72 protein-coding genes and 1 pseudogene (1 of these 73 running past the window's edge) are annotated in these 51,239 nt (G+C 56.7%); 18 read left to right on the top strand and 55 right to left on the bottom strand.

The window, feature by feature from the left end:
* Both CRO75_RS22920 and CRO75_RS33050 read left to right on the top strand, forming a co-directional pair.
* Positions 1 to 21, top strand: the 3' end of a protein-coding gene (locus tag CRO75_RS22920; protein WP_097138423.1) for a hypothetical protein. It extends 417 nt beyond the left edge of the window; only the last 21 of its 438 coding nucleotides appear in the window; the start codon falls outside the window, past its left edge; it ends in the stop codon at positions 19 to 21.
* A 242-nt stretch (positions 22 to 263) separates the two neighbouring features.
* Positions 264 to 434, top strand: a complete 171-nt coding sequence (locus tag CRO75_RS33050) for a hypothetical protein (RefSeq protein WP_177409780.1) — start codon at positions 264 to 266, stop codon at positions 432 to 434.
* Positions 435 to 517: 83 nt separating this feature from the next.
* Here the strand turns inward: CRO75_RS33050 and CRO75_RS22915 are convergent, their stop codons facing one another.
* Positions 518 to 892 (bottom strand): hypothetical protein, encoded by a 375-nt coding sequence (locus CRO75_RS22915; protein ID WP_097138421.1) that lies wholly within the window; start codon positions 890 to 892, stop codon positions 518 to 520.
* 338 nt (positions 893 to 1,230) lie between these two features.
* Here CRO75_RS22915 and CRO75_RS22910 point away from each other — a divergent pair, with 338 nt between their 5' ends.
* Both CRO75_RS22910 and CRO75_RS22905 read left to right on the top strand, forming a co-directional pair.
* Positions 1,231 to 1,560, top strand: a complete 330-nt coding sequence (locus tag CRO75_RS22910) for a hypothetical protein (RefSeq protein WP_097138419.1) — start codon at positions 1,231 to 1,233, stop codon at positions 1,558 to 1,560.
* A 170-nt stretch (positions 1,561 to 1,730) separates the two neighbouring features.
* Complete coding sequence (locus tag CRO75_RS22905) at positions 1,731 to 2,159, top strand: N-acetyltransferase (protein ID WP_097138417.1); 429 nt, start codon at positions 1,731 to 1,733, stop codon at positions 2,157 to 2,159.
* 146 nt (positions 2,160 to 2,305) lie between these two features.
* Here the strand turns inward: CRO75_RS22905 and CRO75_RS22900 are convergent, their stop codons facing one another.
* Complete coding sequence (locus tag CRO75_RS22900; protein WP_097138415.1) at positions 2,306 to 2,692, bottom strand: DUF5329 domain-containing protein; 387 nt, start codon at positions 2,690 to 2,692, stop codon at positions 2,306 to 2,308.
* Positions 2,693 to 2,761: 69 nt separating this feature from the next.
* Positions 2,762 to 2,956 (bottom strand): hypothetical protein, encoded by a 195-nt coding sequence (locus CRO75_RS33320; RefSeq protein ID WP_239990630.1) that lies wholly within the window; start codon positions 2,954 to 2,956, stop codon positions 2,762 to 2,764.
* Positions 2,957 to 3,300: 344 nt separating this feature from the next.
* Here CRO75_RS33320 and CRO75_RS22890 point away from each other — a divergent pair, with 344 nt between their 5' ends.
* Positions 3,301 to 3,693, top strand: a complete 393-nt coding sequence (locus CRO75_RS22890; protein ID WP_177409779.1) for a hypothetical protein — start codon at positions 3,301 to 3,303, stop codon at positions 3,691 to 3,693.
* A gap of 51 nt (positions 3,694 to 3,744) precedes the next feature.
* On the opposite strand, the gene CRO75_RS22885 is transcribed toward CRO75_RS22890, so the two are convergent.
* The 15 genes from CRO75_RS22885 to CRO75_RS22815 all read right to left on the bottom strand — a co-directional run bounded on the left by CRO75_RS22885 (position 3,745) and on the right by CRO75_RS22815 (position 16,113).
* A complete protein-coding gene (locus tag CRO75_RS22885) occupies positions 3,745 to 4,026 on the bottom strand; it encodes a DUF1993 family protein (RefSeq protein WP_097138413.1) in 282 nt (93 codons plus the stop codon).
* 98 nt (positions 4,027 to 4,124) lie between these two features.
* Entirely contained in the window at positions 4,125 to 4,274 is a 150-nt protein-coding gene (locus CRO75_RS33045) for a hypothetical protein (protein WP_007921689.1), read from the bottom strand.
* A 189-nt stretch (positions 4,275 to 4,463) separates the two neighbouring features.
* A complete protein-coding gene (locus CRO75_RS22880) occupies positions 4,464 to 4,700 on the bottom strand; it encodes a YceK/YidQ family lipoprotein (protein ID WP_007921679.1) in 237 nt (78 codons plus the stop codon).
* Between the two features lie 1,219 nt (positions 4,701 to 5,919).
* A complete protein-coding gene (locus CRO75_RS22870; protein ID WP_097138411.1) occupies positions 5,920 to 6,441 on the bottom strand; it encodes a DUF2514 family protein in 522 nt (173 codons plus the stop codon).
* Complete coding sequence (locus CRO75_RS22865; RefSeq protein WP_097138408.1) at positions 6,441 to 6,866, bottom strand: cell wall hydrolase; 426 nt, start codon at positions 6,864 to 6,866, stop codon at positions 6,441 to 6,443. Before CRO75_RS22865 ends, CRO75_RS22870 begins: the two co-directional genes overlap by 1 nt.
* A 42-nt stretch (positions 6,867 to 6,908) precedes the next feature.
* Positions 6,909 to 7,916 (bottom strand): hypothetical protein, encoded by a 1,008-nt coding sequence (locus CRO75_RS22860; protein ID WP_239990629.1) that lies wholly within the window; start codon positions 7,914 to 7,916, stop codon positions 6,909 to 6,911.
* 53 nt (positions 7,917 to 7,969) lie between these two features.
* Positions 7,970 to 8,845: a hypothetical protein gene (locus tag CRO75_RS22855; protein WP_097138406.1), complete on the bottom strand. Its 876-nt coding sequence runs from the start codon at positions 8,843 to 8,845 to the stop codon at positions 7,970 to 7,972.
* Positions 8,845 to 9,147: a hypothetical protein gene (locus tag CRO75_RS22850; RefSeq protein WP_097138404.1), complete on the bottom strand. Its 303-nt coding sequence runs from the start codon at positions 9,145 to 9,147 to the stop codon at positions 8,845 to 8,847. The genes CRO75_RS22855 and CRO75_RS22850 overlap by 1 nt, the downstream gene beginning before the upstream one ends.
* A gap of 1 nt (position 9,148) precedes the next feature.
* Complete coding sequence (locus CRO75_RS22845) at positions 9,149 to 12,421, bottom strand: host specificity protein J (protein ID WP_097138402.1); 3,273 nt, start codon at positions 12,419 to 12,421, stop codon at positions 9,149 to 9,151.
* A gap of 78 nt (positions 12,422 to 12,499) precedes the next feature.
* Positions 12,500 to 13,141, bottom strand: coding sequence for a tail assembly protein (locus CRO75_RS22840; RefSeq protein ID WP_097138400.1), 642 nt, complete (start codon positions 13,139 to 13,141; stop codon positions 12,500 to 12,502).
* 43 nt (positions 13,142 to 13,184) lie between these two features.
* On the bottom strand, positions 13,185 to 13,583 hold the full coding sequence (locus CRO75_RS22835; RefSeq protein ID WP_097138398.1) for a hypothetical protein: 399 nt from the start codon (positions 13,581 to 13,583) through the stop codon (positions 13,185 to 13,187).
* A gap of 378 nt (positions 13,584 to 13,961) precedes the next feature.
* A complete protein-coding gene (locus CRO75_RS22830) occupies positions 13,962 to 14,420 on the bottom strand; it encodes a hypothetical protein (RefSeq protein WP_097138396.1) in 459 nt (152 codons plus the stop codon).
* Positions 14,413 to 14,988, bottom strand: coding sequence for a hypothetical protein (locus tag CRO75_RS22825; protein WP_097138394.1), 576 nt, complete (start codon positions 14,986 to 14,988; stop codon positions 14,413 to 14,415). The genes CRO75_RS22830 and CRO75_RS22825 overlap by 8 nt, the downstream gene beginning before the upstream one ends.
* The gene (locus tag CRO75_RS22820; RefSeq protein WP_097138392.1) at positions 14,985 to 15,890 is read right to left on the bottom strand and encodes a BRO family protein; all 906 of its coding nucleotides are present in this window, start codon (positions 15,888 to 15,890) and stop codon (positions 14,985 to 14,987) included. Before CRO75_RS22820 ends, CRO75_RS22825 begins: the two co-directional genes overlap by 4 nt.
* A 70-nt stretch (positions 15,891 to 15,960) precedes the next feature.
* Entirely contained in the window at positions 15,961 to 16,113 is a 153-nt protein-coding gene (locus tag CRO75_RS22815; RefSeq protein ID WP_097138390.1) for an Arc family DNA-binding protein, read from the bottom strand.
* Positions 16,114 to 16,206: 93 nt separating this feature from the next.
* Here CRO75_RS22815 and CRO75_RS22810 point away from each other — a divergent pair, with 93 nt between their 5' ends.
* Positions 16,207 to 16,635: an Arc family DNA-binding protein gene (locus CRO75_RS22810; RefSeq protein WP_177409781.1), complete on the top strand. Its 429-nt coding sequence runs from the start codon at positions 16,207 to 16,209 to the stop codon at positions 16,633 to 16,635.
* 622 nt (positions 16,636 to 17,257) lie between these two features.
* The gene (locus CRO75_RS22805; protein ID WP_097138386.1) at positions 17,258 to 17,515 is read left to right on the top strand and encodes a hypothetical protein; all 258 of its coding nucleotides are present in this window, start codon (positions 17,258 to 17,260) and stop codon (positions 17,513 to 17,515) included.
* Positions 17,516 to 17,536: 21 nt separating this feature from the next.
* Here CRO75_RS22805 and CRO75_RS22800 read toward each other — a convergent pair whose 3' ends face one another.
* Positions 17,537 to 18,142, bottom strand: coding sequence for a hypothetical protein (locus CRO75_RS22800; RefSeq protein ID WP_097138384.1), 606 nt, complete (start codon positions 18,140 to 18,142; stop codon positions 17,537 to 17,539).
* 314 nt (positions 18,143 to 18,456) lie between these two features.
* Here CRO75_RS22800 and CRO75_RS22795 point away from each other — a divergent pair, with 314 nt between their 5' ends.
* Positions 18,457 to 18,708 (top strand): protein L, encoded by a 252-nt coding sequence (locus CRO75_RS22795; RefSeq protein WP_097138382.1) that lies wholly within the window; start codon positions 18,457 to 18,459, stop codon positions 18,706 to 18,708.
* Between the two features lie 83 nt (positions 18,709 to 18,791).
* On the top strand, positions 18,792 to 19,022 hold the full coding sequence (locus tag CRO75_RS22790) for a hypothetical protein (RefSeq protein WP_097138381.1): 231 nt from the start codon (positions 18,792 to 18,794) through the stop codon (positions 19,020 to 19,022).
* 3 nt (positions 19,023 to 19,025) lie between these two features.
* Here CRO75_RS22790 and CRO75_RS22785 read toward each other — a convergent pair whose 3' ends face one another.
* The 18 genes and pseudogenes from CRO75_RS22785 to CRO75_RS22700 form a co-directional block, all read right to left on the bottom strand.
* Positions 19,026 to 19,211 (bottom strand): hypothetical protein, encoded by a 186-nt coding sequence (locus CRO75_RS22785; RefSeq protein ID WP_062822988.1) that lies wholly within the window; start codon positions 19,209 to 19,211, stop codon positions 19,026 to 19,028.
* A gap of 25 nt (positions 19,212 to 19,236) precedes the next feature.
* Positions 19,237 to 19,362, bottom strand: a pseudogene (locus CRO75_RS22780) (phage tail protein); the annotation flags it as partial.
* Positions 19,363 to 19,413: 51 nt separating this feature from the next.
* Positions 19,414 to 20,010 carry a hypothetical protein gene (locus CRO75_RS22775; RefSeq protein WP_143504012.1) on the bottom strand — a complete coding sequence of 199 codons (597 nt, stop codon included), beginning with the start codon at positions 20,008 to 20,010 and terminating at the stop codon, positions 19,414 to 19,416.
* Positions 20,011 to 20,235: 225 nt separating this feature from the next.
* A complete protein-coding gene (locus CRO75_RS22770; RefSeq protein ID WP_097138377.1) occupies positions 20,236 to 21,786 on the bottom strand; it encodes a hypothetical protein in 1,551 nt (516 codons plus the stop codon).
* 295 nt (positions 21,787 to 22,081) lie between these two features.
* A complete protein-coding gene (locus CRO75_RS22765) occupies positions 22,082 to 22,864 on the bottom strand; it encodes a Mov34/MPN/PAD-1 family protein (RefSeq protein ID WP_097138375.1) in 783 nt (260 codons plus the stop codon).
* A gap of 10 nt (positions 22,865 to 22,874) precedes the next feature.
* Complete coding sequence (locus CRO75_RS22760; RefSeq protein ID WP_097138373.1) at positions 22,875 to 23,573, bottom strand: phage minor tail protein L; 699 nt, start codon at positions 23,571 to 23,573, stop codon at positions 22,875 to 22,877.
* A complete protein-coding gene (locus CRO75_RS22755) occupies positions 23,573 to 23,908 on the bottom strand; it encodes a phage tail protein (RefSeq protein WP_097138371.1) in 336 nt (111 codons plus the stop codon). Before CRO75_RS22755 ends, CRO75_RS22760 begins: the two co-directional genes overlap by 1 nt.
* Positions 23,908 to 27,144: a phage tail tape measure protein gene (locus CRO75_RS22750; protein ID WP_097138369.1), complete on the bottom strand. Its 3,237-nt coding sequence runs from the start codon at positions 27,142 to 27,144 to the stop codon at positions 23,908 to 23,910. Before CRO75_RS22750 ends, CRO75_RS22755 begins: the two co-directional genes overlap by 1 nt.
* The gene (locus CRO75_RS22745) at positions 27,141 to 27,392 is read right to left on the bottom strand and encodes a DUF1799 domain-containing protein (protein ID WP_097138367.1); all 252 of its coding nucleotides are present in this window, start codon (positions 27,390 to 27,392) and stop codon (positions 27,141 to 27,143) included. Before CRO75_RS22745 ends, CRO75_RS22750 begins: the two co-directional genes overlap by 4 nt.
* Positions 27,393 to 27,457: 65 nt before the next feature.
* Positions 27,458 to 27,838, bottom strand: a complete 381-nt coding sequence (locus CRO75_RS22740) for a phage tail assembly chaperone (RefSeq protein WP_097138365.1) — start codon at positions 27,836 to 27,838, stop codon at positions 27,458 to 27,460.
* A 3-nt stretch (positions 27,839 to 27,841) separates the two neighbouring features.
* Positions 27,842 to 28,498, bottom strand: a complete 657-nt coding sequence (locus CRO75_RS22735; RefSeq protein ID WP_097138363.1) for a phage tail protein — start codon at positions 28,496 to 28,498, stop codon at positions 27,842 to 27,844.
* 70 nt (positions 28,499 to 28,568) lie between these two features.
* Positions 28,569 to 28,988, bottom strand: a complete 420-nt coding sequence (locus CRO75_RS22730) for a phage tail terminator-like protein (RefSeq protein ID WP_097138361.1) — start codon at positions 28,986 to 28,988, stop codon at positions 28,569 to 28,571.
* A complete protein-coding gene (locus tag CRO75_RS22725; RefSeq protein WP_239990628.1) occupies positions 28,988 to 29,620 on the bottom strand; it encodes a hypothetical protein in 633 nt (210 codons plus the stop codon). The genes CRO75_RS22730 and CRO75_RS22725 overlap by 1 nt, the downstream gene beginning before the upstream one ends.
* The gene (locus CRO75_RS22720; RefSeq protein WP_097138510.1) at positions 29,617 to 30,006 is read right to left on the bottom strand and encodes a hypothetical protein; all 390 of its coding nucleotides are present in this window, start codon (positions 30,004 to 30,006) and stop codon (positions 29,617 to 29,619) included. The genes CRO75_RS22725 and CRO75_RS22720 overlap by 4 nt, the downstream gene beginning before the upstream one ends.
* A complete protein-coding gene (locus CRO75_RS22715) occupies positions 30,006 to 30,500 on the bottom strand; it encodes a DnaT-like ssDNA-binding protein (RefSeq protein WP_097138357.1) in 495 nt (164 codons plus the stop codon). The genes CRO75_RS22720 and CRO75_RS22715 overlap by 1 nt, the downstream gene beginning before the upstream one ends.
* A gap of 1 nt (position 30,501) precedes the next feature.
* Entirely contained in the window at positions 30,502 to 30,837 is a 336-nt protein-coding gene (locus tag CRO75_RS22710) for a hypothetical protein (RefSeq protein WP_097138355.1), read from the bottom strand.
* Positions 30,838 to 30,894: 57 nt separating this feature from the next.
* On the bottom strand, positions 30,895 to 32,043 hold the full coding sequence (locus tag CRO75_RS22705; protein WP_097138353.1) for a P22 phage major capsid protein family protein: 1,149 nt from the start codon (positions 32,041 to 32,043) through the stop codon (positions 30,895 to 30,897).
* Between the two features lie 75 nt (positions 32,044 to 32,118).
* Positions 32,119 to 32,907, bottom strand: coding sequence for a DUF6651 domain-containing protein (locus CRO75_RS22700; RefSeq protein ID WP_041983334.1), 789 nt, complete (start codon positions 32,905 to 32,907; stop codon positions 32,119 to 32,121).
* Between the two features lie 108 nt (positions 32,908 to 33,015).
* Between CRO75_RS22700 and CRO75_RS22695 the strand changes: the two genes are divergently transcribed.
* Entirely contained in the window at positions 33,016 to 33,645 is a 630-nt protein-coding gene (locus tag CRO75_RS22695; protein ID WP_143504009.1) for a hypothetical protein, read from the top strand.
* 241 nt (positions 33,646 to 33,886) lie between these two features.
* On the opposite strand, the gene CRO75_RS22685 is transcribed toward CRO75_RS22695, so the two are convergent.
* Genes CRO75_RS22685 through CRO75_RS22665 form a run of 5 tightly spaced genes read right to left on the bottom strand, consistent with a single transcriptional unit; the run spans position 33,887 to position 38,792 of the window.
* The gene (locus CRO75_RS22685; protein WP_097138347.1) at positions 33,887 to 34,999 is read right to left on the bottom strand and encodes a hypothetical protein; all 1,113 of its coding nucleotides are present in this window, start codon (positions 34,997 to 34,999) and stop codon (positions 33,887 to 33,889) included.
* Positions 35,000 to 36,376, bottom strand: coding sequence for a DUF4055 domain-containing protein (locus CRO75_RS22680; RefSeq protein ID WP_097138346.1), 1,377 nt, complete (start codon positions 36,374 to 36,376; stop codon positions 35,000 to 35,002).
* Positions 36,377 to 36,378: 2 nt separating this feature from the next.
* A complete protein-coding gene (locus CRO75_RS22675) occupies positions 36,379 to 37,704 on the bottom strand; it encodes a terminase large subunit (RefSeq protein ID WP_239990627.1) in 1,326 nt (441 codons plus the stop codon).
* Positions 37,673 to 38,149, bottom strand: coding sequence for a DUF2280 domain-containing protein (locus CRO75_RS22670; protein ID WP_097138342.1), 477 nt, complete (start codon positions 38,147 to 38,149; stop codon positions 37,673 to 37,675). The genes CRO75_RS22675 and CRO75_RS22670 overlap by 32 nt, the downstream gene beginning before the upstream one ends.
* Before the next feature lie 31 nt (positions 38,150 to 38,180).
* Positions 38,181 to 38,792, bottom strand: coding sequence for a putative metallopeptidase (locus CRO75_RS22665; RefSeq protein WP_097138340.1), 612 nt, complete (start codon positions 38,790 to 38,792; stop codon positions 38,181 to 38,183).
* A gap of 350 nt (positions 38,793 to 39,142) precedes the next feature.
* Here CRO75_RS22665 and CRO75_RS22660 point away from each other — a divergent pair, with 350 nt between their 5' ends.
* The gene (locus CRO75_RS22660; RefSeq protein WP_097138338.1) at positions 39,143 to 39,577 is read left to right on the top strand and encodes a hypothetical protein; all 435 of its coding nucleotides are present in this window, start codon (positions 39,143 to 39,145) and stop codon (positions 39,575 to 39,577) included.
* A 47-nt stretch (positions 39,578 to 39,624) separates the two neighbouring features.
* On the opposite strand, the gene CRO75_RS22655 is transcribed toward CRO75_RS22660, so the two are convergent.
* The 12 genes from CRO75_RS22655 to CRO75_RS22595 all read right to left on the bottom strand — a co-directional run bounded on the left by CRO75_RS22655 (position 39,625) and on the right by CRO75_RS22595 (position 46,520).
* Positions 39,625 to 39,921 (bottom strand): hypothetical protein, encoded by a 297-nt coding sequence (locus CRO75_RS22655; RefSeq protein ID WP_097138336.1) that lies wholly within the window; start codon positions 39,919 to 39,921, stop codon positions 39,625 to 39,627.
* Positions 39,921 to 40,247: a phage holin family protein gene (locus tag CRO75_RS22650; protein WP_062823011.1), complete on the bottom strand. Its 327-nt coding sequence runs from the start codon at positions 40,245 to 40,247 to the stop codon at positions 39,921 to 39,923. Before CRO75_RS22650 ends, CRO75_RS22655 begins: the two co-directional genes overlap by 1 nt.
* A gap of 417 nt (positions 40,248 to 40,664) precedes the next feature.
* Entirely contained in the window at positions 40,665 to 41,351 is a 687-nt protein-coding gene (locus tag CRO75_RS22645) for a hypothetical protein (RefSeq protein ID WP_097138334.1), read from the bottom strand.
* A gap of 621 nt (positions 41,352 to 41,972) precedes the next feature.
* Positions 41,973 to 42,602, bottom strand: coding sequence for a recombination protein NinG (locus CRO75_RS22635; RefSeq protein ID WP_097138329.1), 630 nt, complete (start codon positions 42,600 to 42,602; stop codon positions 41,973 to 41,975).
* Entirely contained in the window at positions 42,599 to 43,069 is a 471-nt protein-coding gene (locus tag CRO75_RS22630; protein ID WP_097138327.1) for a hypothetical protein, read from the bottom strand. Before CRO75_RS22630 ends, CRO75_RS22635 begins: the two co-directional genes overlap by 4 nt.
* Positions 43,066 to 43,407 (bottom strand): hypothetical protein, encoded by a 342-nt coding sequence (locus CRO75_RS22625; protein ID WP_097138325.1) that lies wholly within the window; start codon positions 43,405 to 43,407, stop codon positions 43,066 to 43,068. Before CRO75_RS22625 ends, CRO75_RS22630 begins: the two co-directional genes overlap by 4 nt.
* Positions 43,407 to 44,213 (bottom strand): ATP-binding protein, encoded by an 807-nt coding sequence (locus CRO75_RS22620; RefSeq protein ID WP_097138323.1) that lies wholly within the window; start codon positions 44,211 to 44,213, stop codon positions 43,407 to 43,409. Before CRO75_RS22620 ends, CRO75_RS22625 begins: the two co-directional genes overlap by 1 nt.
* Entirely contained in the window at positions 44,203 to 45,009 is an 807-nt protein-coding gene (locus CRO75_RS22615; RefSeq protein ID WP_097138321.1) for a phage replication protein, read from the bottom strand. Before CRO75_RS22615 ends, CRO75_RS22620 begins: the two co-directional genes overlap by 11 nt.
* Positions 45,009 to 45,767 carry a hypothetical protein gene (locus tag CRO75_RS22610; RefSeq protein ID WP_143504005.1) on the bottom strand — a complete coding sequence of 253 codons (759 nt, stop codon included), beginning with the start codon at positions 45,765 to 45,767 and terminating at the stop codon, positions 45,009 to 45,011. Before CRO75_RS22610 ends, CRO75_RS22615 begins: the two co-directional genes overlap by 1 nt.
* 93 nt (positions 45,768 to 45,860) lie before the next feature.
* Complete coding sequence (locus CRO75_RS22605; RefSeq protein WP_097138317.1) at positions 45,861 to 46,067, bottom strand: hypothetical protein; 207 nt, start codon at positions 46,065 to 46,067, stop codon at positions 45,861 to 45,863.
* A 19-nt stretch (positions 46,068 to 46,086) separates the two neighbouring features.
* Positions 46,087 to 46,287 (bottom strand): hypothetical protein, encoded by a 201-nt coding sequence (locus CRO75_RS22600; protein ID WP_039012569.1) that lies wholly within the window; start codon positions 46,285 to 46,287, stop codon positions 46,087 to 46,089.
* A gap of 56 nt (positions 46,288 to 46,343) precedes the next feature.
* A complete protein-coding gene (locus CRO75_RS22595; protein WP_097138315.1) occupies positions 46,344 to 46,520 on the bottom strand; it encodes a Cro/CI family transcriptional regulator in 177 nt (58 codons plus the stop codon).
* Positions 46,521 to 46,608: 88 nt separating this feature from the next.
* Here CRO75_RS22595 and CRO75_RS22590 point away from each other — a divergent pair, with 88 nt between their 5' ends.
* From CRO75_RS22590 to CRO75_RS22570, 5 genes are all read left to right on the top strand, one after another.
* Positions 46,609 to 47,466: a S24 family peptidase gene (locus CRO75_RS22590; RefSeq protein WP_097138312.1), complete on the top strand. Its 858-nt coding sequence runs from the start codon at positions 46,609 to 46,611 to the stop codon at positions 47,464 to 47,466.
* Between the two features lie 6 nt (positions 47,467 to 47,472).
* A complete protein-coding gene (locus CRO75_RS22585) occupies positions 47,473 to 47,682 on the top strand; it encodes a hypothetical protein (RefSeq protein ID WP_097138310.1) in 210 nt (69 codons plus the stop codon).
* A gap of 36 nt (positions 47,683 to 47,718) precedes the next feature.
* Entirely contained in the window at positions 47,719 to 47,946 is a 228-nt protein-coding gene (locus tag CRO75_RS22580; protein WP_097138308.1) for a hypothetical protein, read from the top strand.
* A 65-nt stretch (positions 47,947 to 48,011) separates the two neighbouring features.
* On the top strand, positions 48,012 to 48,584 hold the full coding sequence (locus CRO75_RS22575; RefSeq protein WP_097138306.1) for a hypothetical protein: 573 nt from the start codon (positions 48,012 to 48,014) through the stop codon (positions 48,582 to 48,584).
* Positions 48,571 to 49,482, top strand: a complete 912-nt coding sequence (locus CRO75_RS22570) for a hypothetical protein (RefSeq protein ID WP_097138305.1) — start codon at positions 48,571 to 48,573, stop codon at positions 49,480 to 49,482. Before CRO75_RS22575 ends, CRO75_RS22570 begins: the two co-directional genes overlap by 14 nt.
* A 30-nt stretch (positions 49,483 to 49,512) precedes the next feature.
* Here CRO75_RS22570 and CRO75_RS32420 read toward each other — a convergent pair whose 3' ends face one another.
* Positions 49,513 to 49,857: a nucleotidyltransferase domain-containing protein gene (locus CRO75_RS32420; protein ID WP_102063198.1), complete on the bottom strand. Its 345-nt coding sequence runs from the start codon at positions 49,855 to 49,857 to the stop codon at positions 49,513 to 49,515.
* A 139-nt stretch (positions 49,858 to 49,996) separates the two neighbouring features.
* On the opposite strand from CRO75_RS32420, the gene CRO75_RS32415 reads away from it, so the two are divergent.
* Together CRO75_RS32415 and CRO75_RS22560 are read left to right on the top strand one after the other, a co-directional pair.
* Positions 49,997 to 50,443 carry a hypothetical protein gene (locus tag CRO75_RS32415; RefSeq protein ID WP_102063197.1) on the top strand — a complete coding sequence of 149 codons (447 nt, stop codon included), beginning with the start codon at positions 49,997 to 49,999 and terminating at the stop codon, positions 50,441 to 50,443.
* A 69-nt stretch (positions 50,444 to 50,512) separates the two neighbouring features.
* A complete protein-coding gene (locus CRO75_RS22560) occupies positions 50,513 to 50,806 on the top strand; it encodes a hypothetical protein (RefSeq protein ID WP_204856411.1) in 294 nt (97 codons plus the stop codon).
* Positions 50,807 to 51,239: the final 433 nt, after the last annotated feature.

The following is a 51,239-nucleotide window of genomic DNA, read 5'->3' as shown; positions in this document are numbered from 1 at the left end:
TCGAGCAAGAATGATCGATAGACCCTGCCTCATGCTCTCCAGCTGAATCGGTTTCAACACCCTCGGTTGGTCAGCATCGCCCCCGCATCAAAAGCCCGGCCCAGCGCCGGGCTTTTTAGTACCGGCCTCCGCCCGGCGGCGCCCTCTTCTGCCCTCATGGTTCGGGCAAAGATGAAACTATCTTTAAGTAACCTTCATGAAGCGAAGCGTCTGAGTGCCTACCCTTCTGGGACCGACAAAGTGAACTACAGGAGTAACTCACGATGTTTTCCCATGAAGGTCTCGGTCTGATGTCCATCTTCATTGTCCTGCTGCTGTGCGTGCTGGCGATGTTCATTCATCCTGTGCACGCACTCTGGAGCTGGGTTCAAAGGCGTAGACGCAGGTTGTCGGTAGAAAACGCGGAGCGTGAAGGCACGCCCTACTCACGCTGAACAGCCCCCCATCCAACGAAGCCCGGCCATGTCCGGGCTTCTGCTTTCTTGCTTCTACGCAACCGATCACCCTCAGCTCAGGCTCAGAGCCGCGCGGGCCGTTTGCGCCGGTCAATCACAACCGCGATAGCCGCCAGCAAAATTGCCAGGGTGTAGGCAAACAGCCCGAGGTTGATGCCCAGGATCAACTTCTCAGAGCCATCGGTGAGCACCATCGACCCACCGTAAGACTGCTGAAGCCCGTAAGCCGCCAAGAAGCCGCCCGTGACGAATACCGTCAGCAGGCTGGACAGGCGAAGGTTGCTCTTCAACCACACCAGCCACAGCTGCCAGACCTCATGCAACCGTGCATGCGGCTCCCAGGCCGGGTTGAAAACATGGGTCTGATTGATCTCCAGCACCGGCACCACAACGGCGTAGAAGATAATCCCGATCGTCACAAACAGCTTTGCTATCACTTGGAACCTCCTTGTGAGCGCGGCAAAACGCCAGTGCTTCAGCGGCCTATAAAGACACGCAAACGAATAAAGATCACGTTCGATATGCGCCAAAAGTCGGGGGAAAATGACGGCCTGGGCACAGCCAATGGGTACCGCTCGTCCAGACCGTGGTGCCCTGTCCCGTTCCTCATCTACACCTTTAACCATGGACTTCCGGTCGTATTCATCCGACCTCTTCAGCGCCGCTCTTGGATATGGAGGATTGGGCAGCCGACATTCGATTCGATGGCACACGAAGCGCCATGCGAAACCGCAGTACCTCAAGCTTCGAGTTTCATTTCTCAAGGAACGGAAAAATGATCACGAACTGCACGAACTGGCATGCCTGGCTGGACACCATGCCACCCAAACCGGACGAACTTTATGTAGTCGGAGACGTTGAAGTCGCCAACCCAGGGGTCAAGGCCTATCTGACGGTACGAGTCCCGCAGGGTATCAACCCGGCAATACTCCTGCTGGATCTGCACCTGTACCAAAGGCCAGGGGATTGGATTCAGACAATCACCTGCACGCAAGTCAGGTTCACCCGGGTGCTGCCGCCCAACGCCACGCTCTACAGCGCGATTGAAATCTTCCACAACGGCGAGCGAATCGCGTACATCGACAAAATCCCACACATCTCCTGACTGATCCGTACTGCATCAGTGGAGCCTTGATATCCGACTGCGACCGCCTGATCCTCGATCAGTCGGTCGCCTCCCTCGCCGCACTCCTGCATCTTTTAATATGTTGGCTATTGAACTGGCCAGCGCCTACTTCTAGCCTGCAACCCGTTATCAGGAAAAGCGCAAGAGAAATGATCAGAAGATTTGAACAGCAAGATATGGATGCCGTGCTGGACATCTGGCTGCAGGCCTCGCTGAAAGCCCACAATTTTATCGACGCCTCATTCTGGCAGTCGCAAGTCGACAACATGCGCAACCTGTACCTCCCGGCGTCAGAGACCTATGTCATCGAGCGACAATCCAAAGTGCAGGGCTTCTATTCACTGCACGACAACCAACTTGCCGCCCTCTTTGTTGCACCTGAATTCCAGGCCAAGGGTATTGGCAAGCAATTGCTCGCCCATGCCAGGGCACAACGCCCCATGTTGAGTCTGGCGGTATACAAGGACAATACCGCCAGCTACGGCTTTTACCTGGCACAAGGTTTTGTCGTGACCCACGAACAGACGGATGAGCAAACCGGGCAGCAGGAATACCTTATGAGCTGCGCCCCGCTCTGATCCATGTAACTCGTCACGCTATGTCCGGAACATGCCGACTGTGCCCCTCTTTAGGCCATCCCCCCTGTCAGCCCTGGCTTTTTATGGCGCTCTAAAAACAAGAAAGCCCAGCGTATGAGCTGGGCTTTCCTTGGCCAAAGACTGAATCAGTGAAGCTGGCGCTGCCTCTGCAACTCTGCCTTTAACCAGCTGCTTGCCGGTTGCGAGCCTTCCGGGCAGCGCACCTCATAGGCCTTGCCACTCATGCTGCTTTTAGTGGCGGCGAGGTCGATAAAGTCCTCTGCGCTGCTCACCATGTTCTTGCCCTCGAGATAATTCAGCTTTTTCTCCAGGTGCTGCCGGGCTTGAGGGGCCGGGTACTCGGTGCCATTACGCACGAACTGACACTGGCTATGCTCGACAAAGTCCAGCAAGCCCTTTATCTCCTGGGCTGCCTGAGGCGTCGTTTGCGCCTGCGCGCTACTCGCCATTGCCAAGAGGCCCATACCAGCCGCCATCAGCCATCGAGCCCACTCACCGGTAAAAATTCGCATCCTTCGTCCTTGTCTTGAAACTGAGCAATATTGTCGGATCTGGCCGAGTATCACCCGGCGCTAGGTCGGTCAGACTTCGATAGGGAAAATCGACTGAACGTCCTGCTTCACATCCGCGGTTTCTGTCGCGGCCTCAAGTTTGGCCAGGAAGTCTGGATTCAATTTGGCTTCAAGCAGATTGACATGCTCTACCGCCCTCTTCTGCTCAACTATCTTGGCAAGTTCTGCATAAGAAAGTCTGGGTGCCGCGTTTTGAATAATCATCACTGAAGCTCTGCCTTGGTTTATCCGCCCAGCCCACTAGCGGCTGGCGGCAAGTGTATCCGCTGTTCCACGCCCATCCAAACCCACCGGCCGGCGCTTGAGCCTATGGGTATTCAATATCTGCTTTTGTCGATAGCTGGCGGATCCAAACCTCGAATGCCAAGCCGTTCAAGCACAGCCTTTAGCGTTGCCGTCTCAGCCCTTCCTTGCCGCGCATGCCTGTCGATGCCCATTTCTGCTCTGCCATAGACCAATGGTGCCGCCAGTCGTCGTCGCAGCGTTGACGCTCTACCCCTTAAGGCGCGCAATGGCCCCCTAAAAATGATCGCCTGGGGCCTTTCCAGATGACAAAGATCATAGTGCTGGCCGGTGACTTCCCCCAGGGGGACGCGGAGTATCTGCGCGGAACCATCACGCTTAAAACACCCCATAAACCTCGAACGGGGAAAAGTTTCTTCGTCTCCGAGTTTAAAGATCTAACCGTCGAAAATACTGACTCGAACAAGAATATGAAGAGCGCCATAGGCCTTGGAGTGGTTGGCGCCATGTTTCTTGGGCCGGTGGGCGCTGTCGCCGGCTATCTTCTGGCGGGCCATAATACCGAAGTGACATTTCTGGCCACCTTGAAGGATGGCCAGACGCTGCTTGCTGCAACCGATAATGAGACCTACCAAGACATCTCGACGCGCTTCAACAGAAAAACCCCGCATGACAAACGTGATAAAACCGAGCCTTGAGGCCCGATTCAGCGCTTTGCTTTTAGTCCACTTGGGCGTCCAGAAAGTCGCTTACTGGCGCAAGTAGGCGAACATGTGCGGCACATCGTCGGCTTTATCGAGCGGCACGCCGTTATGTCGCAGGATGTTGTAGGCCGTGACGAGGTGAAAGTAGAACTGTGGTGTCACCCAGTTCACCGCGTACTCATTGCCAGTCATATCGAAGGTCAAGCCATCCGCGAGCTCGATAGAGAGTTGGCGTTGCGCGCCGTCATCCACCTGCGCGGGATCCGCCGAAGAAAGGGTCTGCAACGATTGACCAATGGCCGGATGGAGGATTGAGAACCGCGCGATGAATGGGCAGGAATGGAAAACAACAAGGCTGACCGGATTGAGCGGCCATTCACGGTCAGCCTTGTCGTTGGGACAGCTTCAACCCGGGAAACGGCGGATTACCATTGGCCCGAGAAGATGCAGGTCAGTGCTTCGATGCCGCTGAACTTCCACAGCGAGTCGTTACAGTCTCTGGCGAATGCGTGAGCGTTCGAGGCGGTGAGGGCCAGGACCACTGCGGAGGCGTAGACGATTTTCTTGAATGACATGGTGAATCTCCTTTTTCGTATCGGCACTTTCTTGTGAGAGCCACCCCGACGAGGATGGTCGTCCGCACTATATGTCCGGCCTCGGTAGCAGACGATTAGGGCTGGTGTGCTAATGGCGAATACGCATCACCCAAGAGCATCGGCAAATCGCGCAGGGCTGCCGCTTTACAGACGAAAGCCCAAAACAGATTAGTCATTGCAGCTGTACTGATACTCGAATGGAAAAAACACCGTATCGACCACCAAGGAAAACGGTGCATCGATCAGTAAAAAGGGAATCAGCTTTCCATGGGAGGTGCCCACCAACCACCAGTCCAGGCGCACGCCCTTGTAGGGGCAAGGGTGGTCGTAGTCCATGCGCATCGCCACCGCGGCGCAGCCGCTCAGGCAATTGACCAACACCAACAGAATCACTTTCCGAAACACCTAATGTCCTTATTACATCCATCTGCAGAGCTGTGTAGACGTCTCTGCAATACGCCAGTGACTTTTGCCCAATGGCAATGACAGAGAAATACATCCGCCAGCAGAAAGGCAAGAAAGCCTCTCCAACCGCGTAAATCGCAGACCGGATTTGAATTTGCGGACCGGAAACGAACAAGGGTTTGCATCAGCTTTCGCCAGCAAACCCTTGAAATAGATGGTGCCCGAAGCCGGAATCGAACCGGCACGCCCTTACGAGCGGGGGATTTTAAGTCCCCGTTCGATTCCATACAAATCAATCACTTAGCTTATTTTTATTGCCGCAATCATGCAAGAATCAATGCCCTGAAGCCCAATAAAATCAATGGGGCAGTATTTTTTGCGGCAAGAAAATCACCCTCCTCCGGCGTCCTGCCGACCGCCCCCCCTAGTCTGGCCTGCAGTACCACGACTGCGCATAAAGGCGCCCGTCGACCTCTTCGAGGCCGCTCAACGTGAAAGCGTTGGTCGCCATCCCGGACAAAAACGCATCAATCAACGGCGGAAGCAACTCAGGATCGAGCGGCATGGCCGGCCTGATCCTCGCTATGTTGCTGTGTCGATTCATGATTTGCACATCTCATACCGGATATTTACGTCGCCGCGGATCGATCGCTCCCTACCTATCACCTCCCAGGATCTCGCTATCCCTCGATCTCTCATCGGGACAATCTTGAAGTACATCGCAAGCCTCAACACTGTATAAAAACACAGCATATTACCCACAGCCTTCAGACCATCAATCGGGCGCTGACGAGCGGCGGGGCTCGCGGGGCTCCATGAACCAGGCCTGCCGGGCAGATGATGCGATAAGCTGAGGATCAACAATGCCCCGAAAGATGCACTAGACTTCAGGAACCGCATCGCGCGCCATTAAATACACAACCTTTGTTTTTCTAAGCAAGTGGGTAGGCGGCGATGAAACTATCTTCATCAGCTTTTTTGTTGGTTGTGACATTTTCTTTCTCGCTTTTCGCGCATTCTGCTTGCCAAGACGACTGTATTGAAATGTCAAGTGAGTGCAATTCCGCATGCCCAATGGAAGCAGATGCAGCCCCTGCGTGCCACGCCTCCTGCCACGTGCTCTACAACAACTGTGTTTCGAAATGCTCTGCAAGTAACTCGGCCCCTTCGGAAGGCGTTGGTTTAGCAAAGGCGGTACCTTTGGATGATCGCTCAGGCATCACAAAGCCTTTGATCGACCACCCTTAACACGAAGACTGTCATAGGCAGCTTCGCATGCTAATCCCGCTACTCTGGCTTGGTCATAAGCTGCTGCCAACTCTCCCGCTCTTTTGTCAGCCCGCTGGAGCAAGTCGGATAGCACCATGGCGGCACGGACAGCTGACGCGCCTCGCTGGGCAGCACTGGGATCGCAGGTGCTGCCACTGAATCGGCTGGCGAACTCATCCGCTGTGACGTGCAGCCGGTCGCCAGCAACGTCAGCAGCACCGGCATCAGCGGTTGCAGCCTTGTTCTGTTCTTGTGCATCACTTCTCACCTTCTCCACGGCCGACTGCCGTCGTTGTTCTTCTACCCGGGCCTGCTGCTCAGCCTTAGCAATTTCCTGCTCCTTGGTCTTGGCCAACTCAGCCAGCTGCAAGCCATAGCTGTTCGCCTGCCAGCGCCAAGCCACCGCCGCGCTACCAGCCATGAGCAGTAGTATTAGCACCAGCATGCCGATCAGCTTCTGTATCGGCGTCATCACGGCACGTCCCTGAAGAAAACGTGCAGCCCGATGCGCACCGTCTGCTTGGCCTTCGCCGCCCAGCCCGGGGCCTTTGGCATGGTGGTCGCATAGTAGTGCGTGGCACCGCCGGTAGGGTCAGCCACTGCGCCGGCGATCACTTGGTCAGCTGCGCGCTGGGCCTGGGCGAACTGGCCGGCCGGAATCGGCTTGGCGCCGCTCAGGAACGGATAGTTCGGGTCGTTCTTGTTCCAGCAGCTGAACTGGTACGGCGCCTGGCACACGCCGGCATAGCCCTCCCCCCACCAGGACTTGGTCTTCCCGTCGTTCACGCGGTTGCGGATCGTCCAGGCCACGGCGATCTGGCCAGCCAGGCCTTCGCCGCGGGCCTCTCCGTACAACGTCCGCGCCAAAATATCGCGGTCTTTCTCTGTTGCAGTCATGACTTTTCTCCAGGCAAGAAAAAGCCCGCGCTTGGCGGGCTGTTATTCGGTTTCGGCGAACTGTTGCGGGGGCGGCTCTACCGCGGGCATTTCCAGCCGCACGTCGATCCAGCTATTGAGCGGCACGTCCAGCGGAGCCCCGCGGCCGGGGATCATTTCGCCATCGGCCGACAGGGTCCAGCGCTGCTTGAACAGCCGGACGACCACCGTGCCGTCGGGTTCCTGCTCGGTCTCGGTGATACCCAGCGTCCCGCCCCCATCGGGGGAGCACGGGTCCTGCGTTCGCCAGCCTTCCAGTGCCAGGCCAAGACTGCCAGTCACGCGGTACTCACCAACGCCCAGGCGCTCGACACTCACGCCGCGGGCCTCGCTGTTCGCCATGCCCCACTCGCCGGCCGGCTCGAAGGTCTGCTCGTCGAGGTCCCGGCGCTGGCTGTCGGCGACATTGGCGATGCGCAGGATCGGCGATGCAGCAGACAGCACACCGCCCGAGCCCCGGGTGGTGTTTCCGGTGTGGTAGAACTCGATCCAGGGTGTCGGACTGCCGTCATAGATCGACTGGAATTTAACCGTGCCCGAGCTGCCGGACAGCCCGTAGGGCCAAGCGATTGTCAGGCGATTGGATGTATCCGTATGCCTGAAAACCTGCTTGTACCAGTACCCGGTGCCGCCAGTGGGTAGGCCGGATGAGCCTGGTGGATAGAGATTCGGGTCAACGCCATGCGCGACGTTCGTGTACCAGCTCTGAACCAGGCTTGTGCTCGTCCGTCCAGTTGAATATGCACCAGCAACGTTACCGGCTTCATAACCGATGTTCGCAACAGCTGAATTGCCCAGGCCGAGACCGGATCGTGCCGCGGCCTGAGTCCAGCCGCCTGTACCGCCGTTAGCAACAGGGAGCGCGGCCGGCAAGGTCGATGGCGACCCGGCAGCACCGAGAGCGTTATACAGCTCGGTGAAGTTATCGTTGGCCTTGGTATTGGCGCTGCGCGGTGTATCACCGCCGACGCCGGTGGGGATGACACCGAGATTGATGACCTGCTTGGACATTTATTTTCTCCACAAAAAAGCCCTCGCATGGAGGGCTTAGGAAAGTAGTGCGCTTACTGATACGGGAACGGTAGCCCTGCCGTCCTGATAACCAGGGCAGTCGGATATCTGTCCGTTGGAATGTTGCGAAAGTTATTGCCGGCCGGTGTTCCAGTCCCGGATGGGGTGTTTCCTATCGTTGTGGCCCCAGCAGCACCGAACATGAAGCTGATGCCGCCAACCCTGCCGTATGCGCCTTCCGAAACAGTGACAGTTAACCCCGTTTGTGCATCGCCGTTCAGGCAGATGGCCGAGCGTGACCAAGGCAGGTATGCCGCGTACTCCTCACCTGCCAGGCCGATGTCTACCCTACTGTCCAGCGCCGGCGAATAGTTCGGAGACACCATTCCGCGGCGCTGAACGTTGTAGCCCCCGACATAGGTTGTCCCGTACCAGTCAGGCCACGCCGGCGGGTGCGCTGGGGGAGCCGGGGCTTGTATTGCCGCAAGAACGTTTAAAGGTGGCTGAAGCGAGTTGAACGAGATCCTGCCGTCCTCCAGCCGCGTTTTCAGGTAGGGGCTGCCGGGGATGTTGTCGGCCATAAGGTCGAAGCAATAGAACTTGGTGTTGGCATCGGCGTTGATGTAGATGAACGTCATGCTGCTGCCGGAACGAGACACACCATTCAGGCAACCCGGCCCGGTGATGAACACGATCGGCGAAAGCGCGTTCGTCACCGTGAAGCCATAAGCAGGATCGCCCCGGGCAGGATCTGACTCAGGCGCCCAGTTTGCCCCGTCGCTCGGGTCGAGCTGGGCGGACTTCAAGTAGTACCTGGCCCAGTTCTCGAGGTACGCCAGATTTCCACTTTTCACCAGGCCGTAGCAGATCTTGCTGGTGTCGAACAGCAACTCGCCGGTGTCCTTCGTCACAACCAATCTCGCAACCATCAGTAGTACCCGTAATAGATCTGGCAGTTGGCCGAGAAGTACCCCCAGCCATTTGTGTTGTAGGAGTAGGACCAGGAGAGCGTCGTGCCAGACAGAACAACGCCCGGCCGCTTGCCCTTTTCGCGCTGCAGGTCCACCAGCGGGACCACGATGAAGAACATGGTCTTGCCGGCCGGCGGCAGCGGGATCGTAGCGGAACCATTGGCCCCGCCAGTCACCACGCTGCCGACCATCTGACTGATCTTCATCGTCATATCCACCAGCACAACGTCGCCCGCGGTTTTCAGTGTCAGGCCGGTCATGTCAGAGACTCATGTCGATGCCTACCACACCATTGGGGTGGTAGAACTTGATGGAGGTGTTGTTGATCTGAAGCCGGCCGGCACCGTTGCTGCCGTTCATTTCCCAGGCGCCAGTCCGTGGCAGCATCCAACCGGTTGTGTTGGGCACGTAGTCGAGGGAGTAAAGCGCCCCGCCGATCTTGCCGTTGGTGATCGAGGCCTCGGCGACGAACAGCGAGTTGATGAACGTCTGTCCGTTCTGGATAACAAACGGAGCGCCCAGCGTGCCCCCCATCCCGCTCACAACCGCAAAGCGATCCGCGCTGACGATGAACTGGCTCTGGAAGACGCCGTTCTGGTTTTCGATGCCGAGCCCGATACCGGCGGCGACATAGCGCCCCGCAGAATCGATCTGCATTTTCACAGACCACATCGTCGAGGCCTTGCCATCGAGGGCGACCTGAGCCTGACTGACCTCCTGGATTACGGCGCTGTTCTGGCCCACCTGAGCCTGGACAGTTTCGACCAGCTTGCCCGTGGCCACGTCGCCCTCGATCACAGCCGACTGCACCGACCAGACGCCAACGAAGCTTTCCGTCGAGCCGGCCAGATCCTCGGTGGAACCGGCCATCGGTGGGTTTACCTGGGCAAACACACCGTCAACCTTTTCCGAGATCGCCGATACCTCACCCGATACCACCTGGATGCGGTTGTTGACCGACCCGGGCAGGTCAGCAGGGCCGTCGATCAGGTTGATTCGATCGCCCAGGTGTTGGCCGAGGGCGGACTCGCCGATATGGCCGGAGAAATACTCCTCGTATTCGGTTTGGTCAGAACTGGCCTGGCCGTTGATCCCAATGCCCGTCGGGTACCACGGGCCGACGTTGCCGGTGCGGTCGACCAGGCGCGCCCAGAAGAAAAACGAGGCCCCCGCCAGGATGCCCTGCATTTCGTGCCGAGCTTGCGGATAGGCGAAGTCGCCCAGCTTGATCGCGTCAGCCAGCGACGTGGTTTTGCTGTACCAGATCTCGGTGCGCTGGGTGTCCTCTGCGCCCGCAGGGAAGCCCCAGTCCAGGCGGATGCCATAGACAAGACTCGTCGGGGTCAGGAACGACACCGACGGCGGATTGCCGGTCTTCCCATAGAGTTCAGTTACTTCGGAGTATGCCCACAACGAACTATTGTCGTTCGGCCCTATGGCAGCTACGCGCGCTGTATAAGTGCCCGTATATACTCCTGGCACCTCAATTGACGCCGTATATACGCGCCCACCAAAAACCCAATCGCTCGAGCCCCTTCGCCACCATACATTGTAGCTGGCAGAACCTTTGGGAGCGGTCCAGGTAATACGCATGGTTGCAACGTTGACCCCTTGTCGAACTGTGTCGAAAGTGGACAGAGCAACGTTGGTCGGCATTGCCTGGACGGCAGAGGGCAAAACAGTCGTAGGAAGGGTGACAATCTGAGCGCCGGTATCAATTGCCGCAAATTTGCTTGCGTTGTGTTGCACAGCAACGATGTCGTACTGAAGCTTGTCATCGCCGAAATTCTCAGTAACAGACAAAATTCTGAACACCTCAGCTTTCAGCTCCGCCGACTCAATCGTATAGACAGACTGGGTCGTCGGTGCCGACGAGAAAGGCTCAGTCACAGTCAGGGCGCGACCTGCCACACTTTGAATGACCCGGGCCTCAGCAGTGCCAGTTGGACGAATGACAACGAGTGTATCCCCTGCTTCTGCCTCAATATCAGCATCCAGCGTCACGCCGCCAACGGTGGCGGCTTTGATTCGACCGGACATTGGTTTGCCACTGTAGTTTTCGTCGGCAACCCGAATCAGTTGGCCAGGACGGGCAATAGTGCCATCCATGCCGACGGAGAAACTCACGGTGTCAGTTTCGTAGTGATTGGTCAGCAGGATGTACTGGCCTAGCCGCTGAGCCTGCCCCTGCGATATGCAGCCGAAGGCAGTGGTTTCGGTTTCACGGATCTGATACCTAGCAATTGCCTTTTGGCTCTGGACGAACTCGACCTTGGTGGCCCCGAAGTTGGTTCGATCAGACCAAGAGACCTTGCAAACGCTGTAGCGGGTTGAGCCACTCGAAGCTGCACGGCTGAATTTGCCATTGATCACGTTGGCATTTGTGTAGGTATAGACCGGGTCACTCGGCATATCCGCCGACACCATTACCTCGCTGCCGGCGTAATAGCTCATACCGCGGAAAACGCTAGCCATGTCCTGCAGCACGGTCAGCGCATTGGCGCGGCTTTGTAGATAGAGATTGCAGGTGAAGCGCGGCTCCTTCCCGCCCTTCCCGTCATCCACCAGCTCGTCGCAATAGCCGGCAATTTGATAGAGAGACCATTTATCAACCTGACTGTCACTGATCACGGCCCCAAGACCGTAACGATCATTGAGGATCAAGTCGCGATAAATCCAAGCCGGATTGTCGGTCCAGGCCAGCTTGAACGTGCCATCCCACGACCCGGTATAGGTGCGGGTGGATGGATCGTAGTTGCTTGGGACCTGGATGATGCGCCCCTTGATATGGAAGGCGCGCTCAGGGATTGCGTTGAATTGCGAAGCATCAATCTTCGTACCGACCAGTGCGGTGTACGGATACTGAAGCTTTGCATCGATCACTTCGGTGTAGCTGATGATCGAGGTGTTGGCCTGAATACTGGAGTTCGGCGCGTCAGGGGTCAGGCGGCGAATACGGATTTGCCAGCCTCCATCAGATGGAGGCAAATCAATACGATGGCTACGCTGATAGCCTCCAGTTGTTTTGCCATCGAACGCTTGGGTCAGGACGGTAACGTAATCGCCGTTGTTCGAGGAGAGGTCTATCGCGTATTTCACCAAGTACCCAACGGTGTCTCCGTCTGACTCAGTCATATACAGCGTCGACACGCCAAGGCGAACACGGATGGCCGATAACTCTCTATTGCTGATCGCCTGCGTCCAAGGCTGAGAGAACTTCAGCTCAACTCCTACGGTGGTCTCAGACTCAACCGCCGGAAAGCCGCGGATGTATTCCTGCTCGGCTTCGCCCGTGCGCTGCTCCCAGGTCACCCCCGTAAAGTTCAAGCTACCGTCGGTGTTGGCCAGGGGAGTCTGGTTGTAGAAAATCGACTGGGCTCCATTCACCAAGCCAACAATCGGCCCCTCGCTAATGGCATCGAGGATATTGGCGTAGCTGGTGTTGATCAGACTGTCCGGGCTTTCAACAGGCGAATGTGGTTTCTCGCTACCGCCCTTCGAGCCGCCGACGCCGAATGTGTGTATTACGCCCATGCTTTTCTCCAGGCGAAAAAAACCGCCGAAGCGGTCTTGGGATTTCTGAGTCGTTGTTGTGCTGTGGCAGCCGGTCGCCTACTGCTGATCTTCTGCGACAACCCCCAAGGACACACAGGCCGAGCCAACCACCATCTCGCCGTAGCAGAGAGGAACCGGGTTGCCTTGAGTAACCGTGTTTTTGATGCCGCTAAAGTTATAGCTGGGCTGATTGTCGGCCGCTTCTGAGCTCTCGATACCAGGCGCGGTGCCGGCGACCATTTGAGCTACGCCACCGAGGGCGAGCGAGATGCCGACAGAGCCGACCATTCCCCAGGCGGCCGAACCGCCAAAAAGCCCGGCAGATCCAGCAGCAGAACCGCCGGAGAAATACACTGCCGCTACAAACAGCGCAGCACCAAGTACTGTTTGTAGACCTCCGCTGTTCTTACTGCCCTGCACAATTGGCGCAATTCGAATGTCATTGTTGCTCGGTGGATCGCCGAGCTCACACTCTCCGATGTTTCGCTTGCCATAGAACACCGCAAAGACAATCCCGGTATCTTTTGATTTGGCTAGATATTCATTGAACCCTTTGTGTAATACCCCTAGTGCCCTAACTGCTTCGCGAGCAGAGTTAACCGCCAAAAGATGAACTCGACCGAAGCGCGCCCCAAGCTTCCCGTAGAGACGAATGGTGCGCAGTCGTTGATCAGAGCTGTACTCGATAGCAGTGGACATGTCTTTCTCCAAGCAATAAAAAACCCGCCGAAGCGGGTCTGTTCTAGTAGGCGGTAGGCGTGAGGTAAAACCCACCTCCGTCGAGTGATATGCGGCGGCGCACAAGCTCGCCAGCCTTAACGTCTATTTCTGCTTCATGCATCGTACCGCCAAACATGGTGCTTGGACGAATGCCAAGGATGTGCTTACCAGAGCTGATACCAAACGTCGCAACTTCACCAGATGCGAACTCAGCTGCCAGCGTGCCATCGATGTATATGCTGTAGTTGACTCCAGATCCAAATAAACCTGAATCACGCGTAACGACCAGCCTCGCATCACTTTTCCCAGAAAATGCATGAAGTCTCGAGACAGGAACCGGATCGGCTTTGTCTACGGAAACTGGCGATGTCGAGCACCCCACTAACCCCGCCAAAACCAGCGCCCCAATCAATATTCGCATGCTGATCCCTCATCGTGATTTGGCGAGACTTTATCACCAACAAGGGATCAACACGAAAACCCTGCGCATGCTGGATGGCGTCCTTACAGCGACGCATCTACACTGCAATATCCCCTCTCGCGAAGGAACATTACGCTGTTGTCAGCCCGCACCTAAACATGCCCGACCTAGCCAAGCCTCACCCAACCTTGTCTCGCCACGCCTGATGATGCTTTCGCACCGCAATACTCCCTCGCTGAAGGAGCATTACGCTGTTGTCAGCCCATGCAAAACCAAAGCTAAGCACAACTTGGCAAACCTTACCCCGACGCACCGTGACTCGATGGCTGATGCTTTCGCACCGCGATGCCCTCTCGCAGGAAAGGGCATGACGCTGCATTAACTGAGCTCCTTCCTTGCCATTCCCTGCAGAGCGGAAAGCTTGGCAACTGCATCCAGACTGGTTTTCCGCTGCTCGTCCGTCAGCTCAGTGATCCGCAGATGGCGTAGCTTCTGGCCGGCTCCGCGAAAAACCTTGCGCACATTTCGGCCAAGCTCTTCCATCGCGACACCGGTTTGTTCGTGGGGTGGCACCCAGCGATATCCGCGCCCGCGTACCGATTGAAGACAGACCTGATGCTCTTTGAGCAGCTCTTCCTTGAATGCCTCAACACTGGCGAGCCACTCGAATTGGCGCGCCTTGAACTGCTCCTGGGTGAGCAGCTTGGATTCGCCCACGGACAGCATGCCGAATCGCGCCTCAAGCCAGTCATGGCCGACCAGGCCGCCATACGCGAATTCCTTGAGGAAGTCTTCGACCGCCTGCTTGTGTGCCGGATACTTCGTCACCTCAGACATAACTCACCTCAAATCGCCCGAAGCGAGGGCGATACTCGCAGACACCGATCAGCTTGCCGGAATCCTCAATGGCCTTCCGCACCTCCTGCATGTCCAGAACATCGGTGTTGATCGCCACTTCAAGCTGGCACGCCCAGTCGAGGAAGATCGGGCGGTAGCGCATGATTTTTGCCTGGCCGACTTTGACGCCGCGGCAGTCAACGAAGCGCTGATCGTCCCACAGCGCCTCAGGGGTGACAGGGCCGTCAAACTCCAGCGCCGCCTTGTCGGTCATCACCAGCGCACCCCGCTTCCAATGCGTGCCCAGCTTTTGCAGCTTCGCGCCGGCCAGAAATGTCGCGTCGAAGTTGGCGCCCGGAACGTGGATCCCTGAGCGCTCATCGAAGTACACGCCGGCGATGAATTCAGACTTGGCGATAGCTAGGTGATCGTCGTCGGTCTTTTTACGCTTGCCGGTCAACTCCTTGTGAGCCTTGGTCGCTGGGTGCAAAGGATTGGCCAGCTTGTCGCTGTGCATCATCAATGGCGAAGTACCGCGCACTTTCAGGGTAAGCAATTCCATACTCATGCTGCCGCCCTCCGCGCCTGGTTCAGCGAGCGAAGCCGAAGGTTCTCGGTGACAGCTGCGAGAAACTCGAACATCTCTGGCGTCGACACCATGATGTCGCCGGCGATCATTCCGCTGATCATTTCGCGATGGGTCATTACGCAGGCTTCCCGGGAGATGGGCTGCACTTGCTGATGGCCTGCGTGATCCGTGAAAACAAGGAAGCGCTGAGTCGGAGAAAGCTGACTAGGCAAGCCGTTGCCCTGGCTGCTGTCTTTTGGGAGAAACTCGCCCTCAAGCGCGTAGGCCGCCAGATACTCGCAAGCTACATCTAGCTTGTCTGCTGGGATTAGCTCAGTACGCGGAACGTTGAACCGTGTATGCAGGACCGCGTGAAGCTTGTGTTTCGCCTGCCGCCGAATCCCGGCAGGAAGCTTTGCAACCTTTTGACCGATGACCCCGTTAATCAGGTTGGTGCCGCTGACGCCGATCACATCATCAATCAAGGTGGCCATTTTGTTACGGCTGTCGGTGTAGGAACTGGTTTTTCGAATAGCAGGAAGAACCTCAGCAGTAACCCACTTCTTGAACCGTTTGGCCTCGGCTTTTCGGCTCTTGAAGATCAGGGCATACAGTCCTGACTCGTTAACGACCAGCATTTCTTGGGCGCCAGAGGGGGTATTGACAGTGGCAATACCCTTCTCGTCTTCGTCCAGGCCGTCAGAATCTCGGTCAGCACGACCGTTTACCGCGAGCGACACGTTGGCAATCGCCAGTGACGCACATACATCTGCCGCGACAAACCATGGCAAACCATCAATCAGAAGCGTACGAACCTGCTGCTTATCGAAGCTAAACGGGATAATTGCAGCCGTCTGACGCTGGACATTGTTTTCTTTTGGAATTGCGGTAGCATCACTCATGACGATTTCTTCCTCGAAGCTGATCTCGTTTCCCGAAGCCCTGGTGTCCCCACACCGGGGTTTCTTCGTTTTAGGCTGCTGCTTGCTCTCGTCGCTTCTTCTCTTCCAGCAGAGCAAAAACGACTTCTGCCGTTTGTGAGCGGCAGTTCTTCTGGGCCTCGTTTTCCACCCATTGCTTCAACTCCTCTGGCAGTCTCACTTTCATCTGTGGGTCTGTACGCATACCTGCATCCTCTTAGGACCACCGTGATCCCGAACAAATAGAACCACGGTGGTCCCATTGATGTCAACACCACCGTGGTCCATTATTCGACACATGAGTAGAGAAGATTCCCAATTCAAATTGCGCATGCCTGCCGAGCTTCGAGAAAAAGTCGAGGAATCGGCCAAAGAGGCTAAGCGCTCACTAAATGCCGAGATCGTTGCTCGGCTTGAAGATGGTCTGGCTGAGACATTACCGGCGCAGACACTTCTCCCTGCCGCAAAGGCTAAAGAACTTGCCGCCGCCTCCAGGCAAAAAATCTCATCGGTTATCAAAAACCGTGTAGCCGAAAGCGTTAGCCGCGCAATTAAGTTTGGTCATGCCAGCACTGAGATTGAAGTACGCGACCTGGAGCTAGAGTTTCTTTCTGACAAAGCTTTTGAGGATCTTTCAGCCTCCATCAGTAGTTACCTCGAGGATGCTGGATATATTGCAGAGTGGGACGGCCCGCTGTACCTATCGGTATCGTTTGAAGACTCATAGGTCAGTCCTGAATAAAACTTAAAGCCCGGTCCAGCCCGGGCTTTTTTCGCTCGTACAAATCCCGGAACAACAGTTCTCACCTTCTCTTCTATAGATGGATCGCTTCATGGATGAATGGCTTACAAATCCACAGTTTTGGATCGGCGCTGCCGTTTCTGGAATGGTTGGCTGGATGCCTAATATTTACCGATGGGTGCGTGGACACGCCCCATTATGGTTTGCAAGTGCCAAAGGCAGCGTTAGAAGAATCTATCGAGCGAAACGTTGTAAAAGGCTTAAACGAATAAAGTCCGCCAGATTTGATAGCGCCAGAATCAACCGAGAAATCGCATCGAGCTATCTGTTATTGGGGGCATTCATTGCAAGCACTGCGGCATGTATCGCCAGCTTTGGGTTTGCTCCGCCTGAAGTACATAAAAGCTATGGTATGGCCATCCTGTACGCCTCGCTCACAGGTGTACCGCTTCTAATCTTTGAGTTTTCCTGGCTATCAGCCTCTACTCGAGTAGACGACATCCTGAAGGCTAGGAGCAGGGTCAAGCGTCGGGGCAGACGTCTCTGCTGACCCCTCGCATGCTGGCCTACCAGCTCCTGCACGAGCCTAATCAACCTGGAGAGCGGAATGACAGAGCCAACCTACAACTTCAAATGTCTTGGCGACATCAAGCGAGACGACGGCACGATAGACCATTACATTATCGAGGTGACCGACACCCGCGACAGCAGAGCGGAAGTGCTCCAAGTCAAAGCCGGGCAACTTCTCTCAGCCCAGAGCATGAAAACGATTCTCTTGAAGCGGCGCATGTTCTACACCGTCAAGCAGAAGAAGCATGAGGAAATGCTCCTCAATATGTTCGATCCCTTGCCTGGTCCAAGATGAATGTCCATTGGCAAGCAAAAATCAGCTCTCAAGCTTATACACCAGCCAAGCAGCATCACCGCCCGAGCTAATGTCGTCATAGAACATCGTGGTATCACAGTAGAACACATTGATTGCATTCATGACTGCAGTAATCGCCTGAAGCATCTCCTTGATCAGCGCCCTGCTTATACCGCCCAACGGATGCGCTTGCCGATCGTAGAGGCGATTCTTGTCTTCGTGAGCAATCCGCTTGTTACGGTGATCCCGAGCGAATTCGGCCTTTGATAGCGCTTCATTGCACAGTTCTTCCGTTTGTTGTCGCAGCCCTTCGTCTGCGATCAAAGGAAGCAGCGTTCGGATTGAGAGGTTTTGCTTCCCGGACATCTGCGCTGGATCAGTTAGTCTGCAAATCCCGAGGAGAACTGAGTCCCAGAGGCTGTCTTGCACAACCATGAAAAAAAGACCGGCCGTCTCATTCAGGAGACGCACAGTCTCCTCACTCCCACCATAAAGCTGCTTGTACTGCTCCCAAACAAGATGCACCTCAAGGACTTTCTGGTTGAGATGCCAGAACGCCTGACCGAGTGGCTCGCCCATAGTTTCGATATAGTGCGCCAGTATTTCTTCACTGCTTCTGGTAGTCACGAGGCCTCCAAGCCCGATGGTGTGACGAACACGATAACCCGAGCTTGTCCACCCATCCAACCTGGAGGGAAAGCCGGTAACGCCCCTCTTCCCAGGCTCCTGCACCTGCCAGCCAAATCATGCTGGTAGTTCTAAGGTGGGGAGAAACGAACAAGCCCAGCGCGGGGCTGGGCTTTTTACTGCCTCAATACTGCACCGGCAAAAATCCCTGAAACTGATCCTGACCAGACATCCAGTGTGGACGAAAGGCCAGTGGCAGTACTGGATCCAGGCGTAGTAGCGTTGCGCCGCCAAACACACACAAGGAGTTGGAAATGGCACTGGTAACACAAGAGACTCGACCATTAGTCCTGAACACAAATCAGCCTGAAAATGCTCACTGGGTGAACACCTATAGCATTGCTTCTGTAGTACCGGTATCGGGTATCTACAAATGCGTGAGTTGCGGCGACGAAATCACCTCCAACAAAGATGACAAGTTCCCACCACAGAACAAGACTCAACATGAGTGCCAGAACAAGCCTGTTCGATGGAAGCTCGTGGTTATGACACAAACCAAAGGCTAATCAGCTCCTCCCCAGCCCTTTGCCTGCAAGCCCAAGGACTGGGGTTGCGCCAATTTCGGCGCGTTTATGACCTAGGAGGTCAAATGAAGACTGTAGACCAACGCCTTCACGAGCTTGAGCAAGCGGTAAACACTATTCCATCCGCAATTCTCAACATGTTGATGGCGGTTGTTTCATCGCTAAATAAACTTGAGCCTTTAGATAAAGAGGCGCTGAGAAATGAACTTGAGGACCTAAAATCCGTACAGATACGCAACGGAAATCAAGTCCAGTACGTGGAATTAATTGACCATGTCTTGGCACGCCTATCCTAAGCGCTATGCCGACAGCGCTTGAGTAGCTGCCAGCCCCATTCCAAATCCAGCAGCATAAAGCAGGCCGCTGCGCTCGCATTTCTTCATGACGACGTGCCAGCGGCCCGCCAAGTTCTGCTTGGAAACATCGGTCCGCCCATTCTCCTGGACGGCATCGCTTGTACTTCCAGCATCTTTAATTTGCTTCATATCCTTCTCCCGCGGCCCTGCCGCATCATGTGGTTGGTTGTGCATCTTTGTGTCTGAGGATCAGGCGCGTTCGATCGAGCCAGGGCCCGCCGAAAACGATGATTTCGCTTGGGCGGCCATACAGGTGGTGCAGTAGGAAAGGCCCTGGGCCGAATACCTCGGCGGCCTCCCCGGGCAATTCAGGCTCGGGGCAGTCTGGAAATCAGCGCGCTGAAACCATTCCCATCAGAACATTCGCCAACAATGAGAAGGTGTTGTACAGCCATCCTGGGAAGGCCAGATAGGCAGACCCTATGATTGTGAGCGCTCCTGCCAGGATGATCGCCCCAGAGCCCTGGCCAAGAATTTTCGGAAGAGTTACTTCCTCGTGATATCTGATCTGCGCCAGACAGCTATCGATGCGCGCCTCATTAAAGCTAAGGCCAGATTTGAAATTTCTCTCATCCTGATCTGTGACCCTTTTGATATCGTCTATTTGGTTCTGGAGATGCTTGATCGGGTTGCTCGTATCCACTCCCATAATGTCGCTTGAATACCTGAAAGAGCTGGACTCGCCCTCATCGACCTCAGGAAGAAACGATTCAAATTCTACTTTTTTGGCCTGAGTTGCCTTGCGTCCACCAAGGAACGCCAAACTCATTGAGGTGGCAGTCGACACCACCACTATGGCTAAGCCAAACTCAAGAAACCAATTGTCCTTGGAGAGGCCAAGTCCAATCGACATTGCAAGGATCAAAGTAGGGGTCAACGCTGTGATGTATGCCAAGTGATTTCTTCCATAAAAATGTGGTTTCAGCATTATGAATCCAGGTGCTGAACAGCTTCATCCTATTAAGTAATTGCACAGACTTGCCCACCTGTTTGTATTCGATCTGACCAGTCATTTGCATTGGATTTGACCAATACGTTTTGGCCCGTAGCGGCCGTTCGCCTGCCCCCCCATGAACATCAGGTATTAAAGGAAGCTTACAGCCGATCCCACAGTGGGCTCGCTTTCGCACCGCCATCGCCTGAACCTCGGCGTCTAGCGCTTTTTCTTGTTCACCTTCTTGGCTTCTTTTCGAGCTTCTTTCGCCATTCTGCGTCGCTCAGCTCGGTTCATTGGGGTGCCAGACTCGTACTCGTAGAACTTGGCACCACTGAAGTTGAACGGCATCGGGAATTCGTGACTTCTTCCGCCGAAGTACTGCACATCCTTGCTCGGTGTCTGTAGTACGTCGAGCTCCTCCATTGCGCCCTTCCAAACGGCGGACTCCTCTGAGCTCATCTCGTGAGTAAGGTCGACGTACAAGAATTCTTGCGAAGCTACTTTCTCGGAGAAGGGCTCGGATGCAATACCAATCGCTTCGGTCACGCGGGGAAAGCGCAGCTTGATGCCGTGGCAGTATGCGAGCAGTGCAGCCGAGCGCATCTCCCGGTAATCCTGGTAGTCAACATTCGGCGGCTTTGGAACAGTCAGGAATACGTACCCGCGGGACATGTTGTCGCCGCTCAGGATCATGCGTGCGAACTTCTTACCGGGCTCGCTCTTCGAGAGCGCGAAGCGGAAATGACAGGCGAGCTCGCGCCTTGCCAGTCGGGGCTCTGCTGCGATGGCGCGCAGGATTCGCTCATGGTCGACGGTCTCCGGCGGTATCTCGGGGAGCCCAACCGCTGTTCCTGCGCGAACGAAGGATGCTTGGTACTCAATGAGTGCATCCCACATGTAGCTGCCCTGATCGGCCTCGCGCTTGGCCGCTCGCTGAGGGCTTGAGCGGTAGAACCGCCAATCTCCCTCCAGGAGGGCGACGGCACCAGTGGCAGGGGGCACCTTGGGCAAGGTGTGCCGACCGTTCTCCATCGTGCACATGTACTGCGCAAGCAATTCCTCTTCACCAGCAACGTGCATGAAGACGCCGTTCGCACCGAAATAGCGCTCCTTGCAGGTTAGGTAGTCGACAAGGTCCGGGACGGTGTCCAGTTCCTCTAAGAGGGCGTCGACTGTCACCTCATCGAGGACGTGGACGAAGCGGCGGCCTTTCAGTGGGAAGCCGACTTCAAAAGGGCGTTCGTGGTGGGCGTTGCCCTCAAGCATGCTGTTGAGCATCAAGCTGCCGCTGCTTCCAGCGCCGAAGTACCGAACTGCTGCCTCATGGCCGCCTCGCGTGACGGCAATCAGGAAGTAGCGGGCTAAGCTTGGGTTCGGGAGTTCCACGGGCAACTTGGTCTGACATGACTTGTCGACGAACACGCGGCCTGGGAAACGACGCAGGAAATTTTCGGCCCCTGCAAGCTGCCTTGCTGACTTCTCGATTGCTCGCTTGTACCAACGCGGCCAGGCAACCTTGATGTCCACGTCCGACTGAAACGCGCAGTGCTTGTCGGAGAACAGCAGCACGTCGTTGCCAAAGACCACCAGCAGGTCTACCAACTCCTTGCCATCCCCCTTACCGCTTGATCTCCCTTCGTCGCTGTGAACGTTCGGGTAGCTCCACAGACTCAGGAACGCCTTGCGGGCGAGCCGCGCAAGGGCACGCTCCGAATCGGTCGTGCCCTGTGCCTCAGCTGCTTTCTCCCAGGCGGTCTTGTTGCTCATCCTGCTATCCCTAGTCTGCGATTCCACAGCATATCTGGGCCGCTCACTACACGTGCATCGAAATCGTGTGAGCGACCAATGACCCCTCTTGATTACATTGCGGTCGCCCGCGCCGCCGAGGCGTGCGGCAGCTCTTGGCCGTTCTCTCCCGATCATGGTTACAGAGCTCGCTGGTCAAATCCTATGCAATCGGTGGTCAGAACGAATGCAAATGACTGGTCAGGTCGAATGCAAACGGGTGGTTAAGTGGAATGCAATTTCGCAATCCTATCGCGCAACCTGTATAAATACCCAGCTACTTAGGACTTGCTGTTACATCTGCATCTTTGTGACGCAGGTACAGGCGCGCTGTATCTCGCCAGTACCCACCGAAGATATCTCGCTTGGAATCTTTGCCGTAAAGATGGTGAAGGATGCACCCAGGCATCGGATGGTGATTCGGCTCGGTCTGCAGCTTCCCATCGGCCAGGTAAATACCAGCGTGGTTGGCCTTCTCTGCCCGGACCTGCATGATGATCAGATCCCCCTGACGAAGCTCGCCCGGGTCGATTTGATGGAAGCCCGTCGCCTCATATTTGTTCATGTAGTGGTCTTCGGTGCCATTCCACCAACCGTCCTCACGTTCGTAGTCTGCCAACTCAATACCCAGTTCGCGTCGATAGTAGTCGCGAACCAGCGTGTAGCAGTCAAGGACACCATGATGAAACGAGCGCCCCAACAGCGGCGCCTGGTAGCCGGTCGGCAAATGGATCAGGTGCGATACGGGCCTGCCCTCACGCACCTCCACAATCATCCAAGGTAGCTCGGTAGCCTCGAGCGAGACACGGTCCGCGCCACTAAGTCGAGCTGACTGCCCCGGATGGCTGTGCACAACACACACAAGCTCTCCCTGGTCTTCAGCATCGGCCCAGCTTTCCGCGCTGATACGGAAGTCCTTCTCGGGAGCTACGGCAGAATTTGGCAACGGCAGGTAGCACTTCTTTCCTCCGCTCAGCACCACAACGCCGCAGCACTCCTTGGGGTTTTCTGCTTCAGCATGCGCGTAGACAGCATCGATGATGGTTTTATTGAGCTTCATGCGATGCCCCTCAATTCCCGGCGCTGGGGTACGACCCATAACGCAATTGGTTGTTCTCACCCCAGCGGAGCTTGCAGCCCTTCAGGGTGAAAGAGCACATATCCTTGGCGGGGTCATCAGTCGGCACATCCTTGTCGGTGAAGTAGTTCGATCCAGCCCAAGCGCAGTAGGCACCGCGGTAGCCACCAATGGAGGACCACTGGCAGCAGTTCGCAACAATCTGCCGCCCAGGTAGCTTGCGGTCAGTGGCAATAAGGGGTGACTTCAGGACAAAGACAGCGGCCTCGGCGTCGGCGGATTGCTTTTGATCGATGACATAGCTGTCAGAGGCGAAGTGTTCATCCGGATCGGCTTCCGGATTGCCGCCAGGGAAGTTGGCAGCATCCATATAACGACCCAGGGTTCGATGCCGGCGTAGCTTGGCATCTACCAGATCCTGATAGGTCGCACAGAGCGCCGTAATGAAGCCAGTGACGTTTCCGACAGTGAGCAAAGGGTTTGACTGTTGGCCCTCCCCGGTCATACCCAGACCTTCAATCTTGATCGGCCAAGGCGAATACTCGATGCCTTGCCAAAATATGGGCCCAAGCTGTGTATACCCATGAAAGCGATAGGTGTCACCACCCATAGGTGCCAAGTCGAGCTCAAATAGCTCGACATACAGGCCGACCTCTAGCCTCTGTATGTCCTCATAAATACTTTCAGCCATCACTGCACCTGGAAAGTTTGTTCAAAGGTGGCGGTGAGCACCCAGGCGCTTCCGCCTTGTGGTGTAGCGCCATAAGTGCCACAGGTGAAATACAGCGGCCCGTCGAGTGGCGTAACCCAAATGAAGGATTTATAGCCCTGATGAGCTCGCAGAAAGGCAAGGATCGCGACAATCCTTTCCTTCGAGCCTGTGAAGATCTGCGACCAGACCTGGGTTTCGGTATTGAGCCCATCTCCGGCGGTCTGTTTGTAGCCTCCAAAAGTGGCCGATCGCGTCCGCTGGGCGAACGCAACCGGAACCGACTTGTCCGGGCGAAATGGAAATATGTCAGCCATTACCCCCTCCCCTGAATTGCCTTGCGGATGTTGCCTTGAGGGCTCAACGATTTCGCTTCTAGTTGCTTGAATTTCTGCTCTACGAGTTTGCCGATTTCGACTCCAAAATTTTCCAGCCCCGATTGATCGCTCGAAACGTCCGTCTTACCGTCACTAGAGATACTGATGTAAACTTGAGGCGCCCCACTTGATGGGCCCGAAGCGGCCATGCCAGACCCGCCTGCAGTTGTCAGTGGTGTGACACTGCCGCCGTTCGCGCCCGTCATCAGGTAGGACTTCCCTCCCTCGCTGTACAGTTCAGGCCCAAGCTCATTCACCCGATACAAAGAGTTTGGATCGACGGGCCCGCCCGAGGCCCTGAAACCAGAGAAGTCGACACTGGTGTAACCCGCCTGGGATGCTCCGAGACTCGACGAAGCTGCACCAGCCGATCCCGAAGCCAGTCCGTTGCCAGCACTGCCCCCTCCAGCGAGGTACCTGGCGCCTGCTCCGACAATTGCATTGAGAATCCCAGAGGATGCCTGGCGGGTGGCAATCCGAGCCATATCCGCCAGCACCGACTTGGTGAAGTCGGAAAACGAGCCCTTTCCGGTCACCGCGAAGTTGACGGCCGCGTCCTCCATGGAGCTGTAGGCGTTGGTGAACAAGCTTTTCGTTTGGCCTGCAACGTCACGAGCCGACTCTAGGTAGTTCTGCCAGGCCGATGTAGCGCCGGCGCTCCAGCTGCCCTGGGCAGCGGTCATCTCGTCGTAGTTGGAGATCGCCGTTTCCTGCAGGTCCCGTTGAGTCTTGTCCAGGGCCGCCAGCTTCTGGTTGTACTCGTCGAGGCTCATGCCACGGGAGCCGTCGCCATACTGGTCGGCCAAGGTCAGACGCTGCTGGTTGATCCGGTCGTCGATGCCGTTTTGCTGGTCGGTCAGGCCGCGCTGCCGGTCACCCTGTCCCAGGCCTGCGGCCGCACGCTGCCCCTGCCGGCGCAAAGTGTCGACTTGCTGCTGCAGGGCTCCGGTATAGGTGCTGACAGCCTGGGCCTGCTTCTTGAGCCTGCCCTCCTCGTTCGCGGCCAACACAGCCAGTTCCGAGTCGGCATCCTTCTGTGCCTTGACCATGGAGGCACGGGCGTCGGCAATCTTCTGGTCCAGCTGAATGCGCTGGGCCGCCGAGGTGCCGGCCTTGCCCTTGGTCGCTTCGAGCGCCGAGATCTCCGCCTCGTAAGCCGCGGAGACCTCATCACGCTCATTGCCGATCATGGCTTGACGTTTGAGCAGATAATCCGCCTGGGAGACCAGGCCAGCCTTCTGCGCCGCTTCCAGTTCCTTCTGGGCGTTCTTGTACTCGGACAGGATGCCGGTGAGGGCGTTTTTCGAGTTGTTGAAGCCGGTCAGGTCGACCTGAGTAGCTGCTGCTTTCGGATCCTTGTACTTCTCGTTTACGTCCTTGATCTGCCCGGCGACATATTCAGCAGAAACCCGCTTGTCGTTGGGATTTGCCGCACGAATTTTCTCAGTGTCCTCATTGATTTTTTTGATCTCAAGAGCACGCTTTGCCTCGTTGGAAAGGTTAGCCAGATGCCGTGCATCCGCCCGAGTGGTCGCTGCACTCGCGTCATCCTCGATCTTTTGGCGGGCAGCTTGATCCTTGGTGTACTTGGTCTCAGCTGCATCTTTTACTTCGAGGCCCTTGATGTAGTCCCTGAGACTTTGCTTGCCTTTTTCACCGATGTAGACGACATCTTCGCCAGGGATCATTTCGCTACCACCGCGACTTTCCAGTCGGCTCAGTGTCTCCCGTGCCGTCTGAATGCGTTCCGCATTGGTTTGGCTGCGACCGGCATTCTTGAGATTGTCTGCAGCCCTCGCGACGAGGTTGTAGCCCTTCTCCCAAAGGCTGAGGTTTTCAAGGATTTTCGGGGTTCGATTATTGATAGCGTCAGCATACTGATCGGTCGCCAGCTTCACGGCTTCCGCATGCTTGCCTTGCTCCTCCAATGCCACAATCTGCGAATAAACCGAGGCAGTCAGGTAGTGGTATTGCTCATTGAGCGCAGCCGAAGCCTTTACTGGTTCGTCAGCGATCTTCGCGAACTCGGAGATCGTCTCGCTTACCGCCTTGCCGGTTGCTTCTTGCATGGAGACGGCAGCCTGAGTAATGCCCAGGAAACTTTCTCCGGCTATTTTTCCGTTTCCAGCTAGAGTCGCCAGAACCTCAGCCGCCTGCCCCGTCGTCCCAACGGTATCGCCGACCTGTTTGGCCATGACTCCAAGCTGAGAAGCGGTAAGCCCCGCTGATCCGCCAGTCAGGATCAGTGAATTGTTGAAGGCGTCCTGCTCTTCACTGCCTTTGTAATAGGCATATGCCAATCCGCCGATTGCTGCCGTGAGGAGGGCGATAGGTGCAGCCAGAGCAATAAGGCTCGTTGCTGATGTGCCAGCACCTGCTCCAAGCTGGGCAATTGCCCGTGCACCACTGCCCCAATCGCCAGATTGCAGGGCGTTGGCCAACTGCATCACATTTTCTTGCGCCTGGCGGGTGCCGAGCTTCAGCTTGTCAAAAGCCCCCTCTGTCGCAGTGAAACCGGACCGATCCTTTCCGACCTTGGCCAGGGCCGCGTTATAGGCGTCAACATCGATTGCACCTAGCCGAAAAGCTTCGTGCGCAGCCTTCTCTTGCGCTTCCAGCTTGGCCAGCTTGGCAGTGACCGGGTCTATCCCGTTGACCGTGCGCTTCAGCGCCTCGATCTGGCGGTTCTCAGCGTCGATCAGACGCTGCTTCTGTGCAAGCTCCTTGGCTTCGGCCTTCTCGATTCGGTCGAAGGCCTTGCCGAGCCGATCCTGATAGGACTCCTGCTGCTCGATGGTGACAAGACCGCCCTTGCGAGCGCGCTCAAGGAGGCCTTCAGCCTGAATCAGCTGCTCAATGCTGCCGATGTTGCCGGACATTGCCTTGTCGAGTTGGCTGATGATCGCGATCTCGCTGGCAGCACTGGTGCCGGCCTTGCGACTGGCGTCGACCTGGCGCTCTTTTGCACCGGTAGCCTTATCGATGCCCTGGGCGGCCTCCGTCTCCGCTTGGCTGATCTTCTTCCCTGTGTTGGCCAGGCCTTCGCCTGCCTTGCCAAGGTCGTCGACAGCCTTCTCTGCACCCTCGGCCGCATCGACCAGCTCATCCAGGGAATCGCTGGCCTTCGAAACGTCAGCGGTATCAATCCTGATGCCAAGCGATGTGAAATCGGTCATTTGTTATCTCTCTGTTCCGCCATCACCTGCAGGGCTTCAGCCTCCATGTGCCGGATATCGCTGAAGATGACTTGCCGATCCTTTACCGGGACGCCACACATTCGAATAACGCTGGGTAGGACGGCATAGTCCAAGCCGGTAGCGCCGCACGCGCCCACTCGCCACTGGGTGCTCATGGCTTCGAAGACAGTGAAAGCTGGCCAGTTATCCGGCCAGACCTCGCATTCCTGACCAGACAGATCACCCACCAGGAAGCCAAAGGCCCTCAGCTCATCAGCGGATGGCCCCTGCTCATAGAGGGCGCGCGCGGCGCTTAGGAGTTTCCCAGGCGGGACTGGTTGAAGGCTTCGGAGTACGCAGCAAGCACCGCACCAGAAACCGAAACGATCGAGGTGACCAGGATGCGAATGTTCTGCTCAGTAAATTTTTCCTTGATGTCCCAGCCCGCCACTACAGCTTTGATCTGATCGACTTCCAGGTCGATCTTGGCAGCGGTGAACTCCTTCAGGTCCATCTCCTCGACCTTCAGCCCCAGCTCCCTGTGACGCTCGCCCCACTCAGCGTACAGAGCTGCCAGGGCAGTTCGGTCGAGATACTTGAACTCGAACTCCACCTTCACTGGTTCGCCGCCGACGCGCGGGATCATCACGTCGGCCTTGAAGGTCGGGTTCTGGATCAGCGTGAACTTAGCCATGGATTACACCACCGCTGTCAGATAGCGGGTCGGTTCGGCCTGCAGCGCCAGGTTTACGGTGCGAGTCAGCAGATTGTTGCGAGAAACCGCGGGCTGCTTGGAGAACGAGGTATAGGCACCGTAGAGCAGCGAGTCATTGCCCGGCAGATTGAGGCGTGCAGCCTGCACCTGCTTGCCAGCGTCAGCCGCCAGCAACACCGCGTTGAAAGCCTGGGCCGGGTCATCAGCGATAGTCAGCACCATGCTGGCGGCGGACTTGTCGGTCGGGATCTGTTTGCCCTGATCATTCTCCAGAAACACCACGTCCAGGTAGTTCTGCTCACCGCCGGAGAAGGCCAGATCGGTGACTTGCGGAATCTGCACCCAGGTCAACACTTTCTTCATGCTGCCAGCCCCACCACCGGCCGGGAAAATCTGGGTGTCGGTGGTGTCGATCCCTTCCAGGGTGATCGCAGTTGCAGTGGCCGCCTTCACACGCACCACCTTGTTATCGAGCTTGCTCCAGCCAGAGCTGAGCAAAACGATATCGCCGGCGGACAAGGTGGCGCCGACGACCGTGGCCACTGCCTCGGATGCGTTGGTGATCGCGGTGAATGCCAGCACAGCAGCATAGGTCGCGGCATGCTGGAAGGTACCGCCGTTCGGGAGTTTGTAGCCCATGGGTTTTTCCTCTTTGCAGAAATGACAAAACCCGCTCAATGGCGGGTTCAGTGGTTTGCCCAATGGGCGATTAGAAGGTGTCTGCTCGGTATGTGAGCCTCACCGGCAGCGTGCTTGTGGTGTCACTTTGGAGCGAAGAAGCTGTAGCCATTTGGGACCGAACGAATACCGAAAACCCGGCTTTGCTGAGCTCTAAATTGTTTGGGAAAAGAGCCTGTAGCTCCTCCGCAATCAAGCCGTCACCGCCGCGCCCACTTCCTGCCTTCGTCACTACGCTGACCTGAAACACCCCACGATATGAAGTGTGTTTCCCTTCAAGGTCTTCGCTATCGGGATCAGCAGGTAGAAGGTAGGCCCTCAGGTGCGCACTGCCATCCGCAGGCGGCGTAAATGGCACGTTCTCGAATGCAATGGGGAGCTTTGGAGCCCGGGCGTCGGCCCAGACCTTCAGCCGCTTTTCGAACAGGCTGCGTATGATCAGATCGCTCATTATGGAAGCTCCGCGACGGCTTTGTTCACAAACATCTGAAACTCAGTGGCTGTGATGCCAACCATCCCTGCCGGGGCCTGATTTGACCAGCCTTCATATTCAAGGCGGTGTCCATAAGGCAGGTTGTTCATTAGCCAGACGCTGCTTACATCGCCACTGAATCCCTCGAGTATCAGTCTTCCGATGGCCTTGGTAGGCCCACCTCCTGGATCAACAAGATCCAGGGTTCCGGTTTTTGCTGTGTCGAACGATACCTGCCAGTTGGCCCGGAATCGCCCACCAACATAATCCTTGCCCGCCACCAGGCCGTTCACATCGAAGTTCTGAGTGCGCTCGGTCTTGGTCAGTGGCTTGGCGTACTTCACTCCACGGCGCAGCTTGCCGGCCTTGGTGAAATTGCTCTCGTCCAGGTTAATCAGTGTGTTGCGGATAGAGACCTTAAAGTCGTAGTCGTCAGCCGCTCGCGTGTTGGCCTGACGGTGCGCAACGTTGGCAGCCCAGAGCTCAGGATTGCCTACCGGAGACCTGTCGACGATCTTGGAAAGCATATCGATGGCGACCTTCTGGACAATCTGCTCAGCATTGCCTTTGGTCTTTTCAACATAGGCTTTGATATCGAGTGAGAAGCTCATTTTCTGGCCTGCACGCTGAAGCCGACAATCAGGCCGGCGTAACTCCATGGGTCAACAGCCTGCACCGTGTACGTCTCGCCATCGAACACCAGCTTGTCCTGAGTCGTTGGCTTCGGAGTATCGGTGCCATCGAGCAGTAGCGGCGAGACAAGGATCTTGACGTCCCCCTGCTTGATCAATGAGCCATCGATATCCTTCAGGCTGTAGTTTTCTCGAAAGCCAGAGCCTTCGAAGGTGGTGGTTGTTTCGCCGCCGGTGCCTGTCTCAGGGTCATACTCGCCACTCGCGATCTGGAGCAGTGACAACTCCAGCCCCTTTCCGCCTTTCGATCTCGGCGCCAACATGCGGGCAGCCGAAGCCTTCGCCCGATCATAAATGTCTGCCATCAGCTTCTCACCAGATTGACCTGACTTGAGGATTCCAGCAGCCCCGCGAACTGTGCATAAGACTGCCGGGTTGCTGCTGGCTTACTCACCGAAGCGCTGGCTACGGCAAAAGTTGTGCTGATAGGGCCAACCGTCTCGGAAACCACTGCGCCCGTCTTGGTTGTCGGATCAACAAGGTCATCAGCATGGATTTCTGCAGCCAGGGCGAGCTGGCCGGCCTTCACCTGCGCTGGAATCTCATTGATAGGAAGAATCCACCCCTGACGCTTCACGTTCGCCCTGGGCCAGGACAGCGCCTGGTCTCGACTCACTGTCTGCCCCTTCCACGGCAAAGAGGTCATTTGCAGAGCCGACCGACGCAGTAGCGCCTCTTGCGCCACCACATCCGCCGGAATGACCCTGCCGAAGTTCGCGGCGTAGGTGACCAGCTCAGCAGTCGTCGCAAAGCTATCAGCGCCTGGCACCACGCTGCCGTTCTCGATCACCAAAGCCATATCAAACCTCTTTCCAACCGAGACGCTTGTGATCGTCTACGCAGGACGGGTGCACATGAATCTCCTCCTCGTCCTGCTCCATTTGTACCAGTCCGCTGTAATCCGGCTCAGCATCTTCCGGTAAGGACTTGCTCGATGCGCTGGCAGCAGCCGCCTCATCGGCAAGACGCCTTTCTTCTTGCGCCACCAGATCAAGTGCGTCCTGCGCGTTTTTGCTCCAGTCGGCGCGCTCCTGCTCGTCCAGACTCTCGAATTTCTCAGCACTCAAGCCACTGAGTTCGATTGCCTTTGCCAGAAGAGCCTTCGCCGCTTTCTGTTCTTTCGTCAGTCCAGCCATTGTCTTTCTCCAGAAACAACGCAGGGGCCGAAGCCCCTGGCTGTCGTTGTGGTTGAGTTAGCCGATCAACAGGCCGATATGCTCATCTTTGATGGCTCGGCAGCCCCAGGCCAGACGGACGTGATAGGCCGTTTGCAGGAACTGACGGTACACCGCCACTTCGAACGACAGGCCGGTCAGCGGATCGGTGATGGTGATGACATCGTCTGCCGAGTCACCGCCTTCTGGCATTGCTGGGGCGCGGGTTGCAAGAACGATCGCCGAGCGGGCAAACGCCACGTTTGCGGTGTACGAGTTACCCAGGGTCAACGCGTTGCCGGTCGGGATCAGGATCTGCGAGCCTGGCTTATTCAGCGTGATGGTGCCCGGAGCGGCCACGCCAGTGCCAACGACGTATTGGTTGTCGCCATCAGCGGCGAAGGTCGCGATATCGCCGGCCAACACGGTGCCGGTACCGGTGGCCAACGCGATGTTGGTCGCACCTACCGCAGTAGCACCGCTGGTGACGTATGCAGCGCCGGTACCCTTAACGTGACGCCCCACCTGGTGAGAGTGACGGATGGCCATGTTCATGATGCGGTCGGTCATACCATTGCGCAGCATGTCGCTGGAGCCAGCCTCGTTGACCTTGAACAGGCCAGATTGCTTGCCACGCATGTTGCCGATGGCCGAATGCCCCAGGACCAACTGCAGGTCGTTGGTCGGTGTTCCGTTCTGCTCGAGGATGCCCAGCACGCCAGCGAAATCAGACAGATCAGCGGCGGTGCCAAACGGCGTGGTACCCGCGGTGCCGTAGGCGCGCGATGCATTACGGTAAGCCTCGAGCCAGAGGTCTTTCTCGATCTCGTTCACCAGGGTGCGCATCGCCTGATAGAAGCGGTCAGCCTGGATGGAAGAAAAGGTGCCAGCGTTTTGCAGTCCCCGGGTTTGCTCGCCGTTCCAACGAACCGGAACGTGCTTGCTCTTGGTGATCGCGACCGCGACGTTGTCGACAATGGTGTCACCAGAGTCAGGGGCGGTTACGCCCGGGATGTTATCTGCCGCCGGCGCCTCGGTGGTGATCGGAACCAGAACGTCCTGGCCGATCGCTGCACGAGCAACGGAAGAATCGCGGGATACCGCCGGGATGAAGCCCGTCATCTCTCGCGAAATGACATCCAGCGCTTCGTACAGGTCCGGCACGAGGCCGTTAAGGGTGTTCGCCATTTTGGCTTTCTCCACAAAAAAGCCCGCTCAAAGGCGGGCATTGATTACTTGCCGGGCAACCCCCGGCGGCTTTGGTCAGTCAGTAACCGTGCCGCCATTGCGTGCGTGATCAGCCTTGCCGGCCGGGTCGAGCGCATCGAATGCAGTACGGGAAAGCGTTTTGCCGCCACCGCCTTTGCCACCATTGTTCGGAGCACCACCGCCATTACCGGCAGAGCTCTTCAGGATGTTGTCGCGGTGCGGGTAGCGCTCGACGAGGGCTTCCAGGGCTTCGTCGAAGTCAGCCAGTTCACCCGGACGGGCACGGCTGTAGATCTTGTTTCCGTCCTCACCGTAGGCAACCACTTTGCCGTCTTCAACCTTGAAGGCCTTGCCGAAGGTGTTCTGCAGCATGTCAGGCGGCACGGCGATCTTTTCGGTGACGAACTTGGAGCGTCCAAAGGCGCCGCCAATTTTCTCCTGGTAGAGGATGTTGGTGGTGGTATCGCGTTCGGCAGTGACGGTCTTCACCTGCTCTGCGAGCGCAGTAACCTGAGCCTTGAACTTCTCTTCGGTGGCAGCGATTGCAGCGACCTTGATCTCTTCAACCTTGCCAGCCTGAACCAGCTGGCCGGCGTCGAGGTTCGCAACAGTCGCCAGGGCGGCGCGAGCCTTTTCAGGATCGTCGATCCCCTCAAAAGCCTTGGCTCGAGTCTCGGCAGCCTCTTTGGCTTCACGGTGGCCTTTGGCTTCAGCGTTCAGCGCAGTGATTTTGGATACAGCCGACGGCGCGTCAAACGCCACGTCCTTTCCATCATCATGCGTGTAGACCGGCTTTCCATCCTGGACAACCACATGGCCTTGTTCGTCGAGTTTCAGTTTCATCGGTTCATCTCCGGGCATCCGCCCATCTGGTAGGCCATCCGGCCCGGTGCGGCGCTATCCTTCCGGAATCGCGCCCATAAAAAAGCCCCGGTGGTTGCCAGGGCCTCAGTGAAGAAATTCGCTTATCTGGCATTCTCAATTAGGATTGCCGATCACTACGGCGCAGGAGATGCGCTGCATTTACAAGGAGTAGAAAAGTTGCAAGACGCTCAGCACAGCCCACCCCCCAAAGAAGTATCCGCTCACACCGACAAACCTTCGATTGGCAGTCACTGGGCAACAGCAGTTGCTCTGCTTGGTGTATTGCTCACGTTCTCTGCTGGCCTGCTTACCTGGTATGCGAGCGCACAAGCGACCAAACAATCCGTTGCCCAAAGCTGTATTCAGAGGCTAGACAAGCAAGAGCTAATGATCAGAGAGAAGGCTGACTTACTGCTAAGAAGCATTGCGGCATTCGGAAGCAACACTACAGACCCTGACCTTACCGATTCCGACTTCCGACGCCTTGGTGGGAAAGTCACTGAGAGCGCCATGCGATTTACTGCATATGCCCCACTCGAGCTGACCGGGTCTGCAATGTATCTTGCCGGCGTCATTCAAATAGGGCTAATGGCCAAGACGCAAGCGCAACAAGAGGAGGCCATCAAACTGGCAAGCACCGCAATGAAGGGGTGGACAGAGAATTATTTTTCACTCATGAGCGACTTTGAGAAGCGCCGAATCGTCTGCTTAAATTAAACAACTACCCTTTCGCCCTTGAGCAAACATCCAACACAAATCAGCGCTCTGGTACCTCCAGTTGACTTGCCATTCCTCATAAGCACGCCAATCTTCGTCTCGATCACCTCGCGCCCACCGCAGCGATGGCACTGGACCATCGTTGCAGGCTTGGGCATCGCCCGCACACGCTTACGCACCTGCTCCGCTGGAGTATCCGGGGCTGGCGTGCCTTGAATGAGGTGAAGCTTAGGCTTATCGGTCATGCCGCCATCTTAGCGAATGTCTTGATGTCCCGCTCACGCAGCTGCTCCAGCGTCAGGAAAGCACCGGCCGGGGAATAGAACTCCTCCATGGACATGCCATCTCGAAGCATCTTGGCACGCACCGGCCCCAGAACTTGTTCCTGGCGCTCTGTCGACTGCCGGCTGATCCAATCGGCGTAGTTCGTATCGGCCGGCACCTGCCCATCCATGCTCGCCCGCTGGCCTGGGGTCATCTCGTCGATGGAAATACCCAGGTCTCTCCAAGACTTCGTGCGTGGCGTCGAGGTGGATCTGCAGTTGAAGTGAATCCGGCCTGGACCTTCAAGCCAAGGCACCTTGTGCCCGATCGGCTTGTGCGTACCAACTGCATAGGGCAGCTTGTCTCGGATCCGGCACGGCGCCGAGGTCCTGTTATCCAGCGTGCTGGTCCAGTCCTCGGACTCGATGATGCCAGCATTAGCCGTATTGAAGTTCTCTCGTGCTACAGCAGCGGTATGGCTGATTGCTGTACGAACCACCGAGGCCAGGTCACGTCGCGGGCGCTCAAGGAAGCCGTCAGCATATCCAGCCGCCCTAGTTCCTCGAATGCTACGGACAATCTGATCAGTCGTCTTACCTTCGAGGTAACCCGTACGAACAGCGTTTCGAACCTTCACCATTCGGTCAGCGGCGATCTCCTTTCCCCAGTTGCGCAGCAAACGCCCTTGAAAAGGCCGGGCCATTGCTGCGGCATAAATCTGCTCGGCGCCGATGCTGATGATAGGGAAACGAACCAGAACAGGTTCGGGAACCGTAGCCGTAAATAGGTCCGTCTGCCATTGCATCTCATACCCGGCCAAGCCTCTCAGCTCACCCTGAAGCGCTTCCAGTACTTGGTTGTACGCAGCCTCGTTGATCGACCTGACTTCATCAAGCAAGCCGTCTAGCCGCTCAATCGTGAATGAGCCTGCCGGCATGCGCTCAAGTGCCTCTGCAAGTGCCGCTGTCAGGTTTGCATCGGAGCGGTTGAGCAACGCGATGATTCGGCGCACCACTCCGAGCTTGTACTGATCTAACGAAACTGCATGCGCAATGCCCTCATCCCGCAGAGTCTCGTTAACCGTTGCCATTTAGAGCGCTCCGAGTACTGGTCCTTGATCGGCAATCTTCTGTTTTTCCAGCTCCCAGTCGAGGTCATCAGAAACGACACCGCGGCGCTGGAATTCGGAGAATAGGGTTTCGTCGGAAAGCCGGCCCTGAGCGGCCATATTCAACAACAGGGGCAACGTCGTTTCGGGGGCGAAGTCGATGTCGAAGTTACCATTGACCTGGACGTGGCCACCTTCAGGCTGCTTTGTCCACATCGCGAAGTATTGCAGCACCTGATCAAGGCAGTCCTCGAAGCTTTCAGCCATTGTTTGCAACGGGCTCATTTCCTGAGCCGCTTCATCTTCAGCCTGGGTTGCTGTCTTGGTCGACTGCTTGTCCTTCAGGAGAAGCTTGGCGCCCGCCATCCGCATATCGTCGACCAAGTCCTGCAGCGAGGTGCGACCAGCCTCGATGGCGGAACCAGTGTGCTCCACCCACTTCATGTCGCCTTCCTTAGGCAACTTCGTAGCGCTACTGGTGCCAACTTTCAACTCAAAAGCATCATCCTCGATGCCGATGATGGCCAGCATAGGTACCCGCGCGACGTGCAGGATGTTGTCTTGGTCGCTCTGGGACTGCCAGTGCTTCTTATTCAGGTGAGCCAGTTCAAGAAGTGGAGGTGTGGCCGTCATGAAGCCCGTTCGCTTGGTGTAGAACGTGGCCAGCGGGATGACATCGAGTGTTGTCACACCTTCGTCGTACAACTGCCACGACTTCCCGCCTTTGCCATCGTCCGCTTTTCGGTAGGTTGCCCATCGCCCCGGCTCGAGCACACGAATCTGAGGAGTGACTTTTACTCCGAAGAGCCCTTCGTCCTCTTCAATACACTCTAAGTAACGAAACTGGGTCAGTACCTGGTCGCCCGCTTTGGCTGCGGCTCTCCAGCCCAGAACCTGATGGGGTTTCACAGTCACCGCATACGGACGAACGCCGGCGGCCTTGTCGTCAGCCTTGGTTTTCAGGCCCTCAACCTTCGGGTACTCGGCCAGGACGTGACATAGGCCATGAGACAATCCAGTTACAAATACTGATTGCGCCCAGACCTGCAGGTTGTTGCCCTGCCGGTCGATGTCTTGTGCAAACTCCTGAATTGACTCCGGAACATCGTCGCCCAATGAGATCGGCTCAGCGAAGACACGGCCACTCATGTTTTGAACAGTTTCGCTGTAGGCCGGCAGAAGCGTTGAGGCTTGTAGGCGAGCCTTGTAAGCGTCGTCTTCCTCCTTTGGCCACTTCGGCAAGAACTTCTCGCCAGCATCGCGCATTGCCTTGGTTCCACCCATCAATGCGTCGACGATTTCCCAGTCCTGGCGCATAGCGTCCACTGCCGGGAGCGTTTTGTTTGGGTCATCACTCATGGTCAGATTCTCAGAGGGGCGGTAGATGCGGTGCGGGCTTTGATCGGATAACGCTTGGCGATGAAATAGCCGGCAGCGTCATTCATGTGGTCGTGCCCCTTCTTCGGATCTTTGTCCGGCTCACCCTTGTCGGTGTAGGTCTGGCGCTCCAGGCACAAAGTGAGCTGAGGACACTGATCGATGTTTACCTTCAAGCGGCGTTCGCCATAGGTGTTAAGGAACATGGCATTCAGGGCATTAACTCGGTCCTTCACCCCAGGGTTGGTCGAGTCGACGACAACGGTGAAACCTGCCTTCTTGAGCAGTGACAGATCCGACTCACTTGCGTTTTTACTACTGGTGTTCTGGCCGCTTGCATCTGGATAAACCGCAACGGTATGACCCGGGAACCGCGCCTGGATCTTCTCAATCATCTCCGGCGTATCGCGCACAGCGTGGAACTCATCCAGAGCCAACGGTAGGTCGTCCCGCACTACGTAGACCACGGCGCTCATCTTCATGACGTTGAAGTCCATGCCGATGTGCAGAGCCTCGCCTGGCTTGATTCGCTCTGAAGTCCGGCACTCATCACGGTTGAACGTGTAGTACACGACGCCGGCATAGTTCTCAAAGCTGGCCTCGTACTCCTGCCGGAACGTCCTGGGGTCCATCTTGCGGCGGGCCGCATCAAGCTCCTCAGCCGGAACGTTGCCGCCATCGAGCGAGGTATAGAGCCAACTCTTGTGGTCAGGCTCATGACCTGGCCGGCCATCCTGGAAGGTGTCGTAGCAGTGGTTGAAGCCCTTGGGGGTTCCGATGCGCAACGCATGGCCACCCTTTCGCATGCCAACACCGGGAATGCTGTATTGGCAGGTCGATAGCATCGGCCGCAGCACCTCCTCCCAGGCCTCCCACGGGCAGTCCGCCCATTCGTCCACCAAGACGAAGAACAGACCAGAGCCGCGCAGGTTATCGTAGTTGTCGAGACCGACCACTCGCATGACGTGACCGGACTTGAGGGTTATCGAGCATTCCGTCTCATTCGGACGGTGCGCGCGCCATGCTTCCGGGATAGCCTGTTTCAGGCGCCGCCAGAACACGCGCTTGGCCTGCTTGAAGGTTGGCGCGCCGTACCAGATCTCATCCTCGACGCTGACGCCCCACTCCGCAGCCAACCGGGCAGCGCGGCGCATCTCGGCCTTGCCCAGGAACGTCTTGCCGAACCGGCGACCACACACCGCATCGCGAAAGCGCGCTTCAGGCTGGAAGCCCCAGCAGTAAATGTTTGCCTGCTTCGGCGTCAGCTTGACTGGGGCCTCATAGGTACGGGGTAGCGGGGACATTTTCATCAGGCTCCAGGGTGTACTCAGCAACTGCGTGCTGCTGGTCCGCCTGGGAGCCCAGGGGTTTCTCCGGTTCGAGGCGGCGATTCACATAGACGTCGCCGCACTCCTTGGCAGCCTGCTCCAAGATCTGCATAGCCAGGGAGATGTTCTTCATCCCCTCGGCGCGCTCCACAAAGCGATTCATGGCGCGCAGTCGGTACGCACGGTTGGCGATCGGGATTTCTGCCGTGTCCTCACGAAAGCGCTTACGGGTGTCGTGGAACAGGGTTTGCCACTTGGCTGCCAGGCCTTTGCCTGATGTCTTGGTCGGGTCGTGTGTCTCCACCTGCTGGCGGGTCACCGTGATCCCATATTCCTTTTGGACTGCTTCAACCACCTGTGAAGGCGTGTCAAAGCACGCCAGGGCCTGAACGATAAAGGCCTTCACGTCGTTTTGAAGGGCTGCCATAGATTTTCATCCGTCCAGAGCCTGTCCAGAATCAGGCCGACTTGAGCAGACAGGTTCCGCAGGCCCTCGATATGTTCAATTTCCCCACCTCGGCGGGCTTGTTGGCGGCATCAAGCAATGCCTGGACATCAGGGCTCGCACCGTAGCGGCGGACCACACCGACGAACTCCTCGACGTCGTGGCCACGCATCTCGATCTTGGGTGCGCCTTCCTTGGTGAAGGCTGGCTGACCGTATTTGTCTTTGGCGTGGGCCAGGTGATAAAGCTCGTGCTCCACCAGGGCGCAGAACTCTTCATCGCTGCATTGGGCGCAATAGTCAGCGGCCAAGGTGATGATGAAAGCAGGCACCTCGCCGAACCAGTCACGCATCTGCTGTTCCATCCGGGCCTTCTGCCAACCGCCGGCGCGGAACGCTACCTGCTCGGCCTGGCCCAGGACTGTGCGGCCCTGCTTCTCGAAGCTCGACGATGCCCACATGATCTGGATGTCTGCATCCAGTAGGTGCGCATGGTCTTCGTTGTGGATGCTGCCAGTGCCCGAGAGGATCTCGACTTGGAGCCAGTCCCAAACCTCAGGGGCTGGTAGAAGAGAAATTCCAACTGACTCCAACAACTCCGGCGGGGGGATAGGTCGGGTGTTCATCGGTCATCCCCCATAAAGGGGGCAGATTGAGCCCAAAAGAATCTTTTCGCGTGGCTCACTCACTACTCCCCCTTATTTGGAGAAACCCCATGAAGCACATCATCGTTATCGCAGTAGTAATCGCAGCACTTGGCTACCTTGCCGGACCTGAATGCTACGACGGCAGAGGCGCAGTGGCTTGCCTGGCCGCCAAGCCTTGAGGTTAAGCGCCTTGGCCACACCTTCTCCAAGTATATCTCGCAGGCGAAGTCAAACCATCCTCAGGATGCTTGAAAAACGAAATTTAGCCTTCACTCATGCTAGTAGCGCCAACCCGAAATGTCGGCGCCTACCACATAAAGGACACATCCATGCCCATTGCAGTCACCGACCAAAATCGACTCCCCCTTCACACAATCTCACCCGGGATTACGAGCGTTGATACAGAAGTAGTCCTGATTCTTGATGCCAGCAAGGCGAATGAGATCGCGGAAAACCACTACAAAGAGGATTTTTGGGACGGCCCCGACTTGTTTAAGCTCAGTGATTGCCAGAGGTTCTTGAAGCAGGTTCCCCCTGTACCGCTGGAGCTTCCAATCATCTTTTACAACGTGCAGCCGCATGTTCGATTCTGTGATGGCCGGCATAGAACAACCGCTCTGGTCGACAATGGCTTGAAGACAGTTCCAGTTCTGACAAGTCAAAAAATTGCTAATGGCCTTACTCACCTCTGGGGGAGTAAGCAAACTGCGATGAATGAGTACGATTTCAGCAACTGCGTTACAAAGATGATTCTCGGTACCTGATGAGAATATCGCGACACAATCTGCTGATCCGCGAGACGTGTCGCGGCCTAAGCTGCTAGCTGCAACTGCTTGTTGAACAACTCGCGGATCTCGCCAAGCCTGGCCATCACTAGCGGCTCACCCTTCAAGTGGATCAGGTGGGCCAGCTGGTGGACGATCCCCTCGTCCGACAGGACAACGCTCGACGGCAGCTCCTTGAACCAGCACACGAACACTGCGAAATGCAGCGCCGCGGGCAGTTCCTTCAGGAAACGCTTGTCGGTCATCCCGGTGAATCGGGCATGTTCCTCGCGTAGGTCCTGGTAGCTGGCCGAGTAGTGATTGCCACCGATGACGTAGTCCATCACCCGGCCTCGTCCACCTTCCGTTCAGCCCAGCGCCTGCCGAGCTGGCGGGCTTGCTCAACGCCCAGGACGCCGATGAAGCCCGCGGTGGCAAACGACCAGGCGATGCTGAAGCCGAACTCTTTAACGGTCAGCCCCACCACCATGACGATCAGCGCGCCAAGCGACGCCTCGATCAGCTGGCGGACAGGCTTGGTCTCCTTGCCGTCGTACTGAATGCGCAACCAGGTGAGCGCAAACGTCAGCCCCATGGCGAGGCCGTTTTCGCGCAGGGCGGTCAGGACCAACACCCAGAACGAAGGGTCTTTTTCTGGCATGTTCGGCATCTCGATATCCTCCCGGTAGGGAGTTGAGGGATTAAAAAAGGCCTGCATTGGCCCGGGCATTGCCCAAAACAAAAAAGCCCCGGCGAATGCCGAGGCCCTGAGTAGGTGCGCGGTCTCTCCCGCCGTCCGCCGTGACCATCACAACGCCGACACCCTACTGCATCGGTCTCGCCGCTCAGGCCTCGCGCCACCCTGAAAGCATGTGAGGTCAGGGCACACGGGCTGCCGGTGTTGATTCCGTACGTCGCACTATCCGGCTATCGACGTCCAGGTGTTCCCGAAGGCTGCCCTGGCTACAGGTAAATTCGAGGCATAAAAAAACCCGGCGCGGTGGCCGGGCTTAAAATCAGTTCCTGCGCTGGAGTCACGTTGCGCAATGTAGAAAAAGTACCTATAAAACCCCAACATGTCAACTAATTACGCTGCACTTTCTTCTCTTTCCGCGTAAATAACCTGCCAAACAGGTTGTTGAGCCTGATCATCCACTTCCTTGATGGCCGCACGAAGGAAGTCCCATATCGCCTTCCAGTCCCGATCCCAGACCTTGGGCTCGATGGCAATGCCGTAGAGCTTCATCATCCCCTCAGCCACCCGCGCAGGCCCCCATGGAGTTCCACCATTCGCCTCAGCCTTGTACGACTGCAAAGCGCAGGTGACCAGACAATGGACCTTCGCGGCCTTGGCGTCGGTCAATGCCGAGAAGTCGGTATCGGCCCAGATCAACTTCTCAGCGTTGAGCATGTGCACCGCGGTCATGCATGGGTGATACAGGTAGTGCCCGAACTGCTGCACCTGGAAAGGAAGCGTGTCGATGGCACGTAGAACTTTTCCGATGGTGGCCAGGTGCGCGGCGCGGGCGGTGGACCGACCAATCGGCGTGCGGCGAGTCTCGCTGATGCTGATCCGCTGCCCAGGTACCGAAAAGTGCGCCGCCTCCTCGCCCTTCTCGCTGCCAAGCGCCGGGAATTTGGCCTCGCGCTTACTGATGCGTCCGCCCGTCTTCACAGGTGCCGCTTCCGCCCGTTCAATTGCCACAGCGCTGATCGACGCGTTCGATTCGTGCTGAGCCTCAGTCCATACTTGCCTTGCGTTGATCAGTTTCATGCTGCTTCCCCCTTCAGTTCCTTGATCTTGGCTTTGTACTCGGCAGTCATCGCCTTCATGGCCGCCCTCTCCCGTTGTGCGTTTTCTTGGGAGCGAACAATGCGTCGTAATCGGGCATCCCCTGCCTCTTCCGCCTCATGATGGTTGCGCCGGTGACCATGACGCGTGGGTCCATACCCCATTGAGTGGCCGTATTCCGCTTACCCTCAAACTCAATCAGGCCGACATCGCTGCGGTTAGCATGGCTCTCTGGGGTAACACCTCTCCGCGTGTTACAACCACGGCAGAGAATCCTCAGATTGGAGCGCGCATTGTTCTGGCGGTTTTCGTCTATGTGATCGACGTGACAGGTGAGCCAGGTCTCATGCTTCCCGCACAACTCGCAATCCCTGCCGCCCGGACCTACTTCGGCCCACATGACGTGACGATGCTCGAAGACATATCCGCCTTTGTCAGCGAGCGGATGACCTGGCTCGTACACACGGACATACCCATTCGGTGTGATAACCCGCTGCTGGCGACTTGTGGGAAGCTTGTCGGTTGTCCCGTTCCGCATGACCCGGAAGTAGTGCATCTGGCAAAGCTGGGCGGTCTTGTACATGGCGGCACGGCCGCAATTCTCTACGCTGCATTGCATTGGATTCGCGCCTCCAGGCGACGGCACTTCTTGGCGAAAACCGCCTTCAAGCGCTTGAGGTAAGGGATCTCATGACGGACCAGTTCCTGATCGCACTCCAACCACTCCACCTTTTCCGCGCCGATCTTCTCGACCAGTCGGGGCCGGTAAACCATGATGTTTCCGCTCAAGTGCGCATTGCACTGGGAGCAGGACTTGTTCATGTTCCAGAGGTTGAAGCGGAGGTGTGCTGCGGCGCCGACGCTACGAAAGTGAGAGCAATGCCATTGACCACCCCATGAGGCCGGCTTGTCGCAGCTGATACAGCCGAGATGCGCGTCACGCAGCCGGACGTAGCGGTTTATGACCGCCTGGGCCTCTTTGGCGTATTCCGCCCTGCTCTTCAGCTTATCCTTGCGGTCCTTGATCTCGCGGCGACCTACATCCGCTAAGGCTTTCTTGGCGCGCGCCTGCCCCTTCTCGGACTGCCCGTAAGCGATGGCGCACTCGATCTCACCGCACACGGCTTGCGAGGTGCGGGCAGGCACGAACATCACGCGGCATGAAGGACAGCGCTTGCGGCGGGGTCCATCTGACTTGAGCGGGGTTTTGCGCTGCAGCGGGGTGCGCTTCATGCCGCTACCTCGCTCAGCAGGTCACTGAACACCACGCCATGGCCGGTGAAGTACGCAGCCATGCGGTCGGTGTACTGGATGCCCTGGGCGCGATTGAACAGACTGGTAACCGGGAAGCCATCCGGGCCAAACAGCTTGCAGCCACCCATCATGGAGAGCTTCGTCTCGTAGGGAAGATGACGCATGACCCGGTACCACTCAGCCTGAAACCCGGCATCCTCATTCAGCAGGATCTGCACGCCGAAGTGCAGCTTGCAGTACCGGCGCGCATCTCCTTCATCGCCGATCTGGGTCATCTCGGAAATGCGCTTGTACATGGCGAACCACAGGGCGTTCTGGTCGAGCGTGCGGTCCTTCCCCGGGCGGAGGGAGACAACCACGAACTTCTTGTCGCGAAACATCGCGCTGAGCCTGGTGATGGCCTCGGAGAGCTTGGCCTGGCAGTTGACGGAGATTTTGTCAGTCATAGGCACCCCGCGAAGTCTTCGAGCAGGCCCTGCTTGTCCTCGGCCAGCTTGTCGCGCTCCTTGCGCAGCGCCTCGTTCTTAGCCTTGAGGTGATCACGCTCACTCTTCAGCTCTTCGTGCTCGATGTTGAAGTCACGCGCCTGGGATATCTCGCCATCCAGATCAGCGCGCAGACGCTCGTTCTCCTCGATCAGCAGCAGCGCCACCTCCTCCACCGTCTTGTCGCCCAGGATTTCATCCAGCGCCGTAGTGTGACGCTGCAGGTCGCCATCGCCTGCCTTCCAGGAGGCAACTACGGACCACAGCAGCGATTTCAGTTTCGCCCTGTCGATGCTCATCAAAAGCCCTCCTTGCCGCGCTGAGATTCCCAATCAAACGGGACCACGATCATTCCGCCTTCGCGCAAGCGGTCGACGCAGCGATCACCCATGGCACCCGGCAACTGACTGGCTTCGAGGTTGGAAATCACTACCGTCGGGCGCTCCTGCTCGTACCGGCCGTTGATGATTGCGAACAGGGTCGTCAGCTCGAAGTCGCTCGGCTGCTCCTTGCTCACGCCGACTTCGTCCAGCACCAGCAGGTCGGGGTCGATCAGGCTCGACAGAATCTCCGCCTCGCTGCGTTCACTGTGCTTGTCGTACGTGGCGCGGATCGCCTGCAGGATTGCGCCGACAGTGCGGTATACGGCCGTTCGGGACGTGTTGTGCAGCAGCTCGTTGGCCATGCCGGCGCCGAGGTGGGTTTTCCCTGTGCCGGGCTTGCCGATCAGCACCATGCAGCGACCGGTCTTCAGAATCTCGTCAAAGATCTGCACGTAGTGCTGGCAGAACCGGAGGGCTTTGCGCTGGCCTTCGTTCTCTGCCTGGTAGTTACCCAGGGTGCGAGTGGTGAACCGCTTCGGGATCAGCGCGTCTCCAAGCTTACGAGCGAGGGACATGCGGACTTCCATCGCCTTGTTGGCCTGCTCGGCAGCCTCGGCTTTCTCGCGGACAATGCGGCTGCACTCAGGGCAATTGCTTTTCAGCTCCCTACCCAGCACCGCATAGACCTTCTGCTCGTAGGCGCCATGGGTTTCGCAGTCAGCAGGCTGGATGCGGGTTCCCGGCGGCAGTTCTGGAGTGGCTTGAACTGGTTCAGAGCGCATAGCTGCCGTCCTCCCGCTGCTTCAGGCCGGCGGTGTAGTCGCGATCAGCGAAGCCGGTGTGGCGGGATTGCGGGAACGGGTGCACGTTACTGGCGAGCTTCACCTCGTCCTCCCATCGCTTGCCATTCAGCCAGGTGGCCGGGTGCGGGATGAACTTTCCGCCGTCCTTGACCCAGGGTTCCGACACCACCTGCTTGGCCAGGCCTTCAGCAATCAGGGCGAACAGCTCACTGGTCACCTTGAGTTTCTTCCAGGCTTTCTCGGCTGCGACCTTGCCCTTCTTGTTCGGGTACAGCTTCCAGAACTTCGGGAACAGGTCGTCACTCGGCGAAGTCGGCAATGCCGAAGGCGTTGACGGGTTGAGGGGATCAGCAGTCAGGGATCCGGAATCAGGAATCAGAGAATCAGCCGGAGCACTTCCGAGAATGGCAGAAGTCGTTCCGCCAAAATCGGTACTGATACAACCATCTGATACAGAAGGGATAATTGACTCCGGTTCATTACGATGCGGATTCTGATGTTTGTCGAAGTTATCGACCTGGATGTAGCGTTTTGCACCGACGGTGTAGCGAGTGATGAATCCTTCAACAGTCAGGAACCTCAAAAGTCCCTCAACGTCCAGTCCATCGCGATACGGGAAAAGCTCGCCTTTGATTCGCATAGGGCGATCTTCGAGACGACCTGCTTTGTCGGCGAGCAGCCACAGCCCTTCGAACAGAAGCGTTGCCATTGGATTAGCCACGCCGAGAATTTCGTTCTTGAACAATGCGGGTTTGATATTGCGTGCGCGGGCCATTAGGCACCTCTCGCTTTTTGGTAGGTGTCAATGATTGAGCGGGCGGTTTCGGTGATGTACTCCAGAACCTCGCCGGGGCTTGTCGCAGCGCGACAGAAGACGTCAGCCACTTCGCTGTCATCAAGCGAATGAAGTACCAGTGAGGCATAGTTGCCGAAGTTTGACATGCCTGAACTGGATGCCTCGAACAGCCAGCCGCTATAGCAATCGTCCAGGTAAATGCGGTCGATGATGCGAGCATAGGCAAGTGAGTTAGACCATTTAAGCTGATCTTCAGGACCATCCACAGAGGCCTGTCGATCATCAGCGCCCAGGCGAAACACCGCTTCAAGCATCTGGTCAACGCGTTTCGACTTTGCCGCCCTGGCGTCTCGTAGATCCTCTTGGCTGTTGCCTGAATAGCGCTCGGTGATGAGTTGGCGAAGGCCCTCAAAATCTACCTCGGTGAACCATTCGCGCCCGTGCACGGCGTGGCAGCGTTCGGAGCAGAATTTGATCAGGTCCGCTTCAGCTGACGCCGAGTCGACGAGCTCGCCGGATACAGCAAATTGAAGCAATGTCGCATTGCGCATAGCCGATACGCTTGAATGCGCGACTATTCTGCTTTCAGGGCAGCGACCACGGCCTACCTTGATCCAGCCGTCTGAAAATACCGCCGCATAGACCTTCCCTTCCCGAAACCGCGACACGTTTTCAGATCCATCAAAGCGTGTCGCGACATTTGCCGGGGTATTGCTGTTTGGTGTCTGGGTGTGCATATAATTCGTCCCACAGAAACGTTGTATGAAGAGCCGGGTCACTACCCCGGCTTTTTTGTACCTGGAATTCGGCAGAGGCCCTCCGGGTTACCCTTAAGAGTCCCTGCCAGAGGCCCTCATTGGGGTCACCAGTTGAAGGACTTTGGCCTTCTTCCTTCCAACTTCGGAAAGCGCGCCACAGGCAATGGCGTTTTCCATCACTTCGTTGATGGCGCGGCTGAAGTTCCAGCCATTCGCGCGCATCAACCCCTCTACCCGCTCCCGCGTCTTCGGCGGCAGCCTTTCGAGCTCTACGGTCATTCGGCCCTCCAAAGGGGCTTTAGCCCGCGATATCTTCTTGTTTGTCCTGCATCAATTCCTCGATCACACCGTTGGCCACTGCCCACTCGATGATTTCGTACAGGTAGGTCGCGTGCTGCATGCGAGTCTTCGTTGCGGCCTTGCGCAGAATCCGGTCAAGCACCGGTTCGAAACGAACCTTCACCGGGATGGCGCGCTTTTGGTTGGGATCCATGTACATGCTTCTTGCTCCTGGCTTCAGAAATGGAAAAACGTCAATCAAGCGGGCGGTACGACTTACGCAGCAGCGTCGTGCTGGCTGGCTTTCAAGGCGCCCTGGGTGATTCGCTCGATCTGGTACTGGCGCAGCTCGGGCACCACCTCCCACTGACGCACTGCCTCGTAGGTAACGTTGAGGGCCTTGGCCAGCGCGGAGATGGAGCCGAAATGCTTGATTGCTTGCGACTTGGTCATACCGACCTCCTTTGCTCTTACTCACATTCAAGCATGCTTGTGTTTGCAAAACAAGCATGCTTGACAAGCACTCTTGTAGATTGCAGCCATGAAAACCACTGAACGAATCACCAAGCTGGTAATGGCCCGCAAGCCAACCATTGGCGTGCGCAACGTTAAGCGCGATATCGCAACCACATGCGGCATCAGCTATGAGGCTGTGCGTCAGTGGTTCGCTGGCGATACCGAGAACATCAAGAACGAGAACTTGGTAGCGATTTCTGAGGGCTACGACACTACTGTCGACTGGCTTTTGTCTGGCAAAGGTGAGCCGCCAAGAAGGAAGGGATCGACGACAGCAGCTGAGGATTCAGCGGGTAATTCCAGTGCAGCCGATCTAGTCCAGAAGATGCTGGAAAAGCACGGAAAAGGTTTACCTGAAGAAGCTCGTCAGAAGATCGTTGACGCTGTCGCAGATGGCTCAGCAAGCGGCCAAGCCGGAAACGTTATCTCTGCCGACTTTTCAGGCCGTCGCCTGCAGCCAGGCGATATCTCAATCCCGCAATACGACATCCGCGGCGCCATGGGCCATGGCCAAGTGCCGGCCGACTACTCCGAAGCGATCAGGAACGTTGTGATAAGCGAGGATGTTCTGCGCGATAAAGGCATCCAGTACTCGACCGCGGCCAGTCTCGCGATGATTACCGGCTGGGGCCAAAGCATGGAGGGCACGATCAACGACAAGGACCCTGTCATCGTTGATCGAGGCATCAATGAATTTGCTGGGGATGGCGTGTACGTCATCACCTGGCATGACCTGCTGTACATCAAGCGGCTCCAGGTGCACGACGCCGAGCATTTCGAAATGATCTCGGACAACCCGAAGCACAAGGACCGAGTCGTCCCTATTGGCGACGTGATCATCCACGCCAAGGTGCTTTTGGTCTGGAACGCTCGGAAGCTCTGACTCTGAATGACAAAGAAAAAGCCGGCGGATGCCAAGGCGGCGACTGCCGCTGATATCGAACGATCCATCCAGGCCCTCAACAAAATGGCTGAGCGGCTTTGGGGTGATGGACGAGAGGCTGAGGCCAAGGCCCTCCTCGATGCCCTGGACGCGTTAAACCGGGCGCTGGATCGGATCAGGATTGGAGAGAGCCGCAGGGTCATGACTCTCCATTAAACGCGCTGGCACGTCGTGGATTTATAGGAGTTCGCCATGAGCCTCACCAAGCTGAACCAGGATCTGCGCCGAGATCTCAAGGCCGCGGCATTCGCCCTTGAGGAGGCCGCTCTGGATGTTTTCAGCAAGGCACAAGGCTACAAGGAGGCTGAATTCCTGGTGGCAATGGAAAAAGTCAGCAAGATGCATGAGCAGGCAGATCGGCTAAAAGCTTATGCGGATGAGGTGAAGGCGGGAAGAATTGTGCGGGGGAAGGCTGAATAAAGGTCTCGAACGTGGTTACGTCCAGCGCCTATGAACACATCTAAATTTAGACAAGGAGGTCAGGATTGATTCCTGAATGGAATGCGGAGGGCTTATTACCTCCTATAAATGAATTGAACCCCGTTGACCTGAACAGATCCCCCTACGAGACCGATCTTTCTCTGTTCATTCAGCGATTTGCCACCAGCATAGAGCGCTGCCAAATCCTTCGTGGATACCTGGCGCACCGAGCTGAGCTACATCTCCTGGGTATGGACGCAGGTTTCCAATGGCTTGATGGCAGCTTCTCAGAAAACATCGAATTGATTGAGCATCGGCCACCGGGGGACGTGGATGTGGTCACCTTTACCCATAGGGGCGATGAGTTTTTTGATACGTTAACTGAGGAACAAATCCGCCTTTTGGGTGATACTGAGTGGATAAAAGACCAGTTCAAGGTCGACTTCTATATTCAGTCGCTGCAGGACGATCCAGAGATTTTGGTGTCCATGTCAGCATACTGGTACAGCATGTGGTCTCACCGAAGGTCTAGACAATGGAAAGGATTCCTAAAAATAGATCTCGCACCACACCAAGACGCAGAGGCTCTGGCAATGCTCGAAGCTCGTCAACAGGAGCTTGCACATGAACAGGAATGAGTATCTACACAGTGCAGCCGAGCTCAGCTTCCTTGAAAAGGAAATCTCTAAAAAAGGGCTGAGCAGGCTGACAGCCATGTCGCTGAACTCCAGAATTCAGCGTGCTAAGTCATTCCTTGAGAAAAGTAACGGCAATCCTTATCAGCCCGCAAAAGTAATATTAACTTATCGTGGAGCGCCGGTTTGGGGAACCCATGGGGTATTAGCTGAGTTTGGAACGTCGGCCACTCAAGCGTTCAGTGAAGCTATTGCAATGATTGCCGCATCTGTTTCTGGCACCTTGGCTGATAAGGGACCAATCCCAAACCGCTCAAGCAATCAGCTTCTGATAACCGGTGCAGCATTAGGATCCTTCGGCTTTCAATTGGAGGAAGCTCCCGCTGAACGCCAACTTGATATTGAAGGCACTACGCCGGTCTCCCAAGCAATCGATCTGATAGCTGAGCTGCTCGAAGCGACAACAAAAAGCGATGAAGAGCTCTCTGAGCCAGTATCGAGGCTCGCCGATAGGGCCATCACGGCCGTCGCTGACTTCTTAGGAAAACTGTCCAGCTATGAGGCATCTTGCTCTCTAACCACGCGCACCAAAAAATTTCAATTTACTGATACCGAGCAGGTAAGGCGCAGCAAAGAAAGGCTCAGTCTGGACAATATAAAAGAAAGCATAGAGACATTTACAGGTGAGTTTATTGGCGCTCTGCCCGATAAGAGAGCTTTTGAGTTCAGAACTGTAGATGGTCACGTTATTTACGGCAGCATCAAGAGAGATGTGCCGAATCCTAACGCCATCAATCAGCATCTCTATCGCTCATTCAAAATATTTGTGAGCGCTAAACGAATTGGTAGCAGTAAGCCGCGCTACATTCTGCAGGCGCTCCCCTGGGAAGAAACTGAGTAATAACCAAGCCCGGCCCAGCGCCGGGCTTTTTCATTCAGTCCCGTCGGAGTTACTCATTCGCTCGAATACAATCAGCGATGACCGAAGCAAGCCCCGATCAATTGTCGGCGTTTCAATCTGGCCACCGTACCACTCGAGATGAACAGGCATTGGAAGCTGAGAGGAGATTGAACTGAGGAGCTTAGGCCTTTCCTCTATCCATACTGAAAGGCAATCAAAGTCCTGACTCGGAGCGATAACCTCCACCGCGATATCGATATCACTATCATCTCGATGATCTCCGCGCACCCTACTCCCAAAAAGCCAAACCCTGGAAATGCTTTTATGCTTCCCGGCCCAGGCACTGACAACGCTGGCAATTAAGTCGATGTGCATTGCTTCTCCTCGTCGATGACCTGCTACCGATGAGGTAGATACTAGCTGCAAGGCTACCTCCCGCCCTCCCTGCCTGATCCCGTAGCCCGCCACTAAGCTGGCTTTCTGTTGGGTGATGGCGCGGGGCCAGAATGGTAGAATGACCACCTTTGGGGGAGGGATACCTATGCGAGGGTTTGGAATTCTTGCGATCGTGCTCGGGGTTATCGTCATGCTCGGCGCGATGGTCATGGACATTTCTGTTCCGGCCGGTATGGGTCGGGTGAATAACTTGGGGCTAATGGCTGACCGCCAGAATTACACCATCATCGGCGGCGTACTTCTGATCGCCGGGCTGCTGATGGCGATGCTTGGCCGTCGCAACCAAGGCGCTCCTGTAGTAACGCTCGACTCGGGTACCAGGCCTTGCCCTATGTGTGCTGAGACGATCAAGAATGCCGCCATCAAGTGCAAGCACTGCGGTGCCGATATCGATGCAGCCAAGGCGCCATGCCCCCACTCCCGCCAACCCCGCACCTCGCCTGGCCTGTGCGCTATAACTCACATCAACACGGTTAAACACACTTCCCTCCGGCCATGCCAATAGAACTGCAAACTCCCAGGTACCGAGCGAGGCAGCCTGGCTGGGCTTTATGGTATTTCGGCAGTGATGGGCATGAACCGACTTACATTGCTTGGGCTGTGGGCCATTTGCGTCCTCGCCTCCCTGTTGGCTGGGCTGTGGATGCTGCTGGCCATCCTAGTAGGCAGCACCAGGGCTTGGAAACTCGCCATTGCCTATGATCAATTGGCCAACACGGCGTTGGGTGGTCATGAAGACGAGACCATTAGCAGCCGGGCCGGGAAGGCGGCCCGTGCAGACAGGCGCTGGGGCTGGGTGTTATGCCGCTTCCTGGATCGGCTCGATTCCAGGCACTGCGAACGCAGTATCGAACTCGACGAGTCCTAAGGCGGTTGGGTTTCCCGCTAACCCGTGGCTCTGTTTCTTCTGAAGCGCCGTTGACTATACGTCAGACTTCTCCGCCTGGACTGCACCTTCGGTCGCTGATGGCGTTCTTTTGTTCGGATGCAAGGACATATTGCCAGCCGTTGCGCTGGCATCGGCGGCGCAGCCTTGCCTCACGTTCCAGTGTATCTGTATCAGCCTGACACCGCCCATCGCGTACCAGTGCACGCCACAGACTTCAAGTTCTCATATATCAGGAATCATCCATGTCGACCAACCTGCTCTATCTAATTAATCCATCCACCAGCCGCGACTTTCTGGACCTGCGCACCGAGGGGACTCGGTACAGGCTGGACGGGGTCGATTATGACTATCGCCTGAGTGGCGATGTAAAGGTCGGCGGCAACAGCGTGTCGAACTCTGTGTGGGCGGCGCC

Source organism: Pseudomonas sp. LAMO17WK12:I10 (genome assembly GCF_900215185.1).
Lineage (GTDB): Bacteria > Pseudomonadota > Gammaproteobacteria > Pseudomonadales > Pseudomonadaceae > Aquipseudomonas > Aquipseudomonas chlororaphis.
This window is presented reverse-complemented; position numbering and strand designations above follow the sequence as displayed.

Excerpts from the sequence above, each read along its gene's own strand:
- CRO75_RS33050 (WP_177409780.1), top strand. The coding sequence starts at position 264 with ATGTTTTCCCATGAAGGTCTCGGTCTGATGTCCATCTTCATTGTCCTG.
- CRO75_RS22910 (WP_097138419.1), top strand. The coding sequence starts at position 1,231 with ATGATCACGAACTGCACGAACTGGCATGCCTGGCTGGACACCATGCCA.
- CRO75_RS22905 (WP_097138417.1), top strand. The coding sequence starts at position 1,731 with ATGATCAGAAGATTTGAACAGCAAGATATGGATGCCGTGCTGGACATC.
- CRO75_RS22900 (WP_097138415.1), bottom strand. The coding sequence starts at position 2,692 with ATGCGAATTTTTACCGGTGAGTGGGCTCGATGGCTGATGGCGGCTGGT.
- CRO75_RS33320 (WP_239990630.1), bottom strand. The coding sequence starts at position 2,956 with ATGATTATTCAAAACGCGGCACCCAGACTTTCTTATGCAGAACTTGCC.
- CRO75_RS22890 (WP_177409779.1), top strand. The coding sequence starts at position 3,301 with ATGACAAAGATCATAGTGCTGGCCGGTGACTTCCCCCAGGGGGACGCG.
- CRO75_RS33045 (WP_007921689.1), bottom strand. The coding sequence starts at position 4,274 with ATGTCATTCAAGAAAATCGTCTACGCCTCCGCAGTGGTCCTGGCCCTC.
- CRO75_RS22870 (WP_097138411.1), bottom strand. The coding sequence starts at position 6,441 with ATGACGCCGATACAGAAGCTGATCGGCATGCTGGTGCTAATACTACTG.
- CRO75_RS22865 (WP_097138408.1), bottom strand. The coding sequence starts at position 6,866 with ATGACTGCAACAGAGAAAGACCGCGATATTTTGGCGCGGACGTTGTAC.
- CRO75_RS22860 (WP_239990629.1), bottom strand. The coding sequence starts at position 7,916 with ATGTCCAAGCAGGTCATCAATCTCGGTGTCATCCCCACCGGCGTCGGC.
- CRO75_RS22855 (WP_097138406.1), bottom strand. The coding sequence starts at position 8,845 with ATGGTTGCGAGATTGGTTGTGACGAAGGACACCGGCGAGTTGCTGTTC.
- CRO75_RS22850 (WP_097138404.1), bottom strand. The coding sequence starts at position 9,147 with ATGACCGGCCTGACACTGAAAACCGCGGGCGACGTTGTGCTGGTGGAT.
- CRO75_RS22845 (WP_097138402.1), bottom strand. The coding sequence starts at position 12,421 with ATGGGCGTAATACACACATTCGGCGTCGGCGGCTCGAAGGGCGGTAGC.
- CRO75_RS22840 (WP_097138400.1), bottom strand. The coding sequence starts at position 13,141 with ATGTCCACTGCTATCGAGTACAGCTCTGATCAACGACTGCGCACCATT.
- CRO75_RS22835 (WP_097138398.1), bottom strand. The coding sequence starts at position 13,583 with ATGCGAATATTGATTGGGGCGCTGGTTTTGGCGGGGTTAGTGGGGTGC.
- CRO75_RS22830 (WP_097138396.1), bottom strand. The coding sequence starts at position 14,420 with ATGTCTGAGGTGACGAAGTATCCGGCACACAAGCAGGCGGTCGAAGAC.
- CRO75_RS22825 (WP_097138394.1), bottom strand. The coding sequence starts at position 14,988 with ATGAGTATGGAATTGCTTACCCTGAAAGTGCGCGGTACTTCGCCATTG.
- CRO75_RS22820 (WP_097138392.1), bottom strand. The coding sequence starts at position 15,890 with ATGAGTGATGCTACCGCAATTCCAAAAGAAAACAATGTCCAGCGTCAG.
- CRO75_RS22815 (WP_097138390.1), bottom strand. The coding sequence starts at position 16,113 with ATGCGTACAGACCCACAGATGAAAGTGAGACTGCCAGAGGAGTTGAAG.
- CRO75_RS22810 (WP_177409781.1), top strand. The coding sequence starts at position 16,207 with ATGAGTAGAGAAGATTCCCAATTCAAATTGCGCATGCCTGCCGAGCTT.
- CRO75_RS22805 (WP_097138386.1), top strand. The coding sequence starts at position 17,258 with ATGACAGAGCCAACCTACAACTTCAAATGTCTTGGCGACATCAAGCGA.
- CRO75_RS22795 (WP_097138382.1), top strand. The coding sequence starts at position 18,457 with ATGGCACTGGTAACACAAGAGACTCGACCATTAGTCCTGAACACAAAT.
- CRO75_RS22790 (WP_097138381.1), top strand. The coding sequence starts at position 18,792 with ATGAAGACTGTAGACCAACGCCTTCACGAGCTTGAGCAAGCGGTAAAC.
- CRO75_RS22785 (WP_062822988.1), bottom strand. The coding sequence starts at position 19,211 with ATGAAGCAAATTAAAGATGCTGGAAGTACAAGCGATGCCGTCCAGGAG.
- CRO75_RS22775 (WP_143504012.1), bottom strand. The coding sequence starts at position 20,010 with ATGCTGAAACCACATTTTTATGGAAGAAATCACTTGGCATACATCACA.
- CRO75_RS22770 (WP_097138377.1), bottom strand. The coding sequence starts at position 21,786 with ATGAGCAACAAGACCGCCTGGGAGAAAGCAGCTGAGGCACAGGGCACG.
- CRO75_RS22765 (WP_097138375.1), bottom strand. The coding sequence starts at position 22,864 with ATGAAGCTCAATAAAACCATCATCGATGCTGTCTACGCGCATGCTGAA.
- CRO75_RS22760 (WP_097138373.1), bottom strand. The coding sequence starts at position 23,573 with ATGGCTGAAAGTATTTATGAGGACATACAGAGGCTAGAGGTCGGCCTG.
- CRO75_RS22755 (WP_097138371.1), bottom strand. The coding sequence starts at position 23,908 with ATGGCTGACATATTTCCATTTCGCCCGGACAAGTCGGTTCCGGTTGCG.
- CRO75_RS22750 (WP_097138369.1), bottom strand. The coding sequence starts at position 27,144 with ATGACCGATTTCACATCGCTTGGCATCAGGATTGATACCGCTGACGTT.
- CRO75_RS22740 (WP_097138365.1), bottom strand. The coding sequence starts at position 27,838 with ATGGCTAAGTTCACGCTGATCCAGAACCCGACCTTCAAGGCCGACGTG.
- CRO75_RS22735 (WP_097138363.1), bottom strand. The coding sequence starts at position 28,498 with ATGGGCTACAAACTCCCGAACGGCGGTACCTTCCAGCATGCCGCGACC.
- CRO75_RS22730 (WP_097138361.1), bottom strand. The coding sequence starts at position 28,988 with ATGAGCGATCTGATCATACGCAGCCTGTTCGAAAAGCGGCTGAAGGTC.
- CRO75_RS22725 (WP_239990628.1), bottom strand. The coding sequence starts at position 29,620 with ATGAGCTTCTCACTCGATATCAAAGCCTATGTTGAAAAGACCAAAGGC.
- CRO75_RS22720 (WP_097138510.1), bottom strand. The coding sequence starts at position 30,006 with ATGGCAGACATTTATGATCGGGCGAAGGCTTCGGCTGCCCGCATGTTG.
- CRO75_RS22715 (WP_097138357.1), bottom strand. The coding sequence starts at position 30,500 with ATGGCTTTGGTGATCGAGAACGGCAGCGTGGTGCCAGGCGCTGATAGC.
- CRO75_RS22710 (WP_097138355.1), bottom strand. The coding sequence starts at position 30,837 with ATGGCTGGACTGACGAAAGAACAGAAAGCGGCGAAGGCTCTTCTGGCA.
- CRO75_RS22705 (WP_097138353.1), bottom strand. The coding sequence starts at position 32,043 with ATGGCGAACACCCTTAACGGCCTCGTGCCGGACCTGTACGAAGCGCTG.
- CRO75_RS22700 (WP_041983334.1), bottom strand. The coding sequence starts at position 32,907 with ATGAAACTGAAACTCGACGAACAAGGCCATGTGGTTGTCCAGGATGGA.
- CRO75_RS22685 (WP_097138347.1), bottom strand. The coding sequence starts at position 34,999 with ATGGCAACGGTTAACGAGACTCTGCGGGATGAGGGCATTGCGCATGCA.
- CRO75_RS22680 (WP_097138346.1), bottom strand. The coding sequence starts at position 36,376 with ATGAGTGATGACCCAAACAAAACGCTCCCGGCAGTGGACGCTATGCGC.
- CRO75_RS22675 (WP_239990627.1), bottom strand. The coding sequence starts at position 37,704 with ATGAAAATGTCCCCGCTACCCCGTACCTATGAGGCCCCAGTCAAGCTG.
- CRO75_RS22670 (WP_097138342.1), bottom strand. The coding sequence starts at position 38,149 with ATGGCAGCCCTTCAAAACGACGTGAAGGCCTTTATCGTTCAGGCCCTG.
- CRO75_RS22665 (WP_097138340.1), bottom strand. The coding sequence starts at position 38,792 with ATGAACACCCGACCTATCCCCCCGCCGGAGTTGTTGGAGTCAGTTGGA.
- CRO75_RS22660 (WP_097138338.1), top strand. The coding sequence starts at position 39,143 with ATGCCCATTGCAGTCACCGACCAAAATCGACTCCCCCTTCACACAATC.
- CRO75_RS22655 (WP_097138336.1), bottom strand. The coding sequence starts at position 39,921 with ATGGACTACGTCATCGGTGGCAATCACTACTCGGCCAGCTACCAGGAC.
- CRO75_RS22650 (WP_062823011.1), bottom strand. The coding sequence starts at position 40,247 with ATGCCGAACATGCCAGAAAAAGACCCTTCGTTCTGGGTGTTGGTCCTG.
- CRO75_RS22645 (WP_097138334.1), bottom strand. The coding sequence starts at position 41,351 with ATGAAACTGATCAACGCAAGGCAAGTATGGACTGAGGCTCAGCACGAA.
- CRO75_RS22635 (WP_097138329.1), bottom strand. The coding sequence starts at position 42,602 with ATGAAGCGCACCCCGCTGCAGCGCAAAACCCCGCTCAAGTCAGATGGA.
- CRO75_RS22630 (WP_097138327.1), bottom strand. The coding sequence starts at position 43,069 with ATGACTGACAAAATCTCCGTCAACTGCCAGGCCAAGCTCTCCGAGGCC.
- CRO75_RS22625 (WP_097138325.1), bottom strand. The coding sequence starts at position 43,407 with ATGAGCATCGACAGGGCGAAACTGAAATCGCTGCTGTGGTCCGTAGTT.
- CRO75_RS22620 (WP_097138323.1), bottom strand. The coding sequence starts at position 44,213 with ATGCGCTCTGAACCAGTTCAAGCCACTCCAGAACTGCCGCCGGGAACC.
- CRO75_RS22615 (WP_097138321.1), bottom strand. The coding sequence starts at position 45,009 with ATGGCCCGCGCACGCAATATCAAACCCGCATTGTTCAAGAACGAAATT.
- CRO75_RS22610 (WP_143504005.1), bottom strand. The coding sequence starts at position 45,767 with ATGCACACCCAGACACCAAACAGCAATACCCCGGCAAATGTCGCGACA.
- CRO75_RS22605 (WP_097138317.1), bottom strand. The coding sequence starts at position 46,067 with ATGACCGTAGAGCTCGAAAGGCTGCCGCCGAAGACGCGGGAGCGGGTA.
- CRO75_RS22600 (WP_039012569.1), bottom strand. The coding sequence starts at position 46,287 with ATGTACATGGATCCCAACCAAAAGCGCGCCATCCCGGTGAAGGTTCGT.
- CRO75_RS22595 (WP_097138315.1), bottom strand. The coding sequence starts at position 46,520 with ATGACCAAGTCGCAAGCAATCAAGCATTTCGGCTCCATCTCCGCGCTG.
- CRO75_RS22590 (WP_097138312.1), top strand. The coding sequence starts at position 46,609 with ATGAAAACCACTGAACGAATCACCAAGCTGGTAATGGCCCGCAAGCCA.
- CRO75_RS22585 (WP_097138310.1), top strand. The coding sequence starts at position 47,473 with ATGACAAAGAAAAAGCCGGCGGATGCCAAGGCGGCGACTGCCGCTGAT.
- CRO75_RS22580 (WP_097138308.1), top strand. The coding sequence starts at position 47,719 with ATGAGCCTCACCAAGCTGAACCAGGATCTGCGCCGAGATCTCAAGGCC.
- CRO75_RS22570 (WP_097138305.1), top strand. The coding sequence starts at position 48,571 with ATGAACAGGAATGAGTATCTACACAGTGCAGCCGAGCTCAGCTTCCTT.
- CRO75_RS32420 (WP_102063198.1), bottom strand. The coding sequence starts at position 49,857 with ATGCACATCGACTTAATTGCCAGCGTTGTCAGTGCCTGGGCCGGGAAG.
- CRO75_RS32415 (WP_102063197.1), top strand. The coding sequence starts at position 49,997 with ATGACCACCTTTGGGGGAGGGATACCTATGCGAGGGTTTGGAATTCTT.
- CRO75_RS22560 (WP_204856411.1), top strand. The coding sequence starts at position 50,513 with ATGAACCGACTTACATTGCTTGGGCTGTGGGCCATTTGCGTCCTCGCC.